This is a genomic window from Nostoc sp. (genome assembly GCF_036917555.1).
Classification (GTDB): Bacteria; Cyanobacteriota; Cyanobacteriia; order Cyanobacteriales; family Nostocaceae; genus Nostoc.
Genome location: NZ_JBALDD010000086.1, coordinates 1 through 45,610, shown reverse-complemented (window position 1 = coordinate 45,610; position 45,610 = coordinate 1). Strand labels below are relative to the sequence as shown.

At 40.6% G+C, this 45,610-nt stretch carries 43 protein-coding genes and 1 pseudogene; 13 read left to right on the top strand and 31 right to left on the bottom strand.

What is annotated here, in order from left to right:
* The 3 genes from V7K60_RS32745 to V7K60_RS32735 all read right to left on the bottom strand — a co-directional run.
* On the bottom strand, positions 1 to 605 hold a 605-nt coding region (locus V7K60_RS32745), incomplete at its 3' end, for a leucine-rich repeat domain-containing protein (RefSeq protein WP_334932082.1).
* 187 nt (positions 606 to 792) lie between these two features.
* Positions 793 to 1,182, bottom strand: a complete 390-nt coding sequence (locus tag V7K60_RS32740; RefSeq protein ID WP_334932080.1) for a type II toxin-antitoxin system VapC family toxin — start codon at positions 1,180 to 1,182, stop codon at positions 793 to 795.
* A complete protein-coding gene (locus tag V7K60_RS32735) occupies positions 1,172 to 1,381 on the bottom strand; it encodes a hypothetical protein (protein ID WP_073641323.1) in 210 nt (69 codons plus the stop codon). Before V7K60_RS32735 ends, V7K60_RS32740 begins: the two co-directional genes overlap by 11 nt.
* A 156-nt stretch (positions 1,382 to 1,537) precedes the next feature.
* Here V7K60_RS32735 and V7K60_RS32730 point away from each other — a divergent pair, with 156 nt between their 5' ends.
* Positions 1,538 to 2,035 carry a hypothetical protein gene (locus V7K60_RS32730; RefSeq protein WP_334932077.1) on the top strand — a complete coding sequence of 166 codons (498 nt, stop codon included), beginning with the start codon at positions 1,538 to 1,540 and terminating at the stop codon, positions 2,033 to 2,035.
* Between the two features lie 114 nt (positions 2,036 to 2,149).
* Here V7K60_RS32730 and V7K60_RS32725 read toward each other — a convergent pair whose 3' ends face one another.
* The 3 genes from V7K60_RS32725 to V7K60_RS32715 all read right to left on the bottom strand — a co-directional run bounded on the left by V7K60_RS32725 (position 2,150) and on the right by V7K60_RS32715 (position 6,007).
* Positions 2,150 to 4,741 (bottom strand): chloride channel protein, encoded by a 2,592-nt coding sequence (locus V7K60_RS32725; RefSeq protein ID WP_334932076.1) that lies wholly within the window; start codon positions 4,739 to 4,741, stop codon positions 2,150 to 2,152.
* Between the two features lie 303 nt (positions 4,742 to 5,044).
* Positions 5,045 to 5,413, bottom strand: a complete 369-nt coding sequence (locus tag V7K60_RS32720; RefSeq protein WP_334932075.1) for a hypothetical protein — start codon at positions 5,411 to 5,413, stop codon at positions 5,045 to 5,047.
* A 330-nt stretch (positions 5,414 to 5,743) separates the two neighbouring features.
* Positions 5,744 to 6,007: a hypothetical protein gene (locus tag V7K60_RS32715; RefSeq protein ID WP_334932074.1), complete on the bottom strand. Its 264-nt coding sequence runs from the start codon at positions 6,005 to 6,007 to the stop codon at positions 5,744 to 5,746.
* A gap of 132 nt (positions 6,008 to 6,139) precedes the next feature.
* Here V7K60_RS32715 and V7K60_RS32710 point away from each other — a divergent pair, with 132 nt between their 5' ends.
* Positions 6,140 to 6,595, top strand: coding sequence for a DUF4288 domain-containing protein (locus V7K60_RS32710; protein WP_334932073.1), 456 nt, complete (start codon positions 6,140 to 6,142; stop codon positions 6,593 to 6,595).
* Between the two features lie 305 nt (positions 6,596 to 6,900).
* Here V7K60_RS32710 and V7K60_RS32705 read toward each other — a convergent pair whose 3' ends face one another.
* The gene (locus tag V7K60_RS32705; protein ID WP_334932071.1) at positions 6,901 to 7,398 is read right to left on the bottom strand and encodes a DUF6174 domain-containing protein; all 498 of its coding nucleotides are present in this window, start codon (positions 7,396 to 7,398) and stop codon (positions 6,901 to 6,903) included.
* 450 nt (positions 7,399 to 7,848) lie between these two features.
* On the opposite strand from V7K60_RS32705, the gene V7K60_RS32700 reads away from it, so the two are divergent.
* Complete coding sequence (locus V7K60_RS32700) at positions 7,849 to 9,171, top strand: MATE family efflux transporter (RefSeq protein ID WP_334932069.1); 1,323 nt, start codon at positions 7,849 to 7,851, stop codon at positions 9,169 to 9,171.
* 379 nt (positions 9,172 to 9,550) lie between these two features.
* On the opposite strand, the gene V7K60_RS32695 is transcribed toward V7K60_RS32700, so the two are convergent.
* Positions 9,551 to 9,982 (bottom strand): hypothetical protein, encoded by a 432-nt coding sequence (locus V7K60_RS32695; RefSeq protein WP_334932067.1) that lies wholly within the window; start codon positions 9,980 to 9,982, stop codon positions 9,551 to 9,553.
* A 1,218-nt stretch (positions 9,983 to 11,200) separates the two neighbouring features.
* Here V7K60_RS32695 and V7K60_RS32690 point away from each other — a divergent pair.
* Positions 11,201 to 13,276 (top strand): hypothetical protein, encoded by a 2,076-nt coding sequence (locus V7K60_RS32690; RefSeq protein WP_334932065.1) that lies wholly within the window; start codon positions 11,201 to 11,203, stop codon positions 13,274 to 13,276.
* 170 nt (positions 13,277 to 13,446) lie between these two features.
* Here the strand turns inward: V7K60_RS32690 and V7K60_RS32680 are convergent, their stop codons facing one another.
* The gene (locus V7K60_RS32680; protein ID WP_334932061.1) at positions 13,447 to 13,716 is read right to left on the bottom strand and encodes a hypothetical protein; all 270 of its coding nucleotides are present in this window, start codon (positions 13,714 to 13,716) and stop codon (positions 13,447 to 13,449) included.
* Between the two features lie 136 nt (positions 13,717 to 13,852).
* Here V7K60_RS32680 and V7K60_RS32675 point away from each other — a divergent pair, with 136 nt between their 5' ends.
* Together V7K60_RS32675 and V7K60_RS32670 are read left to right on the top strand one after the other, a co-directional pair.
* The gene (locus tag V7K60_RS32675) at positions 13,853 to 14,041 is read left to right on the top strand and encodes a DUF4089 domain-containing protein (protein WP_334932059.1); all 189 of its coding nucleotides are present in this window, start codon (positions 13,853 to 13,855) and stop codon (positions 14,039 to 14,041) included.
* A gap of 101 nt (positions 14,042 to 14,142) precedes the next feature.
* Positions 14,143 to 15,543 (top strand): AtzE family amidohydrolase, encoded by a 1,401-nt coding sequence (locus tag V7K60_RS32670; protein ID WP_334932057.1) that lies wholly within the window; start codon positions 14,143 to 14,145, stop codon positions 15,541 to 15,543.
* A gap of 321 nt (positions 15,544 to 15,864) precedes the next feature.
* On the opposite strand, the gene V7K60_RS32665 is transcribed toward V7K60_RS32670, so the two are convergent.
* The 6 genes and pseudogenes from V7K60_RS32665 to V7K60_RS32640 form a co-directional block, all read right to left on the bottom strand.
* On the bottom strand, positions 15,865 to 16,107 hold the full coding sequence (locus tag V7K60_RS32665) for a hypothetical protein (protein WP_334932055.1): 243 nt from the start codon (positions 16,105 to 16,107) through the stop codon (positions 15,865 to 15,867).
* A gap of 78 nt (positions 16,108 to 16,185) precedes the next feature.
* Positions 16,186 to 16,449 carry a hypothetical protein gene (locus tag V7K60_RS32660; RefSeq protein WP_334932049.1) on the bottom strand — a complete coding sequence of 88 codons (264 nt, stop codon included), beginning with the start codon at positions 16,447 to 16,449 and terminating at the stop codon, positions 16,186 to 16,188.
* Positions 16,450 to 17,107: 658 nt separating this feature from the next.
* Positions 17,108 to 17,371 (bottom strand): hypothetical protein, encoded by a 264-nt coding sequence (locus V7K60_RS32655; protein WP_334932053.1) that lies wholly within the window; start codon positions 17,369 to 17,371, stop codon positions 17,108 to 17,110.
* Positions 17,372 to 18,088: 717 nt separating this feature from the next.
* Positions 18,089 to 18,334 carry a hypothetical protein gene (locus V7K60_RS32650; RefSeq protein WP_334932051.1) on the bottom strand — a complete coding sequence of 82 codons (246 nt, stop codon included), beginning with the start codon at positions 18,332 to 18,334 and terminating at the stop codon, positions 18,089 to 18,091.
* Between the two features lie 78 nt (positions 18,335 to 18,412).
* On the bottom strand, positions 18,413 to 18,676 hold the full coding sequence (locus V7K60_RS32645) for a hypothetical protein (RefSeq protein ID WP_334932049.1): 264 nt from the start codon (positions 18,674 to 18,676) through the stop codon (positions 18,413 to 18,415).
* Positions 18,677 to 18,954: 278 nt separating this feature from the next.
* Positions 18,955 to 19,179 (bottom strand): annotated as a pseudogene (locus tag V7K60_RS32640) (IS5/IS1182 family transposase); the annotation flags it as partial.
* A 625-nt stretch (positions 19,180 to 19,804) separates the two neighbouring features.
* Here V7K60_RS32640 and V7K60_RS32635 point away from each other — a divergent pair.
* Complete coding sequence (locus V7K60_RS32635) at positions 19,805 to 19,951, top strand: hypothetical protein (protein WP_334932047.1); 147 nt, start codon at positions 19,805 to 19,807, stop codon at positions 19,949 to 19,951.
* 65 nt (positions 19,952 to 20,016) lie between these two features.
* On the opposite strand, the gene V7K60_RS32630 is transcribed toward V7K60_RS32635, so the two are convergent.
* Positions 20,017 to 20,295 (bottom strand): hypothetical protein, encoded by a 279-nt coding sequence (locus V7K60_RS32630; protein ID WP_334932045.1) that lies wholly within the window; start codon positions 20,293 to 20,295, stop codon positions 20,017 to 20,019.
* Positions 20,296 to 20,873: 578 nt separating this feature from the next.
* On the bottom strand, positions 20,874 to 22,220 hold the full coding sequence (locus tag V7K60_RS32625; protein WP_334932043.1) for a DUF58 domain-containing protein: 1,347 nt from the start codon (positions 22,218 to 22,220) through the stop codon (positions 20,874 to 20,876).
* 284 nt (positions 22,221 to 22,504) lie between these two features.
* Between V7K60_RS32625 and V7K60_RS32620 the strand changes: the two genes are divergently transcribed.
* Entirely contained in the window at positions 22,505 to 22,627 is a 123-nt protein-coding gene (locus V7K60_RS32620; RefSeq protein WP_334932041.1) for a hypothetical protein, read from the top strand.
* Positions 22,624 to 23,169, top strand: coding sequence for a hypothetical protein (locus V7K60_RS32615; protein ID WP_334932039.1), 546 nt, complete (start codon positions 22,624 to 22,626; stop codon positions 23,167 to 23,169). Before V7K60_RS32620 ends, V7K60_RS32615 begins: the two co-directional genes overlap by 4 nt.
* A 99-nt stretch (positions 23,170 to 23,268) precedes the next feature.
* On the opposite strand, the gene V7K60_RS32610 is transcribed toward V7K60_RS32615, so the two are convergent.
* The gene (locus V7K60_RS32610) at positions 23,269 to 25,029 is read right to left on the bottom strand and encodes a mechanosensitive ion channel family protein (protein ID WP_334932037.1); all 1,761 of its coding nucleotides are present in this window, start codon (positions 25,027 to 25,029) and stop codon (positions 23,269 to 23,271) included.
* A gap of 280 nt (positions 25,030 to 25,309) precedes the next feature.
* Between V7K60_RS32610 and V7K60_RS32605 the strand changes: the two genes are divergently transcribed.
* Positions 25,310 to 25,933: a hypothetical protein gene (locus V7K60_RS32605; RefSeq protein ID WP_334932035.1), complete on the top strand. Its 624-nt coding sequence runs from the start codon at positions 25,310 to 25,312 to the stop codon at positions 25,931 to 25,933.
* 860 nt (positions 25,934 to 26,793) lie between these two features.
* Here V7K60_RS32605 and V7K60_RS32600 read toward each other — a convergent pair.
* From V7K60_RS32600 to V7K60_RS32575, 6 genes are all read right to left on the bottom strand, one after another.
* Entirely contained in the window at positions 26,794 to 27,561 is a 768-nt protein-coding gene (locus V7K60_RS32600; RefSeq protein WP_334932033.1) for a phosphatase PAP2 family protein, read from the bottom strand.
* Positions 27,562 to 27,596: 35 nt separating this feature from the next.
* Entirely contained in the window at positions 27,597 to 28,838 is a 1,242-nt protein-coding gene (locus tag V7K60_RS32595) for a hypothetical protein (RefSeq protein ID WP_334932032.1), read from the bottom strand.
* 444 nt (positions 28,839 to 29,282) lie between these two features.
* Complete coding sequence (locus tag V7K60_RS32590; protein WP_334932031.1) at positions 29,283 to 30,017, bottom strand: glutathione peroxidase; 735 nt, start codon at positions 30,015 to 30,017, stop codon at positions 29,283 to 29,285.
* 77 nt (positions 30,018 to 30,094) lie between these two features.
* Positions 30,095 to 31,024: an alpha/beta fold hydrolase gene (locus V7K60_RS32585; protein WP_334932030.1), complete on the bottom strand. Its 930-nt coding sequence runs from the start codon at positions 31,022 to 31,024 to the stop codon at positions 30,095 to 30,097.
* Between the two features lie 22 nt (positions 31,025 to 31,046).
* Positions 31,047 to 31,871 (bottom strand): SDR family oxidoreductase, encoded by an 825-nt coding sequence (locus V7K60_RS32580; protein WP_334932028.1) that lies wholly within the window; start codon positions 31,869 to 31,871, stop codon positions 31,047 to 31,049.
* 133 nt (positions 31,872 to 32,004) lie between these two features.
* The gene (locus tag V7K60_RS32575) at positions 32,005 to 32,490 is read right to left on the bottom strand and encodes a glutathione peroxidase (protein ID WP_334932026.1); all 486 of its coding nucleotides are present in this window, start codon (positions 32,488 to 32,490) and stop codon (positions 32,005 to 32,007) included.
* 871 nt (positions 32,491 to 33,361) lie between these two features.
* Here V7K60_RS32575 and V7K60_RS32570 point away from each other — a divergent pair.
* On the top strand, positions 33,362 to 33,817 hold the full coding sequence (locus V7K60_RS32570) for a DUF2141 domain-containing protein (RefSeq protein ID WP_334932024.1): 456 nt from the start codon (positions 33,362 to 33,364) through the stop codon (positions 33,815 to 33,817).
* A 224-nt stretch (positions 33,818 to 34,041) separates the two neighbouring features.
* Here V7K60_RS32570 and V7K60_RS32565 read toward each other — a convergent pair whose 3' ends face one another.
* The 6 genes from V7K60_RS32565 to V7K60_RS32540 form a co-directional block, all read right to left on the bottom strand.
* Positions 34,042 to 35,175: a peptidoglycan-binding protein gene (locus V7K60_RS32565; protein WP_334932022.1), complete on the bottom strand. Its 1,134-nt coding sequence runs from the start codon at positions 35,173 to 35,175 to the stop codon at positions 34,042 to 34,044.
* A 253-nt stretch (positions 35,176 to 35,428) separates the two neighbouring features.
* Complete coding sequence (locus V7K60_RS32560; protein WP_334932020.1) at positions 35,429 to 36,496, bottom strand: DMT family transporter; 1,068 nt, start codon at positions 36,494 to 36,496, stop codon at positions 35,429 to 35,431.
* Between the two features lie 491 nt (positions 36,497 to 36,987).
* Complete coding sequence (locus V7K60_RS32555; protein ID WP_334932018.1) at positions 36,988 to 38,109, bottom strand: ABC transporter permease; 1,122 nt, start codon at positions 38,107 to 38,109, stop codon at positions 36,988 to 36,990.
* A 39-nt stretch (positions 38,110 to 38,148) separates the two neighbouring features.
* Positions 38,149 to 39,255 (bottom strand): ABC transporter permease, encoded by a 1,107-nt coding sequence (locus V7K60_RS32550; RefSeq protein WP_334932016.1) that lies wholly within the window; start codon positions 39,253 to 39,255, stop codon positions 38,149 to 38,151.
* A 165-nt stretch (positions 39,256 to 39,420) separates the two neighbouring features.
* Positions 39,421 to 41,370: an ATP-binding cassette domain-containing protein gene (locus tag V7K60_RS32545; protein WP_334932014.1), complete on the bottom strand. Its 1,950-nt coding sequence runs from the start codon at positions 41,368 to 41,370 to the stop codon at positions 39,421 to 39,423.
* On the bottom strand, positions 41,367 to 42,809 hold the full coding sequence (locus tag V7K60_RS32540) for an HlyD family secretion protein (protein WP_334932012.1): 1,443 nt from the start codon (positions 42,807 to 42,809) through the stop codon (positions 41,367 to 41,369). The genes V7K60_RS32545 and V7K60_RS32540 overlap by 4 nt, the downstream gene beginning before the upstream one ends.
* A 117-nt stretch (positions 42,810 to 42,926) precedes the next feature.
* On the opposite strand from V7K60_RS32540, the gene V7K60_RS32535 reads away from it, so the two are divergent.
* Complete coding sequence (locus V7K60_RS32535; RefSeq protein ID WP_334932010.1) at positions 42,927 to 43,562, top strand: TetR/AcrR family transcriptional regulator; 636 nt, start codon at positions 42,927 to 42,929, stop codon at positions 43,560 to 43,562.
* A gap of 277 nt (positions 43,563 to 43,839) precedes the next feature.
* On the opposite strand, the gene V7K60_RS32530 is transcribed toward V7K60_RS32535, so the two are convergent.
* On the bottom strand, positions 43,840 to 45,108 hold the full coding sequence (locus tag V7K60_RS32530; RefSeq protein ID WP_334932008.1) for a bifunctional sterol desaturase/short chain dehydrogenase: 1,269 nt from the start codon (positions 45,106 to 45,108) through the stop codon (positions 43,840 to 43,842).
* Between the two features lie 144 nt (positions 45,109 to 45,252).
* Between V7K60_RS32530 and V7K60_RS32525 the strand changes: the two genes are divergently transcribed.
* Entirely contained in the window at positions 45,253 to 45,384 is a 132-nt protein-coding gene (locus V7K60_RS32525) for a hypothetical protein (protein WP_334932006.1), read from the top strand.
* Positions 45,385 to 45,610 lie beyond the last annotated feature (226 nt).

Below are 45,610 nucleotides of genomic sequence, written 5' to 3'. Positions count from 1 at the left end.
AGGTGAAGCTGCGTCAGATTGGTTAATTTAGCGATCGCCTCTGGAATCTGGGTTATTTGGTTGCCACTGAGGTGAAGCTGCGTCAGATTGGTTAATTTAGCGATCGCCTCTGGAATCTGGGTTATTTGGTTGCCACTGAGGTGAAGCTGCGTCAGATTGGTTAAATTAGCGATCGCCTCTGGAATCTGGGTTATTTGGTTGCCACTGAGGTCAAGCTGCGTCAGATTGGTTAAATTAGCGATCGCATCAGGTATTTCAGTTAGCTCTACTCGAATTAAGAAAAGTTCCTCTAAATGTAGTATTTGCGTTACCACATCGGGAATGCTCTTTAAAGGATTGCCACTAATATCCAACTTACGCAAATTAGGCAAATTCAATAGTTCGAGTGGAAGCGTTTTTAAATTGTTGCCTGAAACCTTTTCGAGAATGCGGTCTCCTACTTCTTCATAACCTTCAACCTTCTTTCCCAAAATCAAAGACTCAAGCTGCTGCAACTTACCAATTTCTACAGGTAACTCAGTCAACTCCTGTCCTGACAAGTCTAACTCTTGCCAACCCTCAGCCACAGCGCGATCTATCAGTATCAATAACTCATCCTGCGTCATAATTCCAAGGAGAAGGGTAAAAGGAAAGAAAATTGATAAAGATGATCTTAACTGATTAAAGAAAAATGCTAGACCATGATTTTTTGGCGATGGCGTTGACTTGTAAGTTCACTGTTTGGGATATTGCGGATTTAGGCGATCAAGCACAGATGAAGGAAAAAGCGATCTCAAAACATAATAGCTATCATTACCAATGCTCTATAACCAATCCATCCACATAATCAAAATCTGAATCATCGGTAACAAGCACCCAACCATGTTCCAGACAGTGCGCTGCAATCCAAACATCATTCATCGGAATTGGTCGCCCTTTGCGCTTCAAAGCCAAACGAGTTTGAGCATAGATAACTGCCGTTCGCTTTTCCACAGGCACAACTGCACAAACTTCCATAAACTCCAAATATCGAGGAAGATTTTTCAACGGTCGAGTCGAGTTCTCAGATCCAAACAGTAACTCTCCCACTACTATGACCGACAAAAATATTTCTGGTAACGCCAACACCCTTAAAACAACATCAGGATCGCCATTTAGAAAACGTACTGCAACAGAAGTATCTAACGCAATTTCACCACTCATTTAAATCAACCTGACGACAATCAGTTTGAATTGCTTTCTGTAAATCAGCCGCCTCATCATCACTCAAAATACCCGCAAATTTTGCTAGAGGATGATGACTACGCGTTGTCTGAACCCGATGCAAAAAATCTAACATTACTTTGACTAACTCATCTGGAAGCTCTGCAATTTCTTGGATAAGCTGCTCGCGGCTAGTCATATCATTTGCCCTCTTTAGCAAAGTTTATCGTCAATATTATAACGAATCAGTCTCAAAATGAATTATACAGGTTTTGCGTAGGCGTAGCCCGTCGCAGACATCGCGCCTTGAGATGTGGCGATCGCATATATCTAAATTTGGTTTCTAGCTATCTCTGTGATTATACCTGCGCTCAATTTTTGGCATTGTTTACAAAATCGAGCGATCGTAAGTCGGAAAATACTTCATCCACCAAAGATTTGCGGTGCGTTACGCTGGCGTGACAAAGCTAAATTGTTGCAATCATGGCGATGCCTACGGCTGGCTACGCTTACGCATTTGTTATTTCGGCGAACTCATTTGCTATTTCGGCGTACCCATTTGTTATTTCGGCATACCCATTTGTTATTTCAGCGAACTCATTTGCTATTTCGGCGTACCCATTTGCTATTTCGGCGTACCCATTTGTTATTTCGGCGTACCCATTTGTTATTTCGGCGTACCCATTTGTTATTTCGGCGTACCCATTTGTTATTTCGGCGTACCCATTTGTTATTTCGGCGTACCCATTTGTTATTTTGGCGTACCCATTTGTTATTTCGGCGTACCCATTTGTTATTTTTGAGTAAAGCAAACGCTTCCCTTATCAAGGGTACGGTGTATATACAAGTCTGAAATAGCTGATTAACCAGGGTTTTACCCCACCCTAACCCTCCCCTTGGAAAGGGGAGGGAACTAGATTTCTTTTTTCCCCCTTTCCAAAGGTGGATTAAGGGGGGTAATTCGACATTAAGTTTTGACCATAATCACTGTACAATTACTCTTGCGAGAAATATTCTCGGCAATATTTCCTTGAATTGCTTGTTGCAGTAGACTTTCACGGCTAGCTCCCAAGACAATCACATCACTATTGTCTTGTTCGGCACACTTGAGGACAGCTTCCGAAACAGAATTGGCACGAACGGGAGTAGCCACCACTTTACCACTAACTCGGCGTTGCAGAAAGCGAACAGATTTATCTAGTAATGTTGTGTCAGGAATCGAGTTAGTCGGCTGAAAAACCTGACATAGCTTGATTTGGGGTGATGTACTTAAAGAAGCCAGAGCAGGTAATAACTTAATTGCTTGGCTGGAGTTAGGGCCGCCTGCCATTGGCAACAACCAACGGTCAAAGGATCTTTTATCATCCAATTTAGCCAAGATAACATCACAAGGAACCTGTCGAATTATCGTATCCACCACTCGGCTAAAAACTCTACCAGGAGTTGATGTACTACCTTTCCATCCCATCAGCACCAAGTCAATGTGTCGTGCTTTAACAGTCTCTAAAATTGCCCCAGCAACATTATGGGCAACTCGGATCTCGGTATGAACGGGAATCCGCCATTCCTCTCCTAACAGTATTGCCCGTTGGAAAAGTTGAAGACTTTTGCTGATTTGCACTGGTGTTTCCGATGGGATGCGCCCAGACGCAACGATAATCACTTGTAGGCATTCTATTTCGTAATCGCGATCTTTGGCGATCGCAACTGCCATGTCTAGTAAAGTCTCGGCTGTTTGAGGATGTGAAAGTGGTACTAATAACCTTCCTTTGCCTGTAGCCGGGGCGCGAGTTTGGTAAACCACATAAGAAGGTGCTGATTTGGGTTCTATTTGTTCACTATTACCACTCAGTCGCTCTGCTTCTACACGGATAATATCACTACGAGTAATAATTCCTATGAGCTTGCGACCTTCTGTAACGGGTAAGCAACTGAGGTGATAACGATTGAGTATATGCAGTACATGAGCCAGTGTTGCTATGGGAGTTACTGTCACCGGTTCTGGTGTCATAATCTCGCTAACAGTTGTATCTTTGCCTGACTGTTGCGAAGCAATATTAACTAAATCTTTTTGAGTTACAATACCAACAACTTTACCATTTTCTAAAACTGGAAAGTTGCGATGGTTAGAGTGGGAAAATGCCTGTACTGCTTCATCAGTACTCATTTGACTAGAGAGAGTTTCCACACGCCGTTGCATTACATCTACAGCACTCAGTTGTGCCAGAAATCCCTCTGTGCTAGGCTCTTTGGTGATGTGAATCCCTTTCCACTCTAGTAGAAGGTCGTAGAGCGATCGCCCATCGATTTTTTCCGCTACTAAATAGGCAACCACAGACGCAATCATCAGCGGTAGCACCAGATTGAAATCTGTTGTCATCTCAAACACAATGACGACTGCTGTAATTGGAACCTTAGAGACGGCGCTAAAAAAGGCAGCCATGCCAACATGAGCATAGACTGTTGCAGCACTCATTCCCAGTAAACTGTGTTCCACAGCACCCACTAAGTAACCAAGGGCAGCTCCCAACACCAAGGTGGGAACTAGTAAACCCCCTGGCGCTCCAGAGCCGTAGGTCAAAATAATTAGGATAAACTGAACTAAAAGAGCGATCGCTGCAAATGACCAATTAGCACTACCCGCAAGCAAAATTTCTCTCAGCCCAGCATGATCGCGAAAGGCAGCAGGTAAAAAGGCGATCGCCGCACCACTAACTAACCCAGCGATTCCAATTCGCCAGGGTAAACTCAGATGTAGCAGGCGGCGGTTAATTGCTAAACTTTCAAGAATACCTTTATTAAATAGAATGCCTAGAAGTCCCGCCAGCACTCCCAAAATTAAGTAGAAAGGGATTTCTTGAGCAAAGAAAGTTGTATCGGGAAGACCTAAATTTAGATGATTCAGATCCAGGCTGTGACTACCATAGAGCCGGGAAATGACTGAAGCGATGAAAGAAGCCAAAATCGCAGTACCAAGAGTTATATCTGATACATCTTGGAGTAATTCTTCCACGACAAAAAGCACACCTGCGATCGGTGCATTAAAAGCCGCAGCTAACCCAGCCCCGGCTCCGGCGGCAATCAGTTGGCGACGATGCTCTGGTGAAGTCGGTGCCCAGTTACTAAGTTGATTTGCCAAGGCTGCCCCAATTTGGACAGTCGGCCCTTCTCGTCCTAAAGGCATTCCAGAACCCAACACTAATGTAGCGCTGATCAACTTGACCAAAGCAATCCGTAGATTTAATGGCATCGGCACACGAGCCAATACGGCTTTGACTTCAGACATCCCACTACCAGATGCTTCCGGTGCGAAGCGCTCTACTAGCCAACCACCTAAAAGTCCTCCTACTAGTCCAATACCTGGTAGCACCAAGTAGGCAGACCAATGGTAAGAAAGATGCACTCGCCATGCACCAGCCGAATCCACTGTCTGTCCTAATAGAACTGCCGCTAACCCAGAAACTAGACCAATCAGGCAAGCTTCCACGAAAGCTAACCGCCTGGGTTGAAGCAACTGACGGGAAAGCCTCAACCAGAGAATTTTACCCCTGGCTAACATATTTTTAGCAATCACTTGTGATCAATGAAGGTATATAAATGTCTGAAATGTCTTACCGTTCACCCTATTTATAGCCTTTCATAAAAAAATGAAATTAGAATAGAAATTTTCTATGCCTAAAGATAGATATATACAGTAGCAGTACAGCGAATCTGCCTAGTACCGCTACGCAAAAGTCAAAAGTTAAAAGAATTGTATTTCGGGCTTTTACACCATTTGAAATGGTATGTTTATTTACGCCGTGGTGTACTAGATTAGGATTTACGCATAAAGATTCTCTAGAAAAATTGAGTGTAAAGCTTACTAGTAACGTTGCCAATCATACATAAATCGTCCATGACGATCGCGCACAAGTTCCCATTCTCCATGACGATATCGTTGTCCGTGATAACGTATAGAGCGATAGTGTCGTCTATAATAATGTCGTCGATTCCACTGGCGTTGATAATAATATCTTCCAGTCCGATGCCGTCTATGATAACGTCGTCGAGTTCGTCTGTGAGCTAACAAAAACTCTTCACTTTGCTCTCCTACTAATTTTGTCTGTACGTCAATACTCTGTTCATTGAGAACGTTATTTAGAGTATTATCTTTGGCTTCAACCAAAGTAGGTGGATAAATAAAGGCTAATAACAGGAATACAATTGAGGATAGCTTTTTGAAACGGTTCACGTCTTTGCTTTTCCTAAACTATTGGTAATAATTTTATTTAATACTTAAGTTGAGCAATTATATAGTTCAGAATTTACAAACTTGGGTAACGCAAATGTAATTGAAAGTACATCTAGTAGTTTCAATTCAGATGCAGTACAACGTTATATCGGAAGGTGTAAGGGCACGTTGCCTCAACGAGAACTGCTATATATTAAATGTGAAGATGCTTAACTACGTCGGTAAACCAGGACAAATGGACACAACAGCGCTCATCAATTTTTAGCTTTACCATCAAAGTCTCTAGATTTCCTAGCTTGGCATTATATCGCTACAAACTTTCAAAGCTGGCTATGTGATATTGACTTTTTCCCAGATATCATACTCATCAATTGCCAGACTATGAGCTTCTTCCCCTCCTTGCTCGTTTTGAAAACTATAGTAGATGACAGGATATCCCCACCGATCAATTTCACTAATTATCAAAATAGCACGCTCGGCAATAAGTCGCTTGTATAGTTGCTTTGTATTTTCAAGCATTTGTATTTGTGGTAATTGCAATATACAAATATGATCGCCGACACGTAGATCGCGCCAAGATTGATTTATTATCATTTTTGAATTCTTTAGCAGATGTTGGTTTTCAGGAAGCATAACCTATTAGATGAGTTTAAAAAATTCTTTTAAAGAAAACTACTCAATAATCAGTGATAACATTATTGGTATAAATTTTGAGTTTTATAAGCAATGACATACATTTCAAAGAATGCAAAGTGGTATATAGCTGAATTGGTAATCGAGTGTAAAGTTGAAGGAAATCCACATAATGTTATTCATGTAAATATTGTTCTTGTCCGTGCTTCTTCAGCAGAAGAGGCTTTTGAGAAAGCCGAAGAACTTGGTTATGAGAGTAACGACACATATCTTAATCCGAAAAATCAAACCGTAACTTTTACTTATAGAGGCTTACGGCATCTCAATGTGATTCATGATGAATTAGAACATGGTGGTGAACTGATGTTTGAAGAAAAAATTGGTATACGTGAAAGCGAGTTACAACAAATGCTGACTCCAAAATCTCAGCTAGCTATTTTTCGTCCGTTAAAACCAATAGATCCATCTAAGCCAGACTATAGGAGTAAAGAAATTATGGATGAAGTCGCAAAAATGATGAGTGGTGATGGTGTTATTGAAAGACTTTAAATGCTTCAGCCTAACAGTGCATTCGCCATTCTAAACCTTTACAGAGCTAACGTCATAAATACGCTGTTTAGGTCATCAATGTAGTCAGCAAAAGGGCCTCGATACTCGAAAGGTCAAAAGAATGATATTCTAAGCTCTTGCGCTATTTGAAATGGTATGTTTATTAACGCCATGCTATGCTAGTGAGTTGTTTGATGCAATCCACTGTGAGTATTGGTTGCATGTGTGTGCGATCGCTACAGTAAGTAAGATATGCTGAATCAATTAAGCACTGCTGTAGCAAAGAATGCTCTCGCTAGCCATAGTTAATTAGTTTTTTGCAGATTGCTAATTGTAAAAAATATTTCATCATCAGTGATCTGGCTATTATAATCAATGTTAATTTGAGTTGGATAACCAAGTATTGGATCGTATTGTACAGTCAAGTTTGCTGCTTTACGAATCAGCGCATCCCTGATGATATTAAATAGTTTAGGAATTGTATTATATTGTTGAAACAATTCTGCCTCAGCTGGCTGTTGAGTTGCTTTATAAGTAATAGAACTTGTGACTCGATTACGTACTTTAATAATCACTGGTTCTGTAGCTTTAGGGAAACAATAGCAACTTCTAGTGAATTCATAGCGATAGTTAGAGATTTTTTGCTGTCTCCATAATCGGTAATTAATCTTAAATTGTTCTAAGGCTAAACTACTAGGCGCGGGTGTTTTGGCTACTTGTATAGGAGGAGGTTGAGATATTACAGGTGCACTAAAACCTAAAGATGCCACTAAAATAGCACTAATTGCAATTGGTAAGCGCATATAAATCCATTCTTAACTCCAACTGCTCACTTTAACGTAGCTTCAAGATGATTGCCAAAACATTGAAATTATTTGTGACACTCAAAGCTGGTATGGGGATTTTCAGCTTCATTAGCGATCGCAATGTGGATAATCTGCTTGAGGGCTGCTTCGAGGGATAAACCACTGTCCACAGCGAACATTCTAAAACTTTATTCCATAAAAAGAATCAACCAAACATTTGATAGGTGTCGTGTTAGTTATTACCTGGTTGACAATTCATCTCCTGTTAAGTCTTTCCTGCGGAACGCTGCGCTAACCACTGTGACGGGATTCCTCTGACTCCATTAAGATAGATTCAAGTTCCCAGGAGCAATATCTCCTGAACATGGGTTTAGATTTTGGAAAAACCCTTTGTTCTTCACATCGGGTTATCAGCTGTATATGTTTTCTGAAGTTAAAAAATGTCTCATGTTAGCCGTACCTTTGGCAGCGGCACAACTGGCTCAATCTGCAACTGGTTTTGTAGATACGGTAATGATGGGCTGGTTGGGAAGTCAAACCATTGCATCTGGAGGTTTGGGAGCTGTTATCTTTAGTTTTTGTCTGTTGATTGTTGCTGGTATCGTTTCTGCTGTCAGTCCGTTAGCTGCCCAAGCATACGGAGCCGGAAATAGAGAAAAAGTTGGCACAATTGTCCGGCTTGGACTAGGGATATCTCTGGTTCTAGGAATACCAATTACATTGCTGCTTTACAATGGAGGTGCTTTACTACTTTTACTAGGACAGGATGCTAACACAGTAGCACTAGCAGAGATTTTTTTAAGGGCGATCGCACTGGGTTTTATTCCTGCTTTAGGCTTTGCAGTACTTAAAAGCTTTCTTTCTGCTCTGTTGCAACCGCAATTAGTGATCGTGACTGTGGTTTTGGGTACTCTGTTCAATATCACAGCTAACTATGTGCTGATGTTTGGCAAACTGGGATTCCCGGCGCTGGGTTTAGCTGGTATCGGTTGGGCAAGTACGCTTTCACTTTGGAGTATGTTTGTTGCTTTGACAGTTTATATATGTAATCAGCCTCGCTTTGCAGTTTACGGTATTTTTCGACCTTCGTCTCACGAAGCCTTTCCTCTAGAGCATCGCCGGATCATTGGCGAGATTTTTCAGGTTGGATTGCCCATCGGGGGTCTAATTGCGGTTGAAGCCGGACTGTTCACTGTTGTCACTTTCTTGATCGGACAATTGGGAACAAATGCCCTTGCTGCCCATCAAATCGCTTTACAAACAATTTCGATATCATTTCAGATGGCACTAGGCATTTCTCTAGCGACAACAATTCGTGTTGGACAGTTAGCCGGACAGAATGACCTAGTTCGCACTCGTCTAGCTGGATATGTAGGCATTGCCATTGCAGCTTTATCTATGGGTGTAGTAGCCATTGCATTTTGGCTAGTACCAAAGTCGATTATTTCTCTTTATATTGACATCAACAATCAGAAGAATGCAGATGTGGTTGCCTTGGCGGTGAAATTGCTAGCAGTCGCGGCAATTTTTCAAATAGTTGACGGTGTGCAAGTTACTGCTGCAGGAGCATTACGCGGACTCAAAGACACTCGAATCCCGATGCTGATTGGCATTTTTGCTTATTGGTGTGTTGGTTTATTCACTGGTTATACTTTTGGGATCTCGTTGGGGTCTGGAGCTATTGGTCTTTGGTGGGGATTGGCTATTGGTTTAGCGATCGCTGCAATAATTTTAACTTGGCGGTTTAGCACCAGGAAAACTAATAACTAGTTTACATGACTACCTATTTTATAGGTGGTGCTGTAGGTACCAGTATTGGTCTATTATGCTGGCATTTTGGTGGCTGGAATTTGGTGACTTGGCAGATGTTAGTTTTTACTTTGCTTGCATTTATTGTTATAGTCAAACCCAAAATCACTACAGCAAGCATAAATAAATAATAAATAGACCTCTTGCATAAATCAAAAATAAAGAACCCCACCCCGCATTTGAGTAAAGCAAACGCTCCTCTCCCCTTGGTAAGGGGCTACGGTGTACACACAAGTCAAATTACCCCCTTAATCCCCTCTTGATAAGGGGGGATTAAGGGGGTCTATTCGACTTATGCAAGAGGTCTAATTTGTTGATATTTGCGATCAACAATGTTGTTTTAAGTTATTGGGCGGTTACCATCTATCTCTAGAGTATCTTTAACTTGAAGTTTACTCTTGGCGATCGGACGTTGACCATCTATATCAAGAATTTTCTCAACCTCTAAATCACTAGGGTCAATTGGACGCTCGCCGTCTACAGCTAGCATCTCTTGTTCTTGAAAATTACTCTTGGCGATTGGGCGTTGACCATCTATATCAATTGTTTGATCGCTATAATTCTGACTTTTTGCAATTGGTCGCTCACCATCTATATTAATTGTTTCTTTAACCTGAATGTTACTTGGATCGACTGGACGTTGGCCATCTATATTAATTGTTTTAGTTGACTGTTTAGGTTCGTTAGATAATGAATTTTCGTTAGTTTCAGCCATTTTTGCCTCTTGATTTAAATTGCTTTTAGTACTATCAACTTTGTTTTTGTTATCCATATTTTTATAGACTATTTATCTGTTGCCAATATCATTGTAATAATTGTTTTTCTCAATTAAAGGGACTAACTTTGGGTAAATAGTATGAAAATTTGTTCATCTAATAAGATAATATACTGAAGTGGAATAAAAAAATCCTCTACCACAGCACAGAATATATCTGTGACTTTAGAGGGATTTTTCATCTTTCAAAAAATACTTAATTAAATTGTTGGAGGAATGTGAGATTTTTTAACGCAGCCAAATCCGGTGACAGCAGCACTGATTGTAAGTCCAATAATGTTCGCGTAGCGTCTTTGTCAACAGAAGGCAGGTTTCCCACAGGGCAAACGTATCTAAATATTGACGAGCCTGGATCAATACCGTTGCCAAATTACGAAGGTTCAATGCCTGTAGTAACGGGATGAATACGTCCTAAAGAAGTCAGCTTGGCAAAAAACTGGGTTAATAAAGTACACTCAGGAATTTCTGTAAGTATCGCCAGCCCTATCTCTTCATACTCTTTTTTTAGCAAAGGTTAATACATCGCTAATTTAAAACACTGGTGAGAGTCGTTGATTTTGCACAGTAAGTGAGATGATTTTTGCCCTCACGCAGAGATGCAGTTTGCTGTTAGGCGTTTTTGTATGATAACGCGGAGAATCAGAGATCAAGAGATTGAATTTTCATCTTCATATTCAGCAACTTACGGCTATTCAATACACCTCTTGCACGATTCTGAACAGATAACTGGCAAGAGCCATCTTTTAGCTCTTTTTTCCGCCTTTACGCGAACTTCTAAATATTTTTATGCAAGTGGTCTAACTTCATTGTCATCCCAAATCAATGTCGGTACTGCAACAAGCAAGGAAACTTATTCTGGCAATGTCCGTGCAACAGTAGCTTTAATAGTAACAATTTCTATTAATAAGTGTCCCAAAAACTACTAGTGTCTGTTTATGTATTTTAATAAGTAGTTATAACAAATTATACAAAACTAATGTAAAAATCTTGACAAAGTATTTTTAATTTGCCAAAACATTTATATTAACTATTAGCTATTAGTAAGCATTACGTCATCTTCCAACTCAAAGGAAAATGCATACTGCATTTTTGCTTGATTTTATACTGCTTAGTTTTAACTGCTAAGTATTATCTCTGTCTTCATTCCTTTACCAATGAGACTATATGAGCATTCGCTTTTTCCATATTCCTTTAAGGAAAATAATTCACTTTTCTATGCTCACTCTAGCTACGACCGTAGCACTTACAACCATTGAACCTAGTCGCAGCATAACACCTGGGTATCAATGGAATCATGTCTCCATAGGGGGAGGAGGCTATGTTACCAATATTTATCTGCATCCTTTAGAGAAGAATTTAGCCTACATTAGAACCGATATAGGTGGCTTCTATCGTTGGAATTCGTTAGAGAAGAGATGGATTCCATTAACAGATCAGTTTGGGTCTGATAAAAGTAACTACTACGGTGGAGAAGGATTAGCGCTTGACCCTAGCAATCCAAATATTGTCTATATCGCAGCAGGCAAATATACTAAGGCTGGCTTAGGAACAATCTTCAAATCGACCAATAAAGGTCAAACCTGGAATAAACTGAACATAGATTTGCCAATGGGTGGCAACGAAACTAAGCGATGGACCGGGGAAAGGCTGGGAGTTAATCCATTTAATACTAATATCATCTTCTTTGGCTCACGTTTGGATGGGCTATGGAAGTCGGTGAATGCTGGTCAAACATGGAAGAAAGTAAGTTCTTTCTCTGGAAAACCCAATGCATATATTGGTATTACAGGAATTTTGTTTAGCAAAAAGAATGCTGGCTTGGTTTATGCAAATGCCTATGGAGACGGGATATATAAGTCTACTGATACAGGTGTTACCTGGAGCAGAATAGCCAAAAGCCCATCAAAAGTAAATCGAATGGCGCTTAATAGCAATGGAGTATTGTATGTAACGCACACATCAGGAGTTAGCAAATATGCAAATGGGACTTGGAGCAATATTACGCCGACTAATATCAAAACTATTTCATTTAATGGCCTTTCTGTAAATCCCAAAAACTCTAATCACGTTTTAGTTACTTATGACCAATACCATGAAAGTACTAATTACTCTAGAGTCTTTCAATCTACCGATGGTGGAGCTACATGGCAACAGAAAAGCCATTCATTGAATTCTCAAGTCCCTTGGTGGTCAAACTGGTATTTTGCTTCTGCGGCCTCAGCGATTGAATTTGACCCAAATATTGCTGGCAAAGTTTGGTTAACAGACTGGTTCGGAACTTGGCAGACAGACAATATCAATGCTAACAAGCCTACCTGGTCTAACTATGAAAAAGGACATGAGCAAACAGTTGCTTTTGCACTGATCTCACCTCCAAAAGGCTCACTATTATTAAGCGGTGTGGCTGATGTAGAAGGCTTTAATCATGGCCAGAAATTAGATACTTACCCATCTACTCAATTGGGTGGTACTAACGGCCCTTGGTATCAAGAAACATACAGCATTGCCTACAGTGAAAAAGATCCCTTACGCATGGTACGCGTTGGCGGACATCGAGGGTTCAATACCTTTACAGGAGGAACTTCCACAGATGGCGGACATACCTGGAAAAACTTTTCCTCCTTTCCGCAGAACACTATGCCACTACGGATAGCGATGTCTGCAAGCAATCCAAATTTGTTTGTAGCGATCGCCAGCGAAAAACAACCTATACGTACAACTAACGGTGGAGCTTCTTGGAGTGGAGTATCAGGTTTACCCAACGGGTCTAAGGGGCCGTGGTACTGGGGTCAACCATTGGCATCAGACAAAGTAAATGGCAATATTTTTTACTACTATAGCGGTGGCAAAGTCTACCGCAGTCAGGATGGAGCTGCATACTTCAGTGTTGTCAACTCAACACTTCCTAGCGAAGATTGGTCTATGCTCAAAACAGTTCCGGGGGTGAGTAACGAAGTTTGGATAAGTCTCAATTCAAATGGGCTTTATCGTTCAACAAACGGTGGTACAAAGTTTGCCAAAATAGCTGGTGTGGAGAAAGCTTATTTATTTGCCTTTGGCAAACCACAAACAGGAAGTACAGTTCCAGCATTATATTTATATGGCAAAATCATTGGTCTGGGAGGAGGAATTTTCCGTTCTTTGGATAGAGGGCAAACATGGACAAACATCTCTAATCCTCTATATCCCATCGGCAATGTCCCTAACGTGATGGAAGCTAGCAGACAGCAATTTGGCCTAGTCTTCATTGGCACTGACGGTAAAGGAATCTACTATGGAAAACCAAATTAATATAATTTCTCACTTCCCTCCGCCTCCTTTGCGCCTCTGTGGTTTGCTAAATAAATTACTGCCACCTCATACTCATACGCACTCAACCAATCTTCACGAGTTGTAATATCCCTAACTTTCAACTCGAAACAGAGATTTTGGATTTGTTCTTAGGACAGCATTTCATTAATTCATAGCAAATTAAATTTGGCAATACCTTGCAATGCCATTGCATCCCAATACAATGTTAATGCGTCCCTCTGCAATGCCATTGCATCCCAATACAATGTTAATGCGTCCCTCTGCAATGCCATTGCATCCCAATACAATGCCAATGCGTGCCCCTGCAATGCCATTGCATCCCAATACAATGCCAATGCGTGCCCCTGCAATGCCAATGCATCCCCCTGCATTAAAAACGCTACGCTTTTACGCAAAACTGTACTTAGCTTTTCTTGCAAGCCTTTACATAAATAACAGCCGGGTTTACTGTATAAAATGAATTGTATTTCAGTTGTTGCAAGAAGTTATAAGTTTAAGATAACGTAGACGCTTTGGCTTGCCGCAGGCTACCGCAAAGGGTGCAAAGGAAGAGAGATGAGAAGAGAAGGGTTTGATGTAGGTGAATATGTCGATCAAATAGGGTTTTTGTTGGATTTGCAGTTAAAAGATGAGTATCGAGATGGTGTGGTGGCAAATTTTGAGAGAATTAGGGCGATCGCTAATCTTGTAAATTCTTTCCCTTTACCAAAGGAAATTGAAGTTGCACCAGTTTTTGAACCATAATTGCTTCAAGAATAGCTATATTGATGTTTTAGTGAAGCAAAAACTATTGCTGACTGCTATTACTCAAAAAGCTAAACGCGCTATCTCTATAATATTTCAGCATGAATTTTGATTCAGCCGATGCCATAACAATATCAACTGCTGTACGCGAAGGTAAAGTTAGCGCAGTGGAAGTTACTAAAGCTGCGTTGGCACGAATAGCAACGCGGAATCATCTATTCAACTGTTTTACGACTATAACTGCTGAGACAGCTTTAACAGATGCAGCACTGATTGATAGGGAAATTGCCCAAGGCAATCATCCTGGAGTGCTTGCTGGTGTGCCTTTTGCGGTGAAAAATCTTTTTGATATCGCTGGTTTAACAACTTTGGCAGGATCGAAAATCAATGCAGAAAACCCAGCAGCTACTCAAGACGCAACAGCAGTAGCGAAGCTAAAACAAGCGGGTGCTGTGCTAGTTGGTACTTTGAATATGGATGAGTACGCTTATGGGTTTGTGACGGAAAACTCCCATTACGGTGTTACTCACAACCCCCATGATTTACAGCGAGTTGCTGGTGGTTCATCAGGTGGTTCGGCGGCGGCGGTTGCGGCTGGGTTAGTACCGCTGACGCTGGGTTCTGATACTAATGGTTCAATTCGCGTTCCGGCGGCGTTGTGTGGCGTTTTTGGTTTCAAGCCAACTTATGGAAGATTATCTCGTGCTGGAGTAGCTTTATTTTCTAGCAGTTTTGACCACATTGGCCCTTTTGCGCGTTCGGTGCAGGATATTGCAATGGTGTTTGATGTGCTTCAGGGAGAAGACGATCGCGATCCCATTTGTACAAAGCGTCCACCTGAATTATATTTACCACAACTCAAAAAAGATATTTCTGATATCAGAATTGCCATTGCAGCTGATTATTTTACCAAAGGTGCAGAACTAGAAGCTTTAGCAGCAGTGCAAAAAGTAGCTGATGCAATAGAAGTTACTAAATACGTAATCATACCAGAAGCAGATTACGCTCGTGCAGCAGCCTTTGTAATTACAGCTAGTGAGGGAGCAAATCTGCATTTAGACAAGTTGCGATTGCGTCCTGAAGATTTTGATCCAGCGACACGCGATCGCTTTTTAGCTGGGGCGTTAATTCCTAATAGTTGGTATCTCCAAGCACAACGGTTTAGAAGATGGTATCGCGATCGCATTCGGGAAGTGTTTCAAAATGTCGATGTAATTCTTGCCCCAACTACACCAATTTCCGCACCATTAATTGGTCAACAAACCATGATTTTAGATGGGGAAGAAATTCTTGTCCGTCCTCATTTAGGGCTATTTACTCAACCATTATCTTTTATTGGTTTACCCGTTTTATCAGTGCCAATTCAGCGCCAAAGTGCATTACCTTTAGGTGTGCAATTAATCGCAGCACCATATAATGAAGCCCTAATTTTACGGGTTGCGGCTGCGTTAGAGGCAAAAGGTGTAGTTTCAGCACCAGTAATTTTCAACGCCTTTAACTAATCAGATATCCTTTAACTTAATTGATTGCGAAACTTGCTAAGACTAATTATCTGTGAAGTTGCACATTATTTTAACCCCTCCCAATCTCCTCAAAGCATCAAAGAGGTGCCGTAGGCAGTGGGGTTTTTTCTATCGGTATTTATAAATAATTGGTATAAGGCAAACACATCTAAATAAAATTTTAAAGCTTTGACTGAAATGAATATGCATTTGCATCGCGCCATTAGCGACATTACAAGCACGACGTGAAAAATGAAGGGCTAGATTTTAACTCCAGCCCTAAATATGCAGCTTTAGATAATGCCTAAAGCATTAATTTGTCTAAGTGGGTGAAGTCCTACCCACGCCATATGCTATAGTCTCTAAGCGGAAAAATTGTTCGTTACCACTAAAGATAGTTCCAGTGGTTATATTGGTAAACGATGATCCACCTTGAGTATAGGCTGCACCTACTCCTGTGGCTGCTGTAAAAACTTGAAAACCCCCATGAACAGCATCCAAATCTATAACTGATACTTCTTCAAGCAAGCTAGATTGTAATTCAGCGATTTTGATATTAGCCATAATTTCCTGTTTGAGTTTTGTTGATAGTACGTTGACGTATCTTATTTACTATGCTTTGAAAATTTTCCCTGATGATTTTTAAAAAGGGAAAGACCCTGATAAAGCACTAGCACCATAAGTACCACCGAAAAATGGCAACGAGTCAGTCCCTCCTTGATAGGAACCAACAGAATCAGTAGCGTTGTAAACACTTCCCTGACCACTACTTACACCTGCGGCAATAGCACCTCCAGTTAAAGTAAATTGGTAACTACTAGCTCCTCCATTAACTAACCGTAAATCGGCATCAGAAAGCATCTCAAATTGACTTTCTGGCAATTCAGATATTTTTATCGTAGCCATAGATTCTATCTATTCAAAAGAGATTAATTGAAGTTTGAGCGACATTAGGTCAATAGAATAACTATAAACCATTTAGATCATTTTTCAACATTTTTTTCATGAAATGTTATAAATTTACTTTTGATATCTTTGCTGAAAAACAACAATTTAGATGGAATATAATCCCACCTAAATTATTGCCTTAGTTCTGAGTTTTTAGAATAATTAATATGCAAATTAGAACTGGATTGATAATTCACTTTTAGAAGAATTATCTGGAACACCAGCACTTTTCATTCCATTCTTTATCTAAAAGTACTTAAAGCAAAACTACTTGAAGCCTAAGTGGTAAGCAAGCGAATTGTGATTTTATTTGACTCTAAAGTTGGCTCGACATCCATTTTTTTAGCAAAATGAATACTATTCCTAAAAGCTTTGTGCAACACTAGTCTTAACTTTTTTAACTTTATCAGTAATCTGTGAAGTGGAAAAAGTATTTGCCTAAAATCCAGGGTTTTTACTGGATAAACAAAACCGAGTTTTGATTTTTGAGAAAGTCGAGTTTAGAGTATGTTTGCGAATTCAAACATACTCTAACGGTCAGATTACTTCGGTTAAATTCTATTGCGAAACTTGAAAAAAGGTATTTGAGGCTGACAAGGCTAACGTCGTATTCGTGTTATTGTCTCTTGATTGGTCTTACTGTTGCTTGAACTAAAGTTCCACCGACTACTTTTTTATTACCGAAAGCGTCTGCTGTTATTGAAGTAGTACTGATACTACTAGCGTTTATCTCAGATCCGGTGTCGTCATAAATAATAAGTGATCCACTTGTCAATCCTAAAATTGTAGTACCAGCGCCTGCAACTAAGTTTTCGGCTTTCTCATCAGTTAGAGATTCTAAGTAACTCTGCTGGCAGTCTAAATCACGAATTTTAAGCATACTTTTCCCTCGTTAACTTTCTATTTAGGATTCTTGTTTGAGTCCAATTTACTGATTGCTTTTTAGCGTCATAAAAACTGATTGCTTTTTAGCGCCATAAAAAAAGAATAGCACTATTAGAAATTAATAAATAGTAGTTTTACATAATTTTTTTGCTTGTGATTATTGAAGGCCTCATGTATACAGCTATTTACCTTATACTGTATTTAAAAGCTATTTGAAAAGTGTTTTCCTGTGACTTGAGGTACTTTTAGATCCTCTCTAACCCTAGCTAAATGATTTTTAGATTTCAGGTATCAACAAGCGAGTCTGTGATCATACATAAAAATATTATCTTTCTTCTCTGTTAATATACTTATCATTGCCAAATAGAATATTACAAAGTTTTGAAATCAAGCTGGATCTCAAAGTAGAAAGCGATAAGCGATCACTTGCTGGATGAGAGATATCTTTGATAATTTGACCCCTCCGAACATCCCCAAAGTATCAAAGAGGTGCCATAGGCGGTGGGGTTATTTCTATGGGTATTCATAAAGAATTGGTATAAAGCAAATACATCTAAATAAAATTTCAAAGCCTTGACTGAAATGAATATGCATTTGCATCGCGTCATTAGCGACATTACAAGTACGACGTGAAAAAATGAAGGGCTAAAGTCAAACTTTAACTCCAGCCCTAAATATGCAGCTTTAGGTAATGTCTAAAGCATTAAGTTGTTTAAAAAGGAAAAGTATAACCTTGAGTTGCCGTTCCATACTCTATGTCAACACTTTTTGAGTCACCACTAGCGAAACCGTAACTGTTTGAAACGATACTTCCCCTTCCACCATAAGCAGAACCAATACCACCTCCTGTGGTTGTTCCAACAAATTGAAAAGCACCCCCATGAACAGCATCCAAATCTATAACTGATACTTCTTCAAGCAAGCTAGATTGTAATTCAGCGATTTTGATATTAGCCATAATTTCCTGTTTGAGTTTTGTTGATAGTACGTTGACGTATCTTATTTACTATGCTTTGAAAATTTTCCCTGATGATTTTTAAAAAGGGAAAGACCCTGATAAAGCACTAGCACCATAAGTACCACCGAAAAATGGCAACGAGTCAGTCCCTCCTTGATAGGAACCAACAGAATCAGTAGCGTTGTAAACACTTCCCTGACCACTACTTACACCTGCGGCAATAGCACCTCCAGTTAAAGTAAATTGGTAACTACTAGCTCCTCCATTAACTAACCGTAAATCGGCATCAGAAAGCATCTCAAATTGGCTTTCTGGCAATTCAGATATTTTTATCGTAGCCATAGACTCTATCTATTCAAAAGAGATTAATTGAAGTTTGAGTGACATTATGTCAATACAATTACTATAAACAATTTAGATAACTTTGCAACATTTTCTTTCATGAAATTTTATAAATTTAATTTTGATATATTTACTAAAAAACAGTAATTTAGATGGAATATAACCCCACCTAAATTGTTGCCTTAGTTCGGAATTTTCGGAATAATTAATATGCAAATTAGAACTGGATCGATAATTCACTTTTAGAGGGTGTTTCAAAAGTTCTGAAGGGTCAAATTTTAAGCCAACCGCCTAACCATAATACGGATCATGGCAAGGTAGATAAACATCTCCGATGTTTTTGGCAATAACTCATAGTCTCGAACCAATCGTCGACACCCCATCAGCCAACCCAGAGTCCTTTTCACGACCCATCACTTTTTCACTAACACAAACCCCTTAGTTTGCTGTGGACGCAGCACTACTTGCACAATCCAACGGCAGACATCCATCACCCACATTAGGGAAGAATAGTTTCAATGTTGTGACGCTTGTAGTAATCCATATTGATTTGCGATCCGTTCAACATATGTTGAGAAAACGGAACTTCCTTATGGAATTTCGCAATCATTGAGTTTAGGAAGGCGTCTACACGCGATCTGAGTTCCGGTCTTTTATGCTGATCAATAGGCTTTTTCATTTTTGACAGAATTGATTATTTTCAATGGTTTGAGAACTTTGGGAAGGGCAAAATCAGAAATTGGCAATCGAGAATGCTGGTGTTTCAGAATAGTTTTTCTCGTTGCATCCAAAAATTACCTATTTTTCTAATCTCTCATTATCTACGGGTTTTACCTTAAGTTAGTGGATTCAGTTCTTACTTAAGTTGCGTTAAGTAGAATATTTGGTCGTTAATATTATACCAACTTAGTTGATGTTATACCAACTTATCTGGTAATAAATCATATATTAATCTTATGAGGTAAAATGTAACGCAAGATACACTTTTTGATTTATGTCTTGAAATCCCTATTGAATCGATTAGTTTTTTAATTTAGTCAGGACTTACGCAACTGGCACAGTGCGATCGCCATTTGTTAGTAATTATGTACTAGATAACAAGTAGCGTATTCAGAGGAGATTCCTGAAATGAGTAATAGTAATCAATTAACCCAAGTTGTGGGTTATCGATTGGTGTGTGCTTGTTACCATTCAATTCATGCGATGCCTGCGGCGGGCTACGCCTACGCGTGCAACGAAACTGATATGAATACATACTGTTATTGCCCAAAATAAATCTGGTTCTAAATGAGTTATAGCAGGGGCCATCCCAATCCCGTGCAAAAAATATTCTTCGGTTTTCAATGGAATATTCTGAGTAAATGGGAGTCTGCTAGAACTGAGAATCTGACTTCAAACCAATGCCCGCGATCGGGACAATCTACAATCATTAATTGGTTTAGCTGACAGTTGTAAATATCTAAAAATATGCAACCTCTGATTTGAATTTGTCTAAAATATCCCTTGGCTAATGGATGCTTGTAAGTAATATCAAATTCATCAGCATAGCCATGTTGCTGAATTGGTTCTGCTTGATTCAGTAATTTCCAGTAATCAGCGTGAGAGAGTATGATTGTCATCGTGAGGAAAGAAGATGAGAACAGAGGGCTGATCTAGTAGAGCTATTGTTTTGCAGGACTACTACTGAAAAGCTGGGATTGCATAATCCGCATAAATACTAAAGTGGTAATTCAACTATTGCTACATTATTTCCACGATGGTGTTTACTCGTTTTTAATTAATTCATCTCGCAGATATGCAACGTCTAACTCTGATTATTTTAGTAAAAGTAACACATTTAACTAAATTTTGCCTACTTAGTTGGTAAGTTAATTAGGTAACTAAAAATTAGCACACACAAAACTCACCTTAAAAATATGGAGCCATAGATATCCCTCTAGGTGTAATCATTACAAGTCTAGGAGTTCCCCATTTACCCCTCTTCTGTCACTCTCCGAAAACATTTGCCTTTTCTAGAATCTAGAGCTTTCGTATAGCAAGTGATGTCTACGACGGGCTACGCCTACGCGCGATTCTTTTCTAATAACAAATACAAGACTGATTTTTTTCTAATAGTATAGCTTGTATTGATTGCCTCATGAGACTTCTAGCGATGGTCCTCCTGGAGAGTGACAGAAGAGGGGTAGAATGACAATTACTAAAGTTGATTTCGTGCTTTGAGTTGCAGATATCGCTCAACCAACTGATCGGCAATTTGATTTGCTGGCGCATCTAGCACCAATACACCTTTTTGTTTCAGTTGGGCATAAGCCACTTGTCGTTGCATCAATAAATCTAGTGCTACTGCACGGGTATAAGCACTTGCAACATCATCTGTAAAAGTGTGTGCTAGACGATCGACTTGTGGATCTCGCAAAGTCACGCAAAATGGAAGGTAGCGGGGTGCTAACTTGGAGAGGGCGGCTAGGAGTTCTGTAGAGGCAGTAATATCAATTAAGTCGGTAATCACTACCACCAGCGCCCTCCGAGTTTGTCGCTGCAAAACATTTGTCACCGCCCCCAAATAATCAGATTCAAATAACACTGGTTGAATTGGAGTTAAGCGATCAATTAGCTGATTCAAATGATGTTGACCGCGTTCTGGGGGAATCCACGTATGCATCTGGCGGTCAAATACACCAACACCCACGCGATCGCCTCGATGTAAACCTGCCAAAGCTAAAGATAAAGTTGCATTCAATCCCCAGTCAAATCGCTGCAAATTCTGCACTTTTGCCGTCATCAGCCGTCCGCGATCGAGTAAAATCAGTAATGTTTGTTCCTGTTCTGGTTCTAAAACCCTCACCAGTGGCATAGCATTACCATAAGCCCCAACCCGACGGGCGGTAGCTTTCCAATCAATAAACCGCAAATCGTCACCAGTGCGATAGTTTCGCAATTCGGCAAACTCTGTACCAATACCAGTTTTGCGAGATTGGCGCATTGATCCTGATGATTGCAGTGTCAGACGAATTGTCAGCGATCGCAATCCTACTAAATCAGGATAAACTTTTACTGGCAGACTTTGGGGAATTTGCCAATCATCCCAAGCTAATCCCCAAAGCCCCAACTGTCGGACTTGAATATTTCCCCAAGGAAACTCTCCCCGCTGTGTCGGGTGGACGGTATACGTTAATTCCTCAGTGCTGTTACTAGGAACAATGGCGCTGAGTGCAGGTGCAGACACGCCAAATCCTATCGGGTAATAGTCGCGGATTTCAATTTGGGTGTCGGTATTTGGCGATGTCACCTTTAGCACTACAGGATTATCTCGCCCAATGGATAATCGTGACGGTAATTCGCGGGTAATTTGCACACGAGAACGCCGCACCCGCAAACCATCTACAACCATCAGTCCGAGAATAATGGCATCAAATAGCAGAGTGAGAGCAATGGTTGCTCTAACAATCAGAAATAAGGATAGGATCGGGGCGTAGGCGTAGCCCGTCGTAGACATCGCAATACCCAAAACCAATAATAAATAAACTCGTTTGGAAGGAACCATTTTTTAAAGCGAGAAGTTAAATTTTAGGAGGCAGAGGGCAGGAGGTAGAATTAATCTACGTTTATTACAAGTCTGGGACTCAGGTTGTGGAAGCTTCGTATCTCGCTGCACTCTACTCAATACAATTATTCTTTTTAAACCGGGTAATGTCAGCAGCCAGAAAACTATCTATTTAACGAAAACGAGAAATTATGTAAAAATGGCGATCGCGTCTGGATAGTCTGAACCAATAAACCCATTTTAGATGCACAAGCTGATAGGGTGACAAAGAAGCTAAAAGGATTTTGCAACTAATTGAACAAATTCCACGAACTCATTCTGCTTTGGCAGAAAAATTGGCAAATTTAGTCCGCAACTTTTGCTTCGATGAAATTATCGACTTAACTGAGGAAAATACCCAATTATGAATAGCAAAACTAAATTCTTGACTTTTGTCACCGTAACACTAACAGTTTTTTCTTTAGCTATTAGTACAGTTGTAGCAAAGGCGAAACTAACTAATCAGTCAAAACTGTTTATTAACGGTATTGGCACAGTACAAGTTGGCATGACTGTCCCTCAAGCGGTAAAGGCTGCTGGTACGAAGCTAGTGGGCGATCCACCAAATAATAATTGCTATTATGTAAAGCCACAAAATGAACCCAAAAATCTTTCGTTCATGGTGACAAAAGGTCGGATTTCTAGAGTAGATGTGAGGCAAAATAATCAGATTACTACCCTCAAAGGTGCAAAAATTGGCGACACAGAAGCGCAAATCAAGTCCCTTTACCCAGGACAAATTCAAGTCACACCTCATAAATATGTCCAAAATGGACATTACCTAACTTTCATCCCGAAAGACCGTGGCGATCGCAACTATCGTCTAGTCTTCGAGACTGATGGTAAACTGGTCACTGAGTTCAGAGCGGGTAAATTGCCAGAAGTCGAATATGTTGAGGGGTGTTCTTAATTTAATCATCTTGCAAAAAAGTTTTGTAGTATATTGAAGCGTTTTTCAGCAAAAGGTTTTAGCGGTTCTAGTAAGTTATTCGTTTTCAGCTGACAATCCTCAATTTGCATTCATCTGAATATTGTTTGCTTCAAAGGCTTGCCGTACCCGTAGACGAAACTCTCGCCCAACGCTCCATTGTTCCATAGGTGCGGTTTTAATCCAGACGCGCACTGACATACCTGTATAGGATAGGTCATCAATCCCCAACACTTGAGGCGATTCTGGCAGGCGATCGCGCCATTCTACTTCGCTATACAATTGTTTGCATACTTGCTTGAGAATCTCTAAAACCTGCTTGGGGTCGTTTTCATACGCCACTACAATAGAAAAGTCTACCCGCGACCAAAGGCGGGTTAGATTGCTGACATTCATGATATTGCTATTGGGAATGGTAATTAGTTTACCTTCGTTATTACGTAGTTGAGTCACCCGCAGGTTGAGATTTTCCACCAGTCCGCTTTTATCTGCGATCTCAATTACATCTCCCACAGCAAATTGATCCTCCATCAAAATCAAACAGCCATTGACCAAATCTTTAATCAGACTTTGGGAACCAAGAGAAATGGCGATACCAATGACAGCGCCCCCTGCCAAAATTGAACTGGTAGGCATATTAAATATTTTTAGAGTATGCAAGATACCGTAGGTGATGAAAACAAAAGTGATTAATCCTTTTATTGCCCCAGAAACTGTTGCAGCTCGTACCGCAATCCGTTGAGTTTCACTCAAAGGAACAGAGGAATGGGTTGTCCAGACATGAGTAAGGCGGTCAATTAAGGTTTTGCCGATCCGAATAACAAGACTGGTGAAAAACCAAATAATCAGTAGCGCCAGGGGCCTGACTAAAGCCTGTGTCCACCATTTCATAAGGTAGGGGACGCGAGACATGATCGCCACAATCCCGATGTACCACATCAGAATAAATGCCCAAAACAGTAGCCATGTGAGCAGAGAATAGATCCCCAGTTGGCGCTTGAGGCTGAACTGTCGCTGGATCGTGTCTAGAAACTGCGATCGCTGATGGGCGATCGTGTCTGTCTTTGTTTGATCGCTGGTTTCTATTGTGTGAATAGTTGTGGATGTTTCTGCCTCAGATCGTTTGACCACATCCTGTTTTACCGCAGCTATCTGCTCTTGATGACGAACTTGCAATGCCGTCTGTTTGCGAATTAGAGTTCGGCGCAGTAACCACAACACAACACTCCCCAACACTAAGCCAATGCTGATTTGCAGTGCCTGTCCAATCCGTTGCCACAATACCTTATGCGAGAAGAGTGTATTAATGCGTTCCACTTCTGCTTGTAATATTTTTTGCCACTCTTGCGCCAATTCCTCCAGAGTTTTCCCGTGGTAGTCAGCATCTGGCTCTGTTACTGTCACTAGCCTTAAAGGACGGGTCGTTTGATCGTCACTGAGTTGGAGGATTGAATCCTGATTCAGAATGGCAATAGAAACCAAAGGAGTTTGTTTAGCTTTGTTAGTTCGGTCGAGCGCTCGCATCAGCCGTTGTGTAATTTCTTCGGCACGTACCTCTACTGGAAGAGATCCGTCTGGCGGTTGGCTACGATTAAAAACAGTGGGAGAGACAATCTCAAACAAGGAGTCTCTGTCTAAGGGTGAATACACAGAGGCAATTTCATACATCCCAAGGCGGGTAACACCCTTAGGTGGCTGGTGTGGGTCGTTGGAGGCTGCGGTAGGTAAGGAAGGCAGTTGACTGTGAGCGATCGCACTCCAACCAAGTACTAATGCGATCGTCATCACACTGACTAGCACAAACCGAATTATTGAATGGAGGAAGCGATTAAACAAGAACATAATCTATGGGAAAGTGATTGAATAACTGATATTAGTATTGGTCATCGTCCGACTTTAATTTCTTATCATCAATTAATTTTAGATGTTTTAGGGTTATTAGAAAAAACTTGGTGATTGCTTCCTATACAAAAGCTCTAGAATTCAGAAATGGCAAAAGTTTTCGGAGAGTGACAAAACGAAATAGTTTAAAAATATTTTGCAAGTGTTAACTAGCAAATGCACATTTATGAAATAATATCAAATGTCATCTTCGTTGTCATAACTCAGGAGTTTTATGGTGATGAAATCTTCAAATTCGTTTTTAGCAGCAGCACTGGCGATCGCTTCTTTTAGTTTTCCTGTATCTGTCAAAGCCGATACCGTGAATGCTCGTTGCGATGTGTTTCCAAAAGGAGAAGACCGCGCTACATCCTCTGGTGCGTGTACCTTTTCCCAACGGCAGGGTGGGGTTAGCATTCAACTGGAAAATGGTTCTAGCTATGACCTGCTCCCTTCGGGTAATCGACCCGGCAATTATCGCGATCAAAATGGTGATGCTGCCTATCGACAAGCTGGACTTGGCGATCGGGGACAGATTTATCGCCTCGCCAATGAGTCGATTTTTGTCTATTGGGATACATCTGCTAATCGACAAAACTCAGGTAACAGAAATCGTAGGGCTGCTGCTAGGCGTCAGCCTGAGGCGGGTACTACTGTTTCTCGGTTAAGTGATTTAGTGGGGGCAAGGGCAGGACAGGCAGAAAACACAGTGAAAGAACGGGGCTATCGATGGGTCAAGAGTGATGATTCAGGCTACGGCTACTGGCTAGAAGGCAGAACTAACTACTGTGTAACGATCCGAACAGACCAAGGACGCTACCAATCGATTGCTTACACGGGCGGTCCAGAGGATTGTAAGAATTAGTTCTTTATGTAACAGTTGAAGGTGCGGAATGTGAGATAAAAACTGCGAAGACATGGGTTTCGTCTTTGCCTTGACGAAACTCAACAATACAGCAGATTAGAAACGAGTTCTGCCACTGCTCCAGTCGCCTGAATCGCAAGTACCACGGAAATGCTCAATCCGAGCGCCATCGGCGTTAAAGCTGGCAATGTTTTCATTGTTATGTTGATTGTTGTTTTGAATAGATATGAATTAATTGGATCACTTTATCACCAAGAGGTTGAATGGTAAAGTCAGTAGACCGAAAAGTTTTGCCAACGCCAAAAATAAAAGCCTATGATACCGCTTTTGGATAAGAAGTTGTTAGCTTTACTTACAAAACGAATTCCTGACAAAAAAATAAAAGACCATATTTTGAGATACAGTTTTTGAATTCAAAATAAGCTTACTGATGCCGATAATCCAGAGTGATACCTTCTCTGTGAGACGCTGCGCGTAGCTTGCTTTCCCGGAGGGGTACGCTAACGTTTTCAGTCTACTGAATGTGCTTAAACCCTAGCAATCGCAATCAGCAGCAGGAGAATTTTATTATTTTTGCGCTTTTTGTTTTTTAACGTCAACTATAAATGTTTAACAATCTATTTTTGACGGTAAATTGTCTGACTGAGTTAAACCAAAAGTAGCAATCACTTGTTTTGTCGTCTCCTGGATAACTTTTTTGCTTTGCTCTGGTTTTAATAATCTGGTTTTAATAATCATCTTGCACAAATGCAAAATGTGCCCTCATCCCCCAACCCCATCTCCCAAAATTGGGAGATGGGGAGCCAATTTCAAAGTCCCTCTCCCAAGCTTGGGAGAGGGATTTAGGGTGAGGGCTGATATTACTCCTCATTTATCAACTTTATTTCTTCAGGGAGTAAAGTAGTTTCATCTTTTGGACGTTTGCCATCTACGGATTCGGCTATAGTCGTATACGGATTGATAATTAGACTGACACCAATTGTCCAACCTAATGAAACCATCCAACCTGCAAGAATGTCACTGGGAAAATGAACCCCCAGATAGAGACGACACCACGCAATAGCTATGATGTATAAGCTGCCAAATATGAGAACCAACCAGCGCCAGGAACTAGCCCAAGTTAAAAATAGCAAAATTGCTACCAGAGTTATACTGGTCATGGCATGAGCGCTGGGAAATGCAAAACTAGACTCAGGTGCAATGGACTGCCACAATTGTGGACGCACTCGATGCATTAATTCCTTGGCTGTGCGGTTGATGATAATGCTTCCTGCTGAGGTGGTGAGTAAATAGGCTAGCGATCGCCAGCGTTTTTGAAGTAGTAACATCAGGGCGATCGCACCCAAAATCAGCATCGCTGTCCAAGGCAACCCAATAGTAGCTAAGGTGACAGCTAAAACATCTAACTGTGGGTTTGTTATAGAATGAACTGTTAACAGAATCGGTACATCCCACGGAAAGCCCGCTTGATTCTCCCATATCTTCACAGTCAGGATTTCAAAAATCTGCAAAGGTAAATAGACTCCGAGCAAAAGGAGTAAGAGCGATCGCCAACGAGCAATCAACAGGTTTTTGAGAAAATCAAGCGGCGATTGACTCTCTGGATTGATTTGTTTCTCTTTTTCCATATCTAAATTAAAAAGGCGATCGACGACTTCACTGATTACAAATTACTGGAAACTTGAGAAGTTCCACAATGTTTACAGTACGACAAATGCTTATAAGTAAGATTATGACAGTTGTGGCATTCAATGTACTGATAATAACCGCAGTGTGGACAGTAAGTATCAAGATGTCGAATTTGCTTGGCACAATTGACACATCGTGATTTTTGAACTCTGCTAGCTGCTTGGACTTTAGCGTTAAAGACAAATTTTTGAAAAAACTGGATGATTCCAAAACCAATAACTGGAATCAGCAAGATATAAACATAATTTATCAGGAAAAGTAAACCGCCAAAAATGGCGCTGACTATATCAAATAAAAATCTAAATATTGCACCTACTTGCAGAAATTCAAATATTTTAACGATTAATGGGATAAAAAAGATAACTAGCAAATGCCAGCTAATTAGCGAAACGAGTCCATATCCTCTTCTTTGCGCAAGTTTATGAACTGATAAGGCAATGAGAATCAGTGGTAAAAGAAAGAGAGACTGAAAACCAAGCTGGATACTTGGATTCCAAAATGATGCCTGCTGATAGCCTTTCTCGACTTCTTGAAATCGATTGTCATCTTTAAGAAAATTTATAAAACTAATGCTTTCTGGTTTGGAAAGTAGTTCATTTTTAAGAATAGAAGTTTCTTGTTTAAGAGTAGAAATTTGACGATTATTTTCTTCTAATGCCTGTTTAGCTTTTTCTGCACTGACTTGATTAATTGATTGTTCGCGGTTCTGTCCGGCAATTTTTTCTAATAGCGTTGAGTCATATTGAGATTTAATAGTGCTATTGGCTTGTTCAAGCCTACTAATTTTCGCTTGTTTTTGCTCGATAGTCTTGATAATTTGCTGCTTTTCAGGATTGTTAATCTTATCTTTGTAATCGGCATATTGCAAGCACGTTTGAGAAACCTTACCCAGATGTCCTGCTTCGGCTTGTTGATAGTTTACCCGAAAACTAAATTGATTGTTCGTGTAAGATGACAATGAAAGTCTAACAATTTCATAATCTTTATCTTTAGTAGTTTTTGTCTGGTAATTTTGCCACTCTGAATAACATGGATAAGCCTGAGTTGGACTGATATGCCATCTGCTAATATCATCGAGTCCAGTAAAAACATTAATCAAGATAAAAATATCAATTATAATAATGACAATTAAACTGACTTTATTCAGTGGCTCGTTGTTAATTGTCCTTGATTTACTAAAAAATTGACTCAAAATTCGGCGAATTCTGGCAAACATATTGTCTTTTAAATAAATGTAAATTTAATCCGAATCAATTTTATCTGATCGCTAGTGAATAGCTGCACAAAAATACATCTACCCATCTGAAGATTTGTTAACTGTTGACGAAAAACAAAATCCCCGACAACTTTTACGAAGTCGGGAATCTGTGGTTTTCAATTTTCACAAATCAGGCTGCGGTCAAAAATATCATGACTTTCACCTGAAGTGTACCCCAACTCAATACCGCTCGGTTAAGAATATTCGTAGGTTGGGTTGAGCTTAAGCGTTACCCAACAAACCCCGCAAAATCTTGGGTTTCGTTTCTCAAACGCCACTTGCTACCTTACGGGAACGCTAAAAGCGAACAAATCGGGAAACCGTAAGGGCGCAGTAGCTCCCCAACCTACATATTTCTATTTTTTAGGCAAAACCTACGCAGTATTGCAACCCTACTCAACCCTATTTAGCAGCGAAATAGGCTTCTAATGCCTCAGAACCACCAATTAATTTACCATCGATAAACACTTGGGGAACTGTTGTCGCACCTGCAACTGCTTTTAACGACCGTGTGGTGATATCCTTGCCTAAGGTAATTTCTTCGTAGTTGATGCCATGTTCCTTGAGCATTGCCTTAGCACGCGCACAGAAAGGACAACCCACTTTCGCAAACAGGGAAACTACTTCGGGCTTAACTGCTTGGGGGTTGATGTATCTGAGCATTGTCTCAGCATCCGACACCTTAAAGGGATCTCCTGGCTCCTCTGGTTCAATAAACATCTGGTTAATTACACCATCTTTCACCAGCATAGAATAGCGCCACGATCGCTTCCCAAACCCCAAGTCTGATTTATCTACCAACAGACCCATACCTTCAGTAAATTCGCCATTCCCATCAGGAAGTAATGTGATATTTTCTGCCTCTTGATCCTTTGCCCATTCATTCATCACAAAGGCATCATTAACAGAAATACAGATAATGTCATCAACACCATTTGCTTTGAAAACTGGAGCTAATTCGTTGTAGCCAGGGAGATGGGTAGATGAACAAGTCGGAGTATAAGCACCCGGTAAAGAGAAGACAACTACTGTTTTATTAGCAAATAGCTTATCGGTTGTCACATCCACCCACTCGTTGTTATTGCGAGTATGAAAAGTGACATTGGGTACTTTTTGTCCTTGATGATTGGGTAACATAGTTTTGCTTGCCTTTAATAATCAATTCCAGTCATAACTTATCATGGGAGAACTGGTACAATGTAACTATCAATCAGCTAAAAAACTTCATTAATGAATGGAGCGATCGCTGCTACAAACTCAGCAGTTGATTCATAGGGTAAAACATTACGCCCATTTATTTTTATACCTCGACTTTTAGGCAAACAAGCAAGATAGTGAGCCAAGCGTTCATCTGGCGTTTCTTTTTTATTGTCTTGGCTAATACTCGATGCAGTTTCTCCCATAACTGCTAATGTTGGTTGCTGAATCGAGTCAATAAAACTAGTATAATCATCTCGCCAAAACCCTGCTAAAAAAGAAAACACTGCATGGCGGCTAGCAGGATTTTCTGCACCTGCAAGCAATGTATTCAACCACTCTGCATCCACAGCATTTTCAGAAGCAAAAAGTTGACGAATCGAGAAAGAACGTAAAAATTTTGGGGTGCGTGCATAGCGATAAAAAGCACTGCCAAAAGGCGAATCTAACACATTCCAAAGGAATTTTTCCTGCCATTCTGGTGGTTTATTTGTCATCAAAGCCCACGTTGGTGGCCCAGAAAGTACCAGTCCAGCAATTAAATTTGATTCCTTTTGGACTAATTGGATGGCAACTGGCAATAAAGCGCCTTGCACTACAACAATAACAGGTTTTTGGACTACTGTTTGTAAAAAGCACTGCAACTGTTCTGCCCAATCACTAGGAGTGTAAGCTATACGGGGCATATCACTTTCACCACATCCTAGTAAATCAGGGTTGTAAATTGAATTACGCTGACCTGTATTATACCACTCGCGACAAAATCGCTGCCAAAATCGCCGCGACAATCCCACGCCAATCGGATGAATTAATAGTAAGGAAATGCTCTCAAATGTTGTATTAATTGGTTGATGAACTTCGTAGGCACAACGATAATTTTGCCAACTGTAAAACTGGCTAGGAGATGCTGTCAAATTGGTTGTGTTAGCTACAGCAGATGGTTGCATAATTCCTAGTTTTTAATACTTGCTAAAAAATCATTTGTGGATGAATCAACTCGTATCCAGCTTCTTTGAGCTTTTCATTCGATACCCAAGCATTATATGGGCGAGTACTCTTGATAGATGTATCCCATTCTACTTTGGGTAAATTATGTTTTTCAAATAAGTTATCTAGCAAGTTTCGGCTGGTGAGATGTGCATCATCTACCAGATTGTAAATTCCTTGCAAACGACGGTGACGGGCAAATTCTATTGCACCAACAATATCATCTAGATGAATCCAATTTGTGGTATCTTCACCATTGCCCGGACGGGTTGTACCAGAATATCTACCAAATATTTTCAACAGTTCTCTACCAGTTCCATAAATCCCTCCTAAGCGGAAAATACAAACACGGAGATTTTCGCTAGATGCTGATAGTAACACATCTTCTGTTTTGCGGAGAATTTGTGCATTTAAATTAGCAGGTGCAAGCGGTGTTTCTTCATCTACCCATACACCATTCCTGTCACCATATACTGCATAACTACCTGTGTATATTATTTGTTTTACACTCTTAATCTGTTGTAAACACGAAACTAAAGTTTGGGCAGTTTGTAGATAAGTTTTTTCATAAACTTCTCCACTTTTTGCCCCAACACTCAAAAGTACAACATCTTGATTGTGCAAAACTGATTTTAGACTATCTATATCATTACCACAGGTAACTATAACTCTTTGAGATACTGATTGTAGGGCAGGGATACGCTCAGGCGAAGTTGTGGTTACACTGACAACAAAATTCATATCTTGCTGCCAATATTGAGCAACTTTATAACCAACATAACCACAACCAATGATTGCAAGGTTCATGACAAATTAGATACAAATAAATTAAACTACTCATTGAGAGAAGATTCTCAATTAATTGTCTGGAAGTAAATAATTTTAACAGTCCAGAGCTAACAGTCAATAATTTAATAGTACAGAGATTTTTACCTAATGACTATTTCGCTAATTCTTTCTCAATTGTGGCAATTATCTCTGGTGAATTTGGCTGGACACTACTATTAAATCGAGCTACTACTTCACCTTGCTTATTAACTAAAAATTTTTCAAAGTTCCAAGCAACAGTTCCTGTTGGCTCAACGGCTTTAGTAAGTCGCTCATAAAGTGGATGCTGCTGTGAGCCTTTGGCATGAACTTTATCGAATAGTTCAAAGGTAACACCATATTTACTCGTGCACAATTGCACAATTTCTTCATTGCTTCCTGGTTCCTGCGCTCCAAAATCGTTACAAGGGAATCCCAAAATACGTAAACCTGCTTCTCCATACTTTTGGTTCAACTTTTCTAACTCCTCGTATTGAGAAGTATAACCGCAGAAGGAAGCTACATTTACAATTAAGAGTACCTTCCCGGTGTAGTCGTTTAATTGCTTATCCTCACCGTTGATCGTCTTGACTGCAATATCCGAAATTGTGTTACTCATCTTAAATCTGATTTATAGGGAATATTGCCAAGTCTCCCATATTACAGGTACTCTAAACCCGGTTTCTTTAGGGAAATTAGGTTTGTTAGCCTTGTTGTAACAATTCTATGTGAGTCATGTAGTTGCAAAACGCTGTATTTTGTATAAATAGCTCGATCAAACTACTATCTCAGGATAAGTGTGGGAAATCTGCGTTGCTTTTAATACAAAATTTTGAGTGCAGCGATGAATTGATATACCTTTAAGTCACAAAGAATTAACTCTTTGTATAAAAAGTTAACAACATCCAAAATTGTCCAATTATGATATCGGAAAATACGTAGCTATAAAGGATATGGTTGCTTTTTTGTTGCATCATGAGTTATATTTCATCACAAAACCAAAAAATGTGTTTTATGATACAGTTTTTTGGTTTGAGTAAATAGACAATCAGTCAAATTTATCCGTTTAGGCATAAATTTACCAAAGTGAAATCAGGAACTAGTTTCATAATTTCTGTGAAGGAGTATTTATATTTTTCTTTAATCAGAGTTTTTTATATTAGAAAAACTGTGTTTCCAGAAAAATAAATAACTGATACAGAGAATGATCAGAAAATACATCATAAATTTCTTACGAAGAACTATAAAAAATATTTACAGATGTGCCAATAGTTTATTAAACTCCTACTAAGATTATTTGAGTTTTTGGTTTTTAAACAAGTGGCTAAAGCAAGGGTTTAAGACCCTCACTAAATTAAAAATTTGGTGGTTATCCCAGGTCTGAATCCCTTGTGAATAAAACCTTCTGCCTGGTTGTTGAGCGTAGTCGAAACGCTGCCCCCTGCCTCCTTCAATAATTTACCGATCGCATTTTACCTTGTGAAAATTTTATGCTTAAAGGCTTAAGAGTTAGTATGCTGCTATTGGCAGTTATGGGAAATTTGGCATGGTCATTTAGTGCCAAGGCAAATTTTAACGGCAAACTCACCGTGGAAATTGATGGCTTGAAGAATAAAGAAGGGCAAGTCTGTGCCAGTATATTTGCTAGCAGTAAAGGATTTCCTAGCGATCGCGATCGCGTCTTACAAAAGCAGTGTACCAAGATTACTGAAAATCCTTTACCAATTACCTTTGATAACTTGAAAGCAGGTAGTTACGCCGTTGCTGTCTTTCACGACCAAAATAATGACCGCACTCTCAATAGCAATATTTTTGGTATACCAAGCGAAGGTTTTGGATTTTCCAGCAACCCAGAAATTCGCACAAGAGCGCCCAAATTTAGCGAAGCAGCATTTTTAGTAGCAGGACCAGATACCAATATCCAAATCCAGTTGAAATATTTTTAAGCTGACAGCAGATTCAGCTTGGTAGACTGCCAATTTTAGATATTAGATTTTGGATTGAAGGAAAAATCTAATATCTAAAATCAAATGACCGAAAACGAAAAGGATACAGAGCAACTAAATTTATTTATGGGGATCAATAATGCAAGAATTTTGAATTCGGAGCGTACCCCTTTGGGGATCTTGCTACGTGCAGCGTCTCTAAGAGTTGCGACGTCACTTCTGCTCTATTGTTGTGAATCATTATCAGAATCTTCCTGTAGATTCTGTTGTTCCGGCAAGCCACGTATTCGATTCATCTGAGTTAAAGCATATCGTGCTGTTGCTTGCACATCGGCATCTGGGTCTTCTAGGGCATGGTGCAACATCTGACTCATTTGACCCATCATGTCATAAACACGCGTCAGGTCACGGATCGCATTTTGCCGCACTTGTGGACTTTCATCTTGGATTGAAATTGCTAAAGCACGGTTCATTGGTTTGAGTGTGCGGATGCCAATTTCTGACAAAGCTGCCAAAATTAAGCTACTTTCTTGAGAATCAGCATCAATTATCAGGTCAACCAGATGCTGAATTGCCCGCGAATCTCCTTGCTGACCCAAATCCCAAATAGCCTTGCGCCGCTTCGTTGGGTCAGAACTGCGTAAATCTTGAATTAATTCGTCAACGATGTTGAGTTTAGCAAGACGGGAAGTTTTTTCTGGTAGCAGTAATTGTGTGGAAACTGGTGGTGGAGGTGTTTGTAAAATAGTGACAGTCTCCAGTAAAGGTGGTGTAATCGGTTCTTTGTTAGCTTCACTCAAACTTTTAGGCTCTGATATTTCGGACTTTTGCACTTGCTTTACCTTCTGAAATGACCTCAGCAGATAAAAAAGTGCGCCAGTACATCCTAGAACTCCAATGGCAAATAGTAACCACCAGACAAAACCTCTCTCAGATGGTTTGGGATTTGTAAAAGTTGGAGCAATAGAGGTAACTATTGGAGAGGTAACAAACTGCTTTTTAGCCTCCATTGCTGCTTGCAGTTTCTCCTGAGTCGCCGGGCCAGCAATTCCATCTAATTTTAAACCGTTTACTTTCTGGAATTTAACTACAGCGATATCCGTACTGGTATTATACTCTCCATCTACCACGCCCCTGTAGTATCCCAACTGCTTTAATTGGGTTTGTAGTCTCTGCACATCTGATTTTCGACTACCATATCTCAAAACAGTCGGACTAGCAGTAACTGTCGAACTAGCTTGTGCAAGTTCTAAAATTTCAGGTGCTAGGTTAGGTGTGGCTGCGCTTAAGCGATTTGGGTAAAAACCCACGCAGGAAAAACAGGTAAATATCAGAATTGAGGAACGGCATAGCCTCATATTGCAAGTTTCAGCCTGAAAGTGCTTTTCAAATCTTCGATACCACAATAGCTTCTAGACGACCAAATGTTAACTGTCATTTTTAATTGGGAATTGCGAATGGGAATGGGGTATTTGGAAAAAGGAGGTAGGAGGCAGGAGGTAGGAGGCAGAAGTTCTTTAATTTTGAATGCGTGAATTTTGAATGCGTGAATTTTGAATTGATTTCTCCTCATCGCCTACTTAATTACCAATTAAGAATTATTTTAACAAGTTAGGGTAATATTTCTGGATCAGATTCTCTAATTGCTAGGCTTATGGGGTTCAATTTTTTAGCAGATGCTTCTAAAACTGGTTGCTGTATATTTGCTATCTCGCCGACAGTAACTGTGTCGTTTTGTCCTGCTAAAGTATCACGTTGGTTAATGAGATAGATGCTGATTAAAGTGAGAAATACTCCTACCCACTGCAACGGACTGAGGACTTCTGAGAGGAAAAGATTGCCGAATAGTAGCGCAAAGACGGGTGTCAGGAAGGTGAGAGAACTAAGACTCGTAAGACTGCCACTAGAGGCAAAGTAGAAGAATAACCCATAAGCGATCGCACTGCCAAATACGGTAGCATAACCCAAGGCCATGAAATCAGATCCTCCCAGATTCTCCCACTGCTGGGATTCAACAACTGATGAAATTCCCCATAGTGGCAAGCCGCCCAAAATCATGTGCCATCCTGTAGCGCTTACAGGGTCAGCATGTCGGCACACAAACCGAATCAACACTGTTCCTACTGCCATTGATAGTGCTGCTAACAGCATTAACCACTCGCCACTAGCAAACAAATCTTGCCAGTTAGCGATTGTCATATTTGCGCCTGAGTCGAAAAAATGTAAAATCCACTCATCAGGTAAGCCAATTAAACTAATGCCCGTGACTCCCAAGCCTAGCCCCAGCCATCCCCAAAAACCGATGTGTTCTTGGAATAGCCACAACGACAGCAAAGCAACAGCCAAGGGTTGCGAGTCAATCATCACAGACCCTAACCCTGCACTAGTTCTGACTAATCCCTCTGCCAAAAAGCCTTGAAACAGCGTCCCATCTATTAGGGCAAATAAGGCAATCCACAGCCATGCAGCCCAACCCTTCGGCTGAGGTTTACCCATGAATGCTGCTGCAATCAGAATTAACATCCCTGCTGGTATCAGACGCACACCTGCCATGAATAGCGGTGTGGTATGGGGTATCACTCCTTTCATGGCTACCATTGCCGTCCCCCATAGGAAAAAGGGGGCGATTAACAAGAGGGGGGCGAAGGGAAGTCGAGATGCACTGAGTTTCAGTTGCATGGGTTTGATGATGCCTTTGTTTAACAAGCGAAAAAATTACTTTACCTAATTTTACCGAATTATGTAGTTTTGCGTAGGCATAGCCTGCACTTCTCTACGAGACGCTGCGCGAACGACAAGCTCAGTGACCATCGTAGACATCGCCTTTGGCGGGTGCTTTGCATCATCGTGTAGTATCTTGGAGACGGTGAAACTCTCCAGCCTGAGTACATGGGTAGGGGCAGAATATGTTGCATTGGTGTAAACTTAAGCCAAAACCCTTTTAAAATCTCGTTTTCAGCTAGAGGCTGAAAATGCTACTCCTGGTGGCTTTGCCGCGAGTTCGGGAGGCGGAGCCTCAATGAGGGGCATTCCCAGTCGGAGACTGGGAACGAGATAATCTGCTAAAAGCTTTTTCTAGACTGGCTTTAACCTTAAGTTGACACCAATGAACATGTTGTGCCCCTACGATTATCTGTACCTCACAAAGTTCCAATCTAAGGACATGTCTTTTAGCTTAATTGACTGCGAAACTTACTAATACTAATAGTTAATAACACAACAGCAAAAGCGACTAAAGCTAAAACATTCATCCACAGTACATCTAAGCCAACACCTTTGAGCAAAATACCTCGAACGATCGCAATGTAATGGCGCAGGGGATTGAGTAGGGATAAGATTTGAAACAAAGGTGGCATGGCTTCAATGGGTGCGATCGCTCCAGAAGTTTGTACCATTGGTAAATTAATAAAGAAAGCTGTCAAAACTACCTGTTGTTGCGAACTACTCACAGTAGCTAACAAAATACCCAAGCTAATCCCGACAAATACATACATACTTGATAGCGCGAAAAATAATAGGAAATTGCCTCGAAATGGTACATGAAATATTACTGTTGCTAAAGTGATAGCTAATAAAACATCTCCCATTAATAAAAATGCTAAAGGGACGATTTTTGATAGTAATATTTGCCAGTTAGCAGCCGGAGTCATTAATAATTGTTCTAAAGTTCCGGTATCTTTTTCCCGAACAACAGTAATTGCTGATACTAATGTGCCAATTAATGTTAAAACTAAACCCATAACTCCTGGGACAAAAAACCAACTACTTGTCAGTCCGGGATTGTAAAGAAATACAACTTCAGGTGAAACTGGGGGATTTACTTTACCTTGGGCTAATTGCAGATTATATTGCTGGATAATTTGATTCATATAATTTCCGGCAATTCCGGCTGTATTAGCATTTACTGCATCAATAAATACTTGAATTTCTGCTGATTTTCGTGCCAGTTGACGCGGAAAATCGGGAGGAATTATTACCCCAACATCTAGCTTTCCTTCTTCTACCTGACGACTTAATGCTTTTTCACTGCTTGGTACAGATTCTAAGGTGAAAATTCGATTTGATGTCATAGCTGAAACTAACTCCCGACTAGCGCTGACGTTGGCATAGTCAATGACACCTAATCGTAAGTTATGAACGTCGGGATTGAGGATGAAGCCATACAACAATAATTGGACTGTTGGTGGGACAACTAAGAGAACAATTAATTGCTTATTGCGGAGAATTTGATTAATTTCTTTCCGCATTAACGCCCAAAATGGACTATCAAATAATCGCTGAATAAGTTTCATAAAGTTACTTTTTATCAAACTACAGAAAATATAGAGAGATTAATTTGGTAATTGCATTCGGCTTAAAACTCGGCGTGATACGTTGAAAAATACTAATCCCAAAGCTGCAAGCATGAGTAAATCAAACCAAACTCCGCCAAATCCTGTACCACGCACGAAGGCATCACGAGTGATATCGATGTAATAACGCGCCGGAATTATGTTAGGTAGTAATGACAAGGGGAAAGGAATATTATTGAGGGGATAAATAAAACCTGATAGTAATAAGGATGTGATAAAGCCTACGAGAGAAACGCCTTGTACAGCAGCATTTTGGTTACTACTGCGGACTCCTAAAAGTAATCCAAAAAAAACACTATCTGTCAGAAATAGTAAAGTGCCAACTACTAATGTTATGGGGTTGCCAACTATGCCAACTTGGAAAATAATTGAGCCTAATACCATGACTAATAATGCCTCGGCGATGGCAATTAATAGGTATGCTAATCCTTTACCAAGTAACAGTTCAGTGGCACTAATACTAGAAGTGTAGACTTGTAAAATTGTCCCTTTTTCTTTTTCCCGTACCATTGCGATCGCAGAGAGCAATGAAGGAAAAATCCACAGTACAACTCCGTAAGTTCCTGGTACAATATACAGCGATTCTAATCTCCCAGGATTAAACCATAAACGCATTCGTGCTGTAATACTACTAGTAGCAGGTAGCAGTCCATGCTCTTGCATAAAAAAGTTTGTCACTCTTTGAATACTATTTCTAATTACACGGGCATTATTAACATCAGTGGCATCGATTAATATTTGTACATTTGTATTTCTACCTGCTTGAATATCACGGCTAAATTCCGGCGGAATAATTACTGCGGCTTTAGCAATTCCCTTATCTATAGCATCGCGAATGGGATTGCCACCAGACCATTGTTTAGGTATAAATTGATTGGTGGCATATAGTCTTTCAATATAGCTGTTACTTAAGTTTGTGTGGTTAAAGTCTTGCACAATTAAAGGAATATCTTTACTCTCTAATCTAATCGCAAAGCCAAAAATTACTAAGGTAATGAATGGCAATAAAAATGCTAGTGCCAATGTCAGGCGATCGCGGCGAAATTGAGCTATTTCTTTGACACATTGAGCCAAAATTCTTTTCATCTATATTAAGTACGGCTTTGCCTAAAATCGTAGTGTTTTTAAATGCATAGGCGCTTCTCTACGAGACGCTACGCGAACGCCTTCCCGCAGGGTAGGAGCGCGGAGGTTAGCGCAGAGTAACGCGGAGTTTTTTGGGGTAGAATTCTCTATACAGATACTCTTTTTCTATTGCGATCGCTGTACTATACCAATAAAGGCATCTTCTAAAGAAAAAGGAATGGGACGTAAAGAATTGATGGTAATTTGATTAGCTGCTAAAAGTTGAGTTAGTTGATTTATTTCCTGTTCAGGATGATCGAGAACAACGTGTAAACTATCAGCGAAAATCGAGATGCGCCAAGACTCAAAGTGTTGTTTTAGGATTTTAGAAGCTACTTGGTTTTGATTGACAATAATTTCTATTAGTTGTCCCGGTTGCGAGGCTTTGACAGAACTAGGTGAACCTTCGGCGACGGTTTCTCCTGCAACCATAAAACTCATGCGATTGCACTGTTCAGCTTCTTCTAGATAGTGGGTTGTCACTAAAATGGCTGTACCGTTGCGGGCGAAGTCATTAATCAGCTTCCAAAATTGGCGACGCGCCAACGGATCTACTCCTGATGTTGGTTCGTCTAAAAATAAAATATCTGGTTCGTGCATCACGCAAGCACCGAAAGCAACTCGCTGTTTCCAACCACCTGGTAGCTGCCCAGTAATCATATTTGCTTGCCCTTCTAAGCCACAGGTAGCAATTACCCAATCAATTTTTTCCCGTCGAAGTTTGCGAGGTACGCCGTAAACTCCGCTATAAAATTCGAGATTTTGCAGAATAGTTAAATCGTCGTAAAGGGTGAATTTTTGACTCATATAACCAATGCGTCGCCGTAAGTCTGCACTACGCAGATTTCCTGTTTCACCACCCAAGGAAATTTCACCGCCACTTGCTTCTAGTAATCCACACAGTATCTTAATGGTGGTGGTTTTTCCAGCACCATTAGCACCTAACAACCCGAAAATTTCGCCATAGCGGACTTCGACATTGACATCTTTAACGGCTTGGAACTTGCCAAAAACACGGCTGAGATTGTGAGCATATATAGCTACTTCCGTTGTGTTTCCCATTCCTCTTTTGCGAAAACGAGGAAACGGGAAAAATTGCGGTGCAGAACCTTGTTGTCGCAGGCGCGTGACAAAGACGTTTTCTAATGTGGGTTCGCCATGTTCGATACTGGGAGAAGGTAACTTATGTTGTTGCAGTAGTTTCTGGACTTGGGTTTCGCCGGAATTTATATCTTTAACGAGGACATCCAAGCGATCGCCAAAAGTTTGCACATCTACTATATTTGTTTGAGTAGCCTGGGAGAGTATTTCTTCTGTCGCTTCCAGGTTGGCTGTTCGCACTTCTAAGCGATGCAAGCCTAAGTTAGCCCGTAAGTCTGCGGGTGTGCCAACTTCATGAATTTGCCCACTGTACATCAAAGCCACGCGGTGACAGCGTTCAGCTTCGTCTAAGTATGGTGTAGCAACTACAATTGTCATCCCCTCGGCTGATAATTCTCCTAGCACATCCCAAAACTCCCGCCGGGAAACTGGATCAACACCCGTGGTAGGTTCATCTAGTAACAATACTTCTGGTTGCGAAACCAAAGCACAACACAGCGCCAGTTTTTGTTTCATCCCACCAGAAAGTTGTCCCACTAAGCGATCGCCAAATCGCTCTAAATTCATTAATTTTAAATATTTATTGCGGCGTTCCCTTAATAAATCATTTGCTACTTGCCGTAATCCTGCTGCATAACGCAAGTTTTCATCAATACTCAAATCCAAATACAGCGAAAACTGTTGAGTGAGATAACCTGTGATTAATCGGGCATCTCGTGCAGGTTGATTAAATATTTGCACCTCCCCCGCCGTTGCTTCCATTACACCACCCAAAATGTGAAATGTACTAGTTTTCCCCGCACCATCAGGGCCAATTAATCCAAACATTTCACCTTTGTGGACACTCAAATCAATTCCCCGCACAGCAGCTAAGTTTCCATAGTGTTTGTGCAAACCGCGAATTTCAATTGCTGTGGTTGGCAGACTAGATGATCGGGGTAAGTTTGGAGAGAAAGTAGTAATTTGCTGTTTCATTCCCTTCTACCTCCTGCCTCACTTTGACTCCCTTCGACTACGCTCAGGGCAAGTCGCTCAGTGACCTCCTGCCCCCTGCCCCCTGCCTTCAAATTAATTTCGGCATCTGCTGGCATCCCCATTTTGGCGCAGGGTAAATCTGATTCACTATAAGGTTTTTCGGGGTTAAAGCAGCTATCAGGGTTTTGAACTTTGATCCGAATCCCTATTACTTGTCTGACTCGATCTTTTTGAAAGTAAATATTTTCTGGTGTAAATGAAGCTTGCGGATCGATGGCGATTACTTTACCTTCTAATGGTTTCCCCGGTGCAGAATCAATGAAGATTTTTGTTGTTTGTCCTAGACGCACTCTGCCAATATCACCTTCGGGAATAAAACCTCTAAAATAGACTGTTTTGGGGTCAACAATTGTCAAAATATTAGTCTGACTGCTAACTATTCCACCTGGTTCGACACTACGGGCTGTCACTATTCCATTTAAGGGACTAACTACATTTAAATCTTTTTTGGAGTCTGCAATCTGGGTGAGGATTTGTTGATTTGATGCTTGAGCATCTTTTACTTTGGCACGGGCAGAGTTGACTTTCGCCTGTGCAGATTTAAGTTGAGCATCACTTTGCTGCTGCTTTCTGACTAATGCTGTTAACTGAGCATTGCGAATGTCAGGATTAAAACCTGTAGTTTTAACTTGAGTTAGCGCTCCTGATGTAGCCTTTAATTGCTGGCGTTCGGCATTAACTGCTGCCTGTCGTGCTTCTAGGGTTGCTATTGCTGTATCTAGAGTAGTTTGGGCTTGATCGAATTGTTGTTGATTGATTGCCCCTTCTTTTACCAATTGGGCATAGCGATCGCGGTTGATTTTTGCTAAATTAACTTCTGCGGCTGCTTGTTTAACTTGCGCTTGTGCTTGCACTAATGTGGCTTTAGCTGCTGCGACATTTGCTTGTGCCTGCTCAATTCTTCCTTGAGTATCTCCTTGAGACTGCCGCAAATTCAGTTTGGCTTCGTTAATTTGGCTGTTAATTTCTTGAATTTCTCTGGTGACTCGCTCTACATCTGAAATTGCCTGCTGTTCATCATACCTAGCAGATGTCACTCTTGCTTGTGTACCAAGTAGTTGTTGTTGCAGCAATTGATCGTCTGTGTCATCTAACTTAATTAACTCTTGTCCCTTTTTAACTGCTGCCCCTTCCCGCACGGCAATTGTCTCAATTCTTCCAGAACGCTTGATCCCAATCTCGGTTTCATAACCCTCAATCCGTCCACTAACTTGCACTACATTTGCTGATACTTGCGGTTGAGAGCGCCACACCGCGTAGCCAATACCACCCACCACCAGCAGCACCCCGATCGCTAAAAGGATCGGTTTCTTGCGGCTTTGCTGCTTTGATACTGCATCTTTGAGATTTTCCGGGGATGTTGGGATAGTCTGAGTCATGGTAGCACCCTGGATTGTGAAAAATATTTTGTAAATTGAAAATTCTGAATTCTGTGTCAATATACTAGACTGTCTAGTATGATAATACAAGATAGTAAGTCAAAAAGTTTACTTTTCATGCCCATAAACCCTACTTTCCAACTAGAAAATCCTTTACCTGCGATCGCTCCAAAGCAGGAGCAAATCTTGCAAGGAGCTATACAGGTATTTTTGAAGGAGGGTTACGCGAGAACAAGTATGGATCGTGTTAGCGCGGCGGCTGGAGTATCTAAGCAAACAATATACAGTCACTTTCAAGATAAAGAAGGGCTGTTTAAAGCGTTGATAGAACGATTGACCCTCGCTTGTTTTCAAAGTATTTTTTGCACAGAAAAATTACATGTTGAACCAGCGATTTTTTTGCGTCAAATTGCTGAAATTTATTTAACTAAAGTCGCTGATAATCCCGATTATTTGGCATTGTTGCGTTTGATTATCACCGAGTCACAAAACTTTCCTGAACTAGCCAAACTTTATACTCAAACTGTTGTGCTACGCGGTCGGCAAATGCTGAGTCAGTATTTTGCAGCTCATCCAGAATTAGGAATCACCGACCCAGAAGCAATGGCTCATATTTTTTTTGGTTCGCTGGTATCCTACGTGATATTACAAGAAATGTTGTATGGAAAAGAACTCATATTTTTATCGCGCGATCGCTTGCTAGATAGCTTAATAAATGCGGTCATGAGCCAGTCCCTAAATACGCTTGAGTAAACAACAGTACTACACCCAACACCTTCAACGCTCAGGGATAATGGGTGTATTTGTTTGAGATTAGGAAGGCTAAGGCTCTCACTTTCACTCCTCAACCGGAAACCGTCGCATCATCTTCTGCCATAGTCCAGTTTCAGATCGATCTTATCGAGCAATTTCTGAGTTATATCTACGAAGAACTAGCCAGCCACAGGCATCGCAAATCAAACTTCGCAAAACTACACGCGCTCAGGGACAATTCATGAATTGCCCCTAAGAAGAAAATCATTTTTTTTGACTATTGTTTGCGTAAGTCCTGTTCACTTTTCACTGTCTGGCTGAAGAGTCGATAGTATAGTGACGTACTAGTTTCCTTTAAGGGAAACAGCAGATAAGTAAGAGGATTTATTGCCACAATAATATTTCGGAAGTCACGGCGTGCCAAAAATAAAATCGCACGAGCAACTTGCTGTGCAGACATCACTCCATAAGGATTCAGTTGACTCTTAAATGGGCCAAGAATTAACTTGCGAATTACACAATCCCCATCCAAACGCTTGAGGGTAACAATATCTCCTAACGCTCTTTTGCTGAGTTCATAAAGCGGACTCAGTGCTGGAGAAACCTCAGCCTCAGAAGTGTTCACCCAGATTTCCTTGGTTGCTTTTGCTTGTGGGCCTGTTACAGTTGTCGAAAATATATCTATCAACCGCAATGCTGAAAAGGTATTCACTTCATAAGAGGAGTTGATAGCCTCCGGTGTGCGGCTGGCGTAGACATTCACTCCGTGATTGATAATTAAAATATCTACTTTCTCTAAACTATCCCTGAGATTGGCTTCGTTGCCCAACTGCCAGGAAACCACCTTCACCCCAACTTGCTCTACTAATTTTTCTGGATTAGTGGTTAATGCCACGACTTTAGCATTATTCTTTACAAGTTCAGCCGCCAACGCTTGCCCCAACGCTCCTGATGCTCCGGTTAAAGCAATGGTTTTACCTTTGAGAGATAGTCCTGTACCAAGAATTTTATCCACTAGAGGAAAGACACCACTGTAGTAAGCGTTGACATCATCAAAATGATGCCGCCAATGGTAAGACCGATTCACCCACCAAATGGATGGAATTGTCTCTAAAGGGCCGGGTAGGTGGTTGTAATCTGTATCAATTTTTCCCTGAAAATATCGCACAGACGCGCCATACAAAAAGGTGCAACCATAAGCTACACCTAGCCATAACCCCATTTGCTGGACAATTAAGGCAATGACTACCAATACCACCAGCAGTAGACTCGACTCTAAAATGTCGTGATAGAGCTGGGATTCTTGGTAAACTTTCAGGGAAACTATCGATAAATCGCGGCGATAAGCCATGTGGTGCTTGTTGTGCCATTTAGCAAGCCAATTGACTTGGTGACACAAAGCATGGTAACTGTCTCTGAATATCTCAGCGAGTAAAAGTGAGAAGAGTGCCCAACTAGCAAACTGTAAGCTGGCATTTAGCCAAACCCAATTAATTTGTAAGCTTGTCTCAATTCCCATCAAGTTTTCAGCTAGCATTTTTATCATATTTGTCTATACTCGTTTTTCTTAATCATTCTTCATGATCTGACAAAGCTGCCTTAAGGTCGAGTCTAGAGCAAATAAAAATCAAAGGAAATAGGGAATAGGGAGTAGGGAGTGGGGGCAATACAGTTCGGTTAAGGTTTTTTGATGAAAATTTTAGATCACAAAGATACGATAAATCGCCGTCAAGACAAAAGACGCGACATTGTAGAGACGGCGATTCATCGCGTCTCTTGCCTTAACCGAACAGTATTGGGAGTGGGTGACAAGGAGAAATAAGCAATGCCCAATTACTAATTACGTTAGGGTGGTCACTAAGCTTTGTCGAAATGCTGGCTACGCCTACGCATTTGTTATTTCGGCGTACTCATTTGTTATTTCGGCGTACTCATTTGTTATTTTGGCGAACGCATTTGTTATTTCGGCGTACTCATTTGTTATTTCGGCGTACTCATTTGTTATTTCGGCGTACTCATTTGTTATTTCGGCGTACTCATTTGTTATT

Coding starts and splice junctions, on each gene's coding strand:
- V7K60_RS32740 (WP_334932080.1), bottom strand. CDS start 1,182: ATGAGTGGTGAAATTGCGTTAGATACTTCTGTTGCAGTACGTTTTCTA.
- V7K60_RS32735 (WP_073641323.1), bottom strand. CDS start 1,381: ATGACTAGCCGCGAGCAGCTTATCCAAGAAATTGCAGAGCTTCCAGAT.
- V7K60_RS32725 (WP_334932076.1), bottom strand. CDS start 4,741: ATGTTAGCCAGGGGTAAAATTCTCTGGTTGAGGCTTTCCCGTCAGTTG.
- V7K60_RS32715 (WP_334932074.1), bottom strand. CDS start 6,007: ATGATAATAAATCAATCTTGGCGCGATCTACGTGTCGGCGATCATATT.
- V7K60_RS32710 (WP_334932073.1), top strand. CDS start 6,140: ATGACATACATTTCAAAGAATGCAAAGTGGTATATAGCTGAATTGGTA.
- V7K60_RS32705 (WP_334932071.1), bottom strand. CDS start 7,398: ATGCGCTTACCAATTGCAATTAGTGCTATTTTAGTGGCATCTTTAGGT.
- V7K60_RS32700 (WP_334932069.1), top strand. CDS start 7,849: ATGTTAGCCGTACCTTTGGCAGCGGCACAACTGGCTCAATCTGCAACT.
- V7K60_RS32695 (WP_334932067.1), bottom strand. CDS start 9,982: ATGGATAACAAAAACAAAGTTGATAGTACTAAAAGCAATTTAAATCAA.
- V7K60_RS32690 (WP_334932065.1), top strand. CDS start 11,201: ATGCTCACTCTAGCTACGACCGTAGCACTTACAACCATTGAACCTAGT.
- V7K60_RS32675 (WP_334932059.1), top strand. CDS start 13,853: ATGAGAAGAGAAGGGTTTGATGTAGGTGAATATGTCGATCAAATAGGG.
- V7K60_RS32670 (WP_334932057.1), top strand. CDS start 14,143: ATGAATTTTGATTCAGCCGATGCCATAACAATATCAACTGCTGTACGC.
- V7K60_RS32665 (WP_334932055.1), bottom strand. CDS start 16,107: ATGGCTAATATCAAAATCGCTGAATTACAATCTAGCTTGCTTGAAGAA.
- V7K60_RS32660 (WP_334932049.1), bottom strand. CDS start 16,449: ATGGCTACGATAAAAATATCTGAATTGCCAGAAAGTCAATTTGAGATG.
- V7K60_RS32655 (WP_334932053.1), bottom strand. CDS start 17,371: ATGCTTAAAATTCGTGATTTAGACTGCCAGCAGAGTTACTTAGAATCT.
- V7K60_RS32650 (WP_334932051.1), bottom strand. CDS start 18,334: ATGGCTAATATCAAAATCGCTGAATTACAATCTAGCTTGCTTGAAGAA.
- V7K60_RS32645 (WP_334932049.1), bottom strand. CDS start 18,676: ATGGCTACGATAAAAATATCTGAATTGCCAGAAAGCCAATTTGAGATG.
- V7K60_RS32635 (WP_334932047.1), top strand. CDS start 19,805: ATGAGTAATAGTAATCAATTAACCCAAGTTGTGGGTTATCGATTGGTG.
- V7K60_RS32630 (WP_334932045.1), bottom strand. CDS start 20,295: ATGACAATCATACTCTCTCACGCTGATTACTGGAAATTACTGAATCAA.
- V7K60_RS32625 (WP_334932043.1), bottom strand. CDS start 22,220: ATGGTTCCTTCCAAACGAGTTTATTTATTATTGGTTTTGGGTATTGCG.
- V7K60_RS32615 (WP_334932039.1), top strand. CDS start 22,624: ATGAATAGCAAAACTAAATTCTTGACTTTTGTCACCGTAACACTAACA.
- V7K60_RS32610 (WP_334932037.1), bottom strand. CDS start 25,029: ATGTTCTTGTTTAATCGCTTCCTCCATTCAATAATTCGGTTTGTGCTA.
- V7K60_RS32605 (WP_334932035.1), top strand. CDS start 25,310: ATGAAATCTTCAAATTCGTTTTTAGCAGCAGCACTGGCGATCGCTTCT.
- V7K60_RS32600 (WP_334932033.1), bottom strand. CDS start 27,561: ATGGAAAAAGAGAAACAAATCAATCCAGAGAGTCAATCGCCGCTTGAT.
- V7K60_RS32595 (WP_334932032.1), bottom strand. CDS start 28,838: ATGTTTGCCAGAATTCGCCGAATTTTGAGTCAATTTTTTAGTAAATCA.
- V7K60_RS32590 (WP_334932031.1), bottom strand. CDS start 30,017: ATGTTACCCAATCATCAAGGACAAAAAGTACCCAATGTCACTTTTCAT.
- V7K60_RS32585 (WP_334932030.1), bottom strand. CDS start 31,024: ATGCAACCATCTGCTGTAGCTAACACAACCAATTTGACAGCATCTCCT.
- V7K60_RS32580 (WP_334932028.1), bottom strand. CDS start 31,871: ATGAACCTTGCAATCATTGGTTGTGGTTATGTTGGTTATAAAGTTGCT.
- V7K60_RS32575 (WP_334932026.1), bottom strand. CDS start 32,490: ATGAGTAACACAATTTCGGATATTGCAGTCAAGACGATCAACGGTGAG.
- V7K60_RS32570 (WP_334932024.1), top strand. CDS start 33,362: ATGCTTAAAGGCTTAAGAGTTAGTATGCTGCTATTGGCAGTTATGGGA.
- V7K60_RS32565 (WP_334932022.1), bottom strand. CDS start 35,175: ATGAGGCTATGCCGTTCCTCAATTCTGATATTTACCTGTTTTTCCTGC.
- V7K60_RS32560 (WP_334932020.1), bottom strand. CDS start 36,496: ATGCAACTGAAACTCAGTGCATCTCGACTTCCCTTCGCCCCCCTCTTG.
- V7K60_RS32555 (WP_334932018.1), bottom strand. CDS start 38,109: ATGAAACTTATTCAGCGATTATTTGATAGTCCATTTTGGGCGTTAATG.
- V7K60_RS32550 (WP_334932016.1), bottom strand. CDS start 39,255: ATGAAAAGAATTTTGGCTCAATGTGTCAAAGAAATAGCTCAATTTCGC.
- V7K60_RS32545 (WP_334932014.1), bottom strand. CDS start 41,370: ATGAAACAGCAAATTACTACTTTCTCTCCAAACTTACCCCGATCATCT.
- V7K60_RS32540 (WP_334932012.1), bottom strand. CDS start 42,809: ATGACTCAGACTATCCCAACATCCCCGGAAAATCTCAAAGATGCAGTA.
- V7K60_RS32535 (WP_334932010.1), top strand. CDS start 42,927: ATGCCCATAAACCCTACTTTCCAACTAGAAAATCCTTTACCTGCGATC.
- V7K60_RS32530 (WP_334932008.1), bottom strand. CDS start 45,108: ATGATAAAAATGCTAGCTGAAAACTTGATGGGAATTGAGACAAGCTTA.
- V7K60_RS32525 (WP_334932006.1), top strand. CDS start 45,253: ATGAAAATTTTAGATCACAAAGATACGATAAATCGCCGTCAAGACAAA.